Below are 57,671 nucleotides of genomic sequence, written 5' to 3' on the forward strand. Positions count from 1 at the left end.
CCGTTTTCTTTCCATAACCATTTCTTCGATTCGTAGAATCTTTTTCAGTCTTATCATTCGATTCATAGCCCAGGTGGTGATTCATTTCACCTTTTAACATCGCTTCAAACATTGGACCAAAAATGTCTTTTAGAGCACTTTGCATCTCTTCTACTGATGTGGGTTGGTACTCTTCAATAATTTTATTAGCTAGATTGACTGATTTCGGATCACGCTTAATTTTTGTCATTTTGAATTCCTCCCAATTCCATATATAATCAGTCTAGGTAAATAAAAAAATCTAAACCAGTAAATAGAAGCCGTACGCTCTTCTACTTACACAGTTTAGATTACACTCTCATCATTAAAGCTGTACTGCTTTTTATAAAACGTCTTATTTGTTCATTCTTCTTATTATCTGATAAATATTGTGAAGAGCTAAGTATTTCAGAGCTAATTCGCTATTATAAAACTTTAAGGGAAAATATATCATGATCATAACTGTTCAAATTATATTAATAATATTCGTGCTGCTATTCGGGATGGGTGTTATTGGAGCTAAAGAGAAGGAAATGCAGAGGAATTGTACATATATAGCGTTAACGTCAATTGGTGCGTTGGTTTTATTATTGGTGTTATAAATACGTTGGGAGATATTAATATATAATTGAGTAGTCATTCTATCATACTTTCTCTAATAGGATTTATTAGGAGGTTGATGGAATGTTTCTATATAAAATTACTCAAGAAGAGGATTTAGGAAAATACGGAATTGAAAAAGAAAGTGTTATGCTATGCCATGATGAGAAGTATGATCAATATGAGTTTGAAGAGTTACTAAGAGGGATACGAGGTTATTTGAGAAAGCATGAACGTTATGTTGAAATTGAATACATTGTTAGGGAGTTAATACCTTATGGCTTTAAGAAAATTGGATTTACTGCTGAAGATGAGTTTGTATTAGAGAATTATTGGGTTTAAATGATAAAGCATTAATAAAAAATTTAAATCTCCCATTCACCGATGGCATTATAAATATTTTTAAACAATTGCTGTAAATCACCTAGAAATTCTTGATTAAATTCTTTTTTTAAACCAGACACATGAATCTCTTCTTGATCAGGAAAAAATTTCTTAAATTCATAGTACTCTAGCTGACTAATTCTTTGTGGGTTAATTTTGCTACCTTCATTATGAGCAAAGTAATTCCTTAAAGTATTATATTGAATGAAGTTTTCACGTTGCTTTGAGGATAGATTTAATTGTATTTGTTGCACATTTTCAATATAAAAAATATACAACCTTATCCCTTTGTGTTTTAAATCATTTATCTTAATTTCTTTTGGGTGCTTTTTTTCTAGTCTATATGCTATTGAACTTAATTCTGTTTCAACAAAAGAATACAAAGAAAGATATAGTGATTTTCTTAGTATGAAGGGAAATGTTTCAGTATAACTAATAATAGGATCAAGAAATACATGTTGTAATAATTCGTCTGCATTTTCATCTGTAAGATTTTTTGATTGTTCTTCGAATTCGTTTTTTATCTTTTTTTCATTGACTTTAATTGATGATTCCATAATATCTATATACTCATAAAATTCTCTTATTTTCTCTTCAAGAAGAGCGTGGAAAATGTTCATCTTAATCATATTTTTACCATCCTCTTTGACTAATTATAACCTACTAGATTAGTATAACATTTAATTACTTATGTTAGAATATTGGTAGATTATTCTAACTGAGGTGGTAATTGTGGATAAAAAATTGCAAGTTTTTGTATCATCAACTTTTGAAGATTTACAAGATGAGAGACAAGCAGCAGTTTCTTCAATATTAAATTCAGGTCATATACCAGCAGGTATGGAACTATTTAAGGCAGGGGATGAGTCACAGAAAGAAACTATTAAAAAATGGATTTCTGAGTCAGATGTATTCCTGCTCATTTTAGGTGGTCGTTATGGTTCAATAGATGAAGAAAGTGGTAAGAGCTATACACATTGGGAATACGACCATGCAGGTGAACTTGAAATACCTAGATTTGCGATTGTAATTGATGACGATGCCTTAGAAGAAAAGGTGAAAGTAAATGGTTCGGAAGTAAAAGAATTCAAAAATCATCAACTATATGAGGACTTTAAAGCTGATGTGTTAAGCAAAATGTCAAAATTTTATTCTGATATTAAAGATATTAAACTGGCTATTTTAGAGTCATTAAAAGAATTTGAAAGAAACCCTGATTTAAAAGGGTGGGTATCAGGTAAAGAAATACAAGATAATGAGCAAACATTAACTGATAATAATGAATTACTTAAAGAAAATAATAAACTAAAGGAACAGATTTATAAGTTGGAAAATCAACTTGAAAAAGAAAATGAAATAAACGGTTATTCTTTTGAAGAAATTTATAATCATTTAAATGAGATTAGGACAGAATTGCCTGAACAGATATTAGAGGAATTAGATATAGAAGAAGATAAACATATATCTTTAACAGTCTTGGATTCATTTGTCGCTTATAAAGATAAGTTTACTGTCGGTATTCATAATCCTGTCGGAATGAGTGAGGAAAACAGATTTTTATTTTATAAAGTTGCTCCAGAATTAATAACGTTTGGTTTGGTTGATAAAACAAAAGTAACAGGGGTGCAATGGCAAAGATTACAAACAACTGAAGCTGGTAATAAGTTTCTTGCATTATATGCATTAAAACAAAAATCATAAAGTTAATCGACACTACTTTTCGGTAGTGTTTTTTTGTTAATAACACGTTCATATGTTAGGGGGGGAAATGACCAAATGGAATTGAAAAAACTACCTCATGATAAAGAAGCTGCGGCTCAACTTTTAGCCACTGGAGGCCTATGGGTCGGTGGATGAATTTACTCATTTAGCTAACCTTTTGTATGTGTATAAAAAGTTAACAGGTGAAAACTTTGAGGAGGAGAAACAAGATGAAGACTCAAGCGTATGATTTTAAAGCGTTCATTAGTAATGAGCTTTTGGATGATATTAAACCACCTACAGCATCAATATTACCTTTAGCAGCAGCACCTTTGTGGACTTCAATGGCAGTTAGTGCTGAAACAACTATTCAAACAAAAATGATTACAGCCTTCACTCCACTTATTGATCTCATTCAAGGTATGGCTTACCCTGTTGCGATGGTTGTCGTATTAGGCGGTGCATTATTTGTGATGATCGGTAATAGTGAGAAGGGTTTTAGTATGATGCAAAAAGCTGGATTGGGATACGTGATTGTAATGTTAGCTCCAATGATTTTGAATGTACTTGTTGATGCTATGGAAGGAGTGGCATAAAGTTGGAAATTAAAAATCCTATTGAAATAGGTATTGATTGGACTGCTGAGAGTATTAAAGAATTATTAGCAAATTTATTAACCGATTTTATATTAGTCTTTCCAGTATTAGCAGGGGTGTCAATAGGAGTATATGCTTTACTTAGTATGATTAGCGAAGGATTAGCAAAGTTGGGAGTTATCGGTGTTTTTGTTTATGGTGGATTGCTTGTGGTTGTCCTGTAATATTTGTACAATAATGGTAATAATTAAATTAGGGGGAATATTATGAAAAAAGTTTTGATGTTCTTTATGTTAATGACAGTATTATTACTAGGTGCTTGTGGTGGTGATTTTGCTACCCATACTGTAGATGATGCAGTTCAAGCATTTAAAGAAGCTGGATTAGAAGTAGAAGGTGTCAGAGAAATGACAAAAGATGATTATGGTATTGTACCTATGAAAGATAAAGAAGGTGTAAGATTCTTGATCCCATCATTAGGAGAAAATAACGGTGGAAGGATTATGAGTTTTGATAATGAAGATGATTTAGATGAAGTGAAGAAGGTATATGATGATGTAGGTAAAGAAAGTGCTATGCTATTCACATGGACAATAAAACATAAGAATATACTAGTTCAGATAAATGGTGACTTAGAAGAGAGTAAGTATAACGAATATGTGAAAGCACTTGAGACATTAGAATAATTAAAGAATTCTAAACCGTGATAATGTGTCACGGTTTTATTTTTTGTTAGAGTTTCTACCTATTATATTGTAATATTATAAATAATGGTCATATCCTGAATGTGTAAAGCATAAGATGTAGTTTGACCACAAAATTGACCACACTCTGACCACAAAATAATTATTCATCATAATTTATTATGACTTATCATTTATTATCACAGGATAAAAACCCTTATAAAGCAAGGCATTTGACGTATCTTTACATCAGAATATATGTTCAGAACCCAAGTACACCCTTGGGAGCGTGAGCAGTATTTAAGTTCATATTAATTATAATAAAAGCGCCGAGTATTCGGCGCTTTTACTAATGAATTTCCCGATAAAGTCCAATGACTTTTCCAAGTACGGTTACTTGATCTAAAATAATCGGCTCCATTGTTGGATTTTCAGGTTCTAATCGATATTTGTCTTTGTCCTTGAAGAAGCGTTTGACGGTTGCTTCATCTTCTTCGGTCATCGCCACGACAATGTCTCCATTATTGGCTGTAGATTGTTTTCTTACCATGACTAAATCTTTATCTAAAATACCTGCTTCAATCATACTTTCACCTTGGATCGATAGAACAAAGATTTCGTCTTCAGTAGCGGAAATCGTCGCTGGTACAGGAATATATTCCTCGATGTTTTCAATTGCTGTAATTGGGTGCCCAGCGGTAACTTTACCGATGAGTGGTGCGTACATTGCTTCATGTTCTTGGGTCGCATTACCATCGTCGTAAATAATCTCGATCGCTCTTGGTTTAGTCGGATCTCGTCTAATAAACCCTTTTTCTTCTAATCGAGCTAGATGGCCATGAACCGTGGAGCTTGAAGCTAGTCCAACAGCTTCTGCTATTTCACGAACAGAAGGTGGATAGCCTTTTAGGTTTACATTTTCAACTATAAATTCGAAAATCTCTTTTTGCCTTTTGGATAGATTTTTCATATTTTCACCCCAACGTAATTTAACTATCATTATTATAGCAATATTAACCAGAAAAAGCAAACACTCGTTCGTAATTTTCTAAATGCTTGTTTTTAAGCATTGCACAAGTTACAATGACCTAATGAAAATGATTAAAGGGGTTTTGATATGATTTCTGAAGATCGTTTAAAACGTATAAATGAATTAGCCAAAAAATCTAAGAATGAAGGTTTAACAGATAAAGAGAAAAAGGAACAGAAGAAGTTAAGGGAAGAATATTTAAAAGCGTTTAGGCAATCGTTTAAAAATCAATTGCATTCTCTTAAAGTTGTTGATCCTGAAGGTACAGATGTTACACCTGATACACTTAAAAAAGAGCAGAAGAATCAATCAAAACATTAAACATGCAGAATCCTGCATGTTTTTTATATACACGCTAATTATAATGTCATACTTGATGTGTATACTATGTATAGCTTTATTATTTTGGTAAATTTATGTTGAAATGTCTTGTCAGATGATGCGTTACCGTTTAGGATTAATGATGGTAGATGATTGAACGGAATAAGGAAGGAGATCTATATGAGTCATAATGTTGAGCAATTATCCATTAATACGATACGTACATTAACGATTGATGCTGTAGAAAATGCAAGCTCTGGTCATCCAGGTATGCCGATGGGCGCTGCGCCTATGGCTTATACGCTTTGGACGAAAGTGATGAACCATAACCCAAACCATTCATCTTGGTTTAATCGTGACCGTTTTGTATTATCAGCAGGTCACGGGTCTATGCTATTATACGCATTATTACATCTATCAGGCTATGATGTATCAATCAATGATATTAAGAATTTTCGCCAATGGGGATCGAATACACCAGGTCATCCTGAATTTGGTCACACAGATGGGGTAGAAGCTACGACAGGACCTCTTGGACAAGGGATTGCGATGTCAGTTGGTATGGCCATGGCAGAACGCTTTTTAGCATCAACATACAACAAGCCTGACCATGAAATGGTTGATCATTATACTTATGCGATTTGCGGTGATGGTGATTTAATGGAAGGCGTTTCTCAAGAAGCTGCATCCTTAGCCGGCCACTTAAAATTAGGCAAATTAGTTGTCATGTATGATTCAAATGATATTTCTCTTGATGGTGACTTAAACCGTGCATTTTCGGAAAGTGTTGAAGATCGTTTTAAGGCTTATGGGTGGCAAGTTATTCGTGTAGAAGACGGTAATGACACGGAAGCAATTGAAAAAGCATTATTAGATGCGAAAGCTAATGAAGACCAACCAACATTGATTGAAGTTAAAACAGTTATTGGCTATGGTTCTCCTAATAAAGGTGGTAAATCAGATGCTCACGGTGCACCACTTGGTGAAGATGAACGTCAACTAGCCAAAGAACATTATGAGTGGGCACATGATGAGTTTCATGTTCCAGATGAAGTAAAAGCAGATTTTAAAGATAAGGTTCAATCGCGTGGTGAGATAACTGATAATGAATGGAATCAGTTATTAGAGAGCTACAAAAATACTTATCCTGATTTGGCTCAGGAATTCGAGCAAGCGATGAATGGAGAGCTACCAGCGAAATGGAATGCTGATTTACCAACATATGATGAAGATTCAAAAGCACTAGCTACACGCGCAGCTTCGGGTGAAGTACTAAACGCTATTGCGAAGAATATTCCATATTTCTTTGGTGGTAGTGCCGATTTAGCTGGTTCAAATAAAACGACTTTAAAAGGTGAAGACGACTTTAAACATCCTGAGTATTCAGGTCGTAATATTTGGTTCGGTGTTCGTGAATTTGCTATGGCTTGTGCGCTTAATGGTATGGCTTTACATGGTGGCGTTAAAGTATTTGGCGGTACATTCTTTGTCTTTAGTGATTATTTACGTCCAGCTTTACGCTTATCAGCATTAATGGGAACACCTGTCACTTACGTCTTTACACATGATTCGATTGCCGTAGGTGAGGATGGACCAACACATGAACCAATCGAACAGCTTCCGTCATTACGAGCAATGCCAAACTTGAATCTTATTCGCCCGGCTGATGCTAATGAAACGAAAGCAGCTTGGGAAATGGCTATGCAAGCCGACGATCAACCAACAGCTTTAGTATTAACGCGACAAGGATTACCTGTTTTACCACAAACGAATGAAAAAGCAAGTGAGGGTGTCGCAAAAGGTGCTTACGTATTAAAAGAGGCTGATAAAGATCAAGCCGATTTATTATTATTAGCTTCAGGTTCTGAAGTACAGTTAGTCATGAAAGCTAGTGAACAACTAAAAGAGGAAGGGATCGATGCAACTGTCGTTAGTATGCCTTCTTGGAGCCTTTTTGATCAACAAGACGACGCTTACAAAGAGTCGGTTATACCGTCTAATATTAAAAATCGTTTAGCTGTTGAAATGGCGTCACCATTTGGCTGGGAACGTTATACGGGAATCGAAGGTGATGTATTAGGTATTGACACGTTTGGTGCATCAGCTCCAGGACAAAAGGTCATCGACGAGTATGGATTTACGGTCGAAAATGTCGTTAAGCGAGCTAAAACCTTGCTTTCTAAATAATTAGCGCTCGATTGACAAAATTATTAGATAACAGCTACTAAACTTTGACAAATTTCGCCGATTTTAATTGATACGATATGTCCTAAAAGGGGGACATATCATGTATCAATATTCCGTATACCTTTTTAAGTCGGATTATGCTCTGCATTTTTACTATAAAATTGATATTGTTTATCGCTTCTTGTATAAACAAAAACTAGCGGGTGAAGGCAGTGATCATAAACAATATCAATCCGTGTTGGACAAGGTTAATCGAGACGATTTGTTATCACATCTTAATCTTTGGGTAGATGACGGCGTTTCGATAGAAGCAAAAAAAAATCAACTCATGATAGAACGTTCAAGTCAAAAAATATATGTCCATATCGCGGATTATGCGATTACAATTTTAGCTGATTCGATTGTCGATTTGGACGGTTTATTATTTCAATATATTAAAACATTCCATCCACATATCTTTGCAGTAAACTATGAAACAAAAGAGTGCGGGTGGATTACGCCCTTTGCTGGTAAACAAATATATTTAATGTAAAATCTTTGTTGTCATAGAACCGTTGTTTTACTATACTTAGTGAGAGACAACTAGAAGGAGGAAAATTAAATAATGGGCACGATATGGGTAGTATTAATCGCTCTAGGTGCATTAATTATTGGAGTTGTTGGGGGATTCTTTATTGCTCGTAAGACAATGATGAATTATCTGAAAAAGAACCCACCCATTAATGAACAAATGTTACGCACAATGATGATGCAGATGGGGCAAAAGCCATCACAGAAGAAAATTAACCAAATGATGCGTTCGATGAATCAACAAATGGATCAAAACAAAAAATAGTACAACTAAAAACTTTTGACGAAGTCAGAGGCTTAGTTGCATTTTTCAGGGATAATTCTTACCTGTTGGGAAGGGGATAGGCTATTAAGAGGTCTATCCTTTTTTAATTGTTCACGATAATTTCACTAAACCGTCAAGCATCTGTTATTAAAATTACGTGTATGTTTGATACGATATGTTTAACGGCTGAAAAAGAAGGAGAGGTTAGTCATGGAGGTTAATATATTCCTGGCATTTGGAGCTGGATTCTTGTCATTCATTTCTCCATGTGTTCTGCCATTATACCCCGTCTTTTTATCATATATAACGGGGATGAGTGTTGAAGAGTTAAAAAATGAAAAAGCGATGTTACGAAAAAGAAGTATGCTACATACGTTATTTTTCTTAATCGGATTTTCTTCTATTTTTATCATGATTGGCTTTTCAAGTTATTTTATTGGGGAATTTTTTATACGTTATCAGGATTTAATTCGTCAGCTAGGCGCTATTTTAATCATCTTTTTCGGCTTTGTGATGATTGGCGTATTCAACTTTGAGTTTTTAATGAAAGAACGCAAAGTAACCTTTAAGAATCGTCCTTCTGGTTATTTGGGTACACTACTAATAGGAATGGCCTTTTCAATGAGTTGGACTCCTTGTACAGGGCCGATATTGGGGGCTGTCATTACCCTATCTTTAGATGATCCTCAATCCGCAGTTTTCTTAATGTTTGCTTATTCATTAGGTTTCTCAATTCCATTCTTTGTCTTGTCATTCTTTATTGGCAAAATGGGTTGGTTAAAACGCAACTCACAAAAGATTGCTAAAATTGGTGGATACGTTTTAATTGCATTAGGTATTGCTTTGTTCTTTGACTGGATGAGAATTTTCACGGCTTATTTAGCTAACTTCTTTGGATTTACAGGGTTTTGATATAATTTGTCATGGTCCTGTTGATTGTATTAAAATAGAGATAGCATCAATACGGTGAAGGAGTTACAGTATGAAACAACCAAACGATTTAATATTACGAACCACAACACATTTAATTGCCTTTATATTACTTGGTTTCTCCATTTATTTATTCTTTGCTGGACATAATGCTCCAGGCGGTGGATTTATCGGTGGGTTAATGACTTCTGCTGCCTTTATTCTCATGTACATGACTTACGGTTACGATAAGATCAAAAAGATTTTACCGATTAATTTTCGTATGGTAGCCGTAACAGGGCTGTTAGTAGCTGTATTATCAGGCCTCGGTTCGTTTGTGTTTCAGGAACCGTTTTTATCACATACTTCAGGTTACTTTGAAATACCTTTATTAGGTGAAAAACACTTAGCAACCGCAATGTTGTTTGATTTAGGCGTATACTTAGTGGTTGTCGGAGTTACATTAACGATTATTTTATCCATTACGACGGATTCTGGTGATGAATTTAACAAAGATACGGGTGTGTCATAGTGTTTATAGAAAGTTCATTATTTGCTGTTTTAACCATGCTGATGTTCATCTTTATGGCATCAGTTATGATCGTGATTCGTTCTCGGGCATCAAAAAAACCAGCAAGCACTAAAAAAATTATTTTACCTCCTTTATTTATGAGTACGGGGGCTCTCATGTTTTTGTTTCCCTATTTCCAAGTCTCATGGTGGCAAGTACTAGAAGCGATTTCAGTAGGGGTAGTTTTTTCAGTTCTCTTAATTATCACATCCAATTTTGAAATTAAAGGAAGAGAAATTTATTTAAAACCGTCGAAAGCTTTTATTTTTGTGTTACTTTTCTTGCTCGTTTTAAGGATCTGCTTAAAAATATATTTAGGACAAGACATATCAGTAGGCGAGACGAGTGGGATGTTTTATTTATTAGCTTTTGGCATGCTATTTACATGGCGAATTGCGATGTTAATTAAATTCTTAAAACTTAAACAAACGATTGCATAAGTTCACGATTTTCTAGTCGTGAACTTTTTTTATCAAATATAAAAACAATGAAAACTTATAACTTAAGTTCTCATTGTTTTTCTAATAAATGTTCATAAGGTGAAAAATCGATATTTTTCTCATTCAAACGTTTGATTAAAAATTTATGATCTCGTTTTGGTGTGGCTAATATATAGCCTTCAATAATGACATCTAATGAAATCTTTTGCTTATTTCGTTGTAAAGCCACTTCTCCGATTTTCGCGGCAATTTTTTGCTTCGCTACATCTCGGAAAAGCTGGGGAACCGGCTCAACCAATTCATTAAGAAGCTTTTTTTCATCTTGTCCCCACAAATGAACAGTTTGTTCGACATAATATTCTTCCCAGTCTATAATAGACTTTCCATCTTCTTTAGGAAGTTTTTTCAGGAACTTTCGGAACATAAAGAATCCACCGATGCCAAGCAGACTAATCATGACTAGTCCCCATAAAATCATTAAATATCCGACGGTTTCAGACATGGATTTCACTCTCTTTAGTTGAGTATTGGCGGGACTGTGTGGGAATCGAACCCACCGGAGACGGCACGCGCCTCCCAGGCGGTTTTGAAGACCGTGACAAGCACCAGCATTGTAACCAGCCCCGTTTCTCTAATCATTATAGAATGATGTTTAATAGAATACAAGCAAAGCATTTAGTACAAAATCTAGTAATATATTTAGAACAATTCAAAAAATTTGGATAATTCTTAAATCATTTTTTGCCTTTACGCCATATTTTGGTTAAAATAGAAGTTGTGATATTTGGTCGTATTATATCATAGTATTATTATATCTTCGGTCGTTTTTTGGGGGGATTAATCGAATGAAAAAACATTCGCTAGTTGTCAATGGAGAGGATCAACTAGATCTCGATCATGATTTACTAAGTTCGACTTTTCATTGGTTTGATATTAACTCAACGAATATTAAGGTCATTTTTGATGAGAACTATAAAATTGTTTATGTATCATATTCAGCAGAAACCATACTAGGCTATAAGAAAGAATGTATGTTAGGTCAGTCATTACTACAATTTGTTATCGAACAAGACTATAGTCAAACGAAAAAATACATTGATTCATTAGATTTTAATAGGGTCAAAATAGAGATTGGATTTCAACATTCCGATGGTCATATAGTAGACACATTGACACATTTAGGGAAAATTAATGACGATCACAAAGGTAAAACATATTATATTGGGGTTATTAATGACATTTCAGAATTAAAAACAACCCGAAAAATGCTGATGAACTCTGAGAAGCTATCATCCGTTGGGCAACTGGCAGCAAGTGTTGTTCATGAAATTCGTAATCCATTAACTTCAGTTAAAGGTTTTTTACAATTGCTTGAGAATGAAATTCAAGAAAAGAAGGAATATTTTCATATAATGACTGAAGAAGTTGAAAAAATTGAATCGATCACGTCTGAACTTTTATATATTGCGAAGCCATCTCCTAACCAATTTAAAAATGAAAATCTTGTTACGATTTTAAAAGAAGTCTGTCTTCTAATGAGATCACAGGCACGTTTGTATAATATCAGTATCGATTTTATGAATGAAAAGAATCGAGTTCATATTGAATGTGATCGATCACAAATCAAACAGGTGTTTATTAATTTGATTAAAAATGCTATTGAGGCGATGGATGATGAAGGAACGATACAAGTTAACATTTATCATGACGAATCATTAGTTGTTGATGTCATTGATGAAGGTGAAGGGGTTCCAGATGAATTAAAACAGCGACTCGGTGAACCGTTCCTTTCGACAAAGGAAAAAGGCACGGGGTTAGGACTAATGGTTACGAGACAAATTTTAGATAATCATCATGCATCATTAACAATTTTAGATAATGAAGACCGAGGAAGTATTTTTAGAATCCGATTTTACTAATAGATGGTTGGTGTTAAGGCATGAATCAACAAAATTATACAATCGGTATGGCAGGTCACATTGATCATGGAAAAACTGAACTCGTTAAGGCTTTAACAGGGGTAGAGACTGATCGACTCAAAGAAGAAAAAGATCGACGAATTTCAATTGAATTAGGATATGCACCACTCTATAAGGATGATGATATATCCATCTCTATAATCGATGTACCTGGTCATGAAAAATTTATTCGTCAAATGATTGCGGGAGTCTCATCAATCGATTTGACGATTTTAGTCATTGCAGCCGATGAAGGCGTTATGCCACAAACAAGAGAGCACCTAGAAATTTTATCATTCCTAAATATTAGTCGTGGCATCATTGTTATAACCAAGATTGATCAAGTTGATTCCGATTTACTTGCGATCGTTCAAGAAGATATTAAGGAAATGGTAAAAGGTACTGTATTTGAAGGACAATCCCTTTACGAAGTCGATTCCATCTCTAGAAAGGGTATCGAAACACTTAGAATAGCCATACTTAAACAGCTTGAAAATACTGATCCTAAAAGTAAGGTAGGGCAGCTATATTTACCTGTTGACCAAAGCTTCCATATTCATGGCATCGGAACAGTTGTTAGGGGTACTGTGGTACAGGGACAGGTATCAGGAGAAGATAAAGTCGTGGTAATGCCTAATGGAAATAGGGTTAAGATTAAAAGTATTCATCGTTTTAACCAACCTGTTTCATCATCGTCCGCTGGTCAACGCACGGCTTTAGCATTAAAAGGTGTTTCAGTTAATGAGGTTAAAAGAGGTTCGGTCCTAACAACTGACGAGCTAGCTCAAGCAACCAACCGCATTGATATAGAATTACAGGTTAGTTCTAATCTTCATTCGGAAATTAAACAACGTTCACCAATTAAATTACATATTGGGACAACTGAAACCTATGGAAGAATTATTTTTTATGATCGAAATAAATTAGACAGCCAAGATACGATTTATGCTCAAGTTGAACTAGAAGAGTCAATATATATACTAAAGGACCAACGCTACGTTTTAAGGCGTGCTACACCGGTTGAAACGATTGGCGGTGGTAAGGTTATTGAACCATTTGCCCAAAAACACCGTCATGGTGAGGAGACGGTTCAACAATTAAAAAAGAAAGCGACTATTGATCAAAACGATTATATATTAGAAATCATTCATCGTAATCCAGGCTTAGATAAATACGTGGTATTAAAACAAGGACAATTGAATGATGATCTTCAAGCTTTAGAGGAAAAGGGTAGAATCGTTAATATTGAAAATCATCTTTTTGTTGATTCTTATGTTAATCAGTTAGTGACATATGTTGAGGAGCGTTTAAATAAGTTTCATAAACAGCATCCATTACTACCTGGCATGAATAAATCGGAGCTCATTCAACAATTACCGCTTCATAAACCATTAAATAAAACGATTGTGGACTATCTGGTTGAAAGAGAATTATTAAAACAAAAAGAGCATTACGTATCATTACCTACTTTTTATGTACAGTTAAATGAAGAGCTAAAGCCATCTGTTCAACAATTTTTAAGTCGTTTAAATCAAGACCAATTAGAGGTTAGACCGATTAATGAATACATAAAAGAATTTATAACAGACAAAGACGTATATGTTGAGGATCTAAAGACTTATCTCATTCACCAACAAGATGTTGTAGATTTAACTGATGAATTGTATATCGAATGGTTGGCCTTTAAAAGCTCCATCAATTGTTTAAAAGAACAGACAGGTGAATATTTCAATTTAAAAGAGGCAAAAGATTATCTAGGGGTATCGCGAAAATATTTAATTCCTTTTCTTGAAAAATTAGATAAGCTGAAAATGACAATTAGAGTAGAGGGAAAGCGAAGATGGATCAAATAAAACGGTTTGCATATTTAAATATGCAAACCGTTTATTATCATCATTTAACGATGATATTGCGATCAGTCTGTGGGATAACTTTACCAATAATGGTTGCTTGGTAGTCTGGTAATTGGTTTAATTCATCAATATATTGGTTCGCATCATGTTCAGGCATTGAGATTAACAAACCGCCAGAGGTAATCGCATCTGCTAAAATGAGTTGATGTAATTCATTGATGTGAGATTCAAACGAAACAGCATCTTCTAACCAGTTCAAATTAGATTTTGTGCCACCAGGTACAGCACCTTTAGCTGCTAATTCAACTGTACCATCAATAATCGGAACGGATTGATAATCAATTTCTAATGATAATTGACTTCCTTTAGCCATTTCGTAAGCGTGTCCGAGTAATCCGAAGCCAGTCACATCTGTAACGGCATGAACTTCATATTGTTTAAATAACTCGGATGCTTCCTTATTAAGCTTCATCATCCAGTTAATCGCTTCGTCTGCGTCATTTTGTGATGCTAAACCTTTTTTAATAGCTGTTGTAATGATTCCGATACCAATAGGTTTTGTTAATACTAAGACATTACCATCTTGAGCGTTGTGATTTGTTAATATTTGATCTGGGTGAGCAATACCGGTCACAGATAATCCGAATTTCGGTTCTTCATCATCAATTGAATGGCCACCAATAATGGCACCACCCGCTTCGTGAACTTTATCTTCAGCACCTTGTAATATTTGGGCTAGGTGATCAGCACCATATTTTTTAACAGAAAAACCAACGATATTTAAGGCCGTTTTTACTTCAGCCCCCATGGCATAAACATCGCTCAAGGCATTTGCTGCAGCAATTTGACCAAATGTATACGGATCATCCACAATAGGTGTAAAATAATCAACCGTTTGGACAAGGGCTACATCATCTGTTAATTGATAAACCCCGGCATCATCTGAATTATTTTGACTGAATAATATGTTTTGATCTTGTTTATGTGTATTCACTTGACTCAATACTTGAGCCAATTCGCTTGGCGCGAGTTTGCATCCTCATCCAGCTTTAGAAGATAGAGAGGTTAACCGTAAGATTTCATCTCGATTTCTATCCATGATCTTCACCTCCACACTACTTAACCTATTATACAAGAACGGACTTAAAAGATAAAAATCTTGAAATTAATTGTCATATTTTATACGCTATTGATATAAACGACTAGGAGGTTGTACATATGAGCTATAAAGTTTTAATTGAATTTTGCATGATGTGAAACTATGCACCAAAAGCTGCGAGTCTCGCAGAAGAGTTATTTACTGAATTCAGACATGATATTACAGACATGACGTTAACACCATCAGGCGGTGGTGCTTTTGAAGTCACTGTTAATGGCGAAAAGGTTTATTCGAAATTAGATACAGGTGTTTTTCCTGATAGTGATGACATTATTCAAAAATTAAAGGTTTAAATTAGCTGGGATAAATGTTTTTATCAATCAAAAATTCGAACAACTAGACTAAATGGAAAGTGTAAATACTCGCTCCGGAAATATACTTCGCTTTTACCCTAAAGGGCACAAGCGCGACATCTGCTCAAGCTTACTTTCGTTCGCTTTCACAGTGTCTTCTATGCAGTGGCAACGCTTCATCCTCCGACGCACAGGACGTACTAGTGCCGGTGGTGCCACAGGACGTGGCGTATACCACCGGCCGACTCACAGGATGTGCTAGTGTCGATGACGTCACAAATGCTACTTGCGTTACATCCTTGCGTAAGTTTGCGCCGAGTAACCGCAGGCGCAGGACGTGGCCGTTTTTAGACGACCAGGAGTCTACGTATATTTCCTCCGCTATTTTTTAGTATTGTTCGTATTTAGAATTGATAATTTTATTTAAGTCTCAGCCCCTTTTTTCTATACAATATAATAAAAAGGTTTGTGACAAATGGAAAATTTGATGCGATTAATTCCACCTATCCATGAATTAATGGAAGACCCTACTGTTTTAGACCTTCAAAAACAATTAAACATGTCTAATTCGATGATTAAATCATCGTTACAGGAAGCAACGACATACATTAGAAATCAAATCCGTGACCAGCAGGCAACATTTGAAGATAGTGGAGACATAAAACAAGTCATTATGAGTCGTGCTGAACATACTTTGTTAGATTATCTTAAACCAAATTTAATGCCTGTGATCAACGGTACAGGTACTGTTTTACATACAAATTTAGGAAGAGCCCGATTAGCTGAGTCTGCCATTGAACAAATGGTCAAGGTAGCCAAACAATATTCAACATTAGAATACGATGTTGAATCTGGAAAAAGAGGATCCCGAAACAAAATCGTAGAGCAATATATAAAAGATGTGACAGGGGCTGAGGCTGCGATTGTCGTTAATAATAATGCCGCGAGTGTTTATATGGTATTATCAGCCTTTTCAAAAGGACATGAGGCCATTGTTTCAAGGGGTGAATTAGTTGAGATAGGCGGAAGCTTTCGCATATCATCGATTATGGAAGAGAGCGGGACACGCCTTAGGGAGATTGGAACGACTAACAAAACCCATTTATACGATTTTCAACAAGCCATTAACGAAGAAACTAATATGATTATGAAAGTACATACGAGTAACTTTCATATGATTGGATTTACCCAATCCGTACCGAGGCATGATTTAGTTTCATTAGCACATGATCATCACCTCATATATTACGAAGATCTAGGAAGCGGCATGATATATGACTTATCGCAGCATGGAATTGGTCACGAACCTTTAGTGAAAGATGTCATCGAGTCTGGTGCTGACCTTGTGTCATTTAGTGGTGATAAGCTATTAGGAGGTCCGCAGGTTGGAATTATTGCAGGCAAGAAAAAATGGATTGATCAATTAAAAAAGCATCAACTAGCTCGAGTGTTACGAGTTGATAAAATGACTTACGCTGCTTTAGAAGAAACGTTAAAGCTACTCATCCAAGAAAAGCATCAGTCTATTCCAACAATTAGGGATATTCTAGTTAGTCAAGATGAGCTTAAATCACGTGTCCAAGCATTTATGCAACGAGTACCGCATTATATTAAATCATCATTAGTTACTGATGAAACTAAATTAATCTCCAAAGTAGGGGGAGGAACTTTACCAGAGATTGAATTGCCTTCATATGGTATTCGAATGTCAAGTCAAGCTATTTCAGCTGAAAAGATTAGTGAACAATTAAGAAGAATGGATCCAGTTATAATTGTACGGGTTGAACAAAATGATGTCATAATGGATTTTCGTACCATTAGCCAAGAGGAGGAGGACCTAGTTTTAAATCATTTGATTGAACTATCCAATTCCTTTTAAAGTGTATTTTATTTGTATAATTTCTTAAACAAGGATACGCTTTAATTGAATGAAACATTTATACTAGTAAAATTTTTTCCCAAACATTTTACTTATGCTAGGTTTTCAGATAAAATGTAATAGTGCATAAATGGTGTGCTTTCAAACATGATGGAATCATCTATTAAACTACGTAACTACATTAAGGGGGTAAAAGCATGACAAGTAATAGTGCCTTTAATGCGAAGAAACAATTTGAATTGAATGGCAAAACGTATAATTACTATCATTTAAAAGCATTGGAAGAGCAAGGCTTAGGAAATATTTCACGCCTGCCTTTTACAATTCGCGTGCTTTTAGAATCTGTATTACGTCAACATGACGGTCATGTTATTAAAGATGAACACATTGAAAAACTAGCAAAATGGGGAAAAGGGGATTCAGTAGATGTTCCTTTCAAACCATCTCGCGTTATCTTGCAAGACTTTACTGGGGTTCCAGCTGTAGTAGACTTAGCTTCCTTACGTAAAGCAATGGTAGATATGGGTGGTAGCCCAGACCAGATCAATCCGGAAGTACCAGTTGATTTAGTTATTGACCACTCTGTTCAAGTTGATCAATATGGTACCCCTAATGCTTTAAAAGCAAACATGGAAATTGAATTCGATCGAAACAAAGAGCGTTATGAATTTTTACATTGGGCTCAAAAAGCCTTTGATAATTATCGTGCTGTTCCACCAGCAACAGGTATTGTGCACCAAGTTAACTTAGAGTACATCGCAAGCGTCGTACATGAGATAGAAAAAGGCGACGGCACATATGATGCCTTCCCTGATACATTAGTCGGTACTGACTCACATACAACCATGATTAACGGTCTTGGTGTATTAGGTTGGGGTGTCGGTGGTATTGAGGCAGAAGCAGGTATGCTTGGTCAACCATCATACTTCCCTACACCAGAAGTTGTCGGTGTTAAACTAACAGGTAATTTCCCAGAAGGTACAACAGCAACCGACCTTGCACTAAAAGTTACACAAGTTTTACGTGAGAAAAAAGTTGTCGGTAAATTTGTTGAATTCTTTGGTCCAGGTCTATCAGAGATGCCACTTGCTGACCGTGCAACTATTTCTAACATGGCACCTGAATACGGGGCAACTTGTGGTTTCTTCCCAGTTGACGAAGAATCATTGAACTATATGCGTTTAACAGGACGTTCAGATGAGCATATTCAACTTGTTAAAGAATATCTACAGAAGAACGATCTATTCTATACACCAGATCAAGAGGATCCAGAATTCACTGAACTTGTTGAGATTAACTTATCTGAACTAGAACCAAACCTATCAGGACCTAAACGTCCACAAGACTTAATTCCTTTATCTGAAATGAAAAATTCATTCAATAAAGCACTAACAGCTCCAGCAGGAAACCAAGGCTTTGGATTAACTGATAAGGAAAAAGACAAAGAAGCTGTTGTGAAGTTTAAAGACGGTTCTGAAGCTACGATGAAAACTGGTGCAGTGGCCATTGCGGCAATCACATCTTGTACCAACACTTCTAACCCACACGTTATGTTAGGTGCAGGACTACTGGCTAAAAATGCAGTTGAAAAAGGTCTAAATGTTCCTGAATATGTTAAAACATCACTAGCTCCTGGTTCTAAGGTTGTAACAAACTACTTAGAAAACTCAGGATTAATGGAATACTTGAATCAATTAGGCTTTAACTTAGTCGGGTACGGTTGTACGACATGTATCGGTAACTCTGGTCCTTTACTACCAGAAATTGAAGAAGCTATTGCTGAATCTGACTTAACAGCTGCATCTGTTCTTTCTGGTAACCGTAACTTTGAAGGTCGTATTCACCCACTCGTACGTGCAAACTATCTTGCTTCACCACCATTAGTTGTGGCATATGCGCTTGCAGGTACTGTAGACATTGACATCTTAAATGAACCACTTGGTCAAGATAAAGATGGAAATGATGTGTACTTTAAAGATATCTGGCCTTCATCTGACGAAATTAAGGCAGAAATCTCAAAAGTTGTAACACCTGAAATTTTCCGTAAAGAATATGAAGAAGTCTTTAATTCAAATGAAAAATGGAATGAAATCCAAACAACAGATGAACCATTATACGAGTGGGATGATGACTCAACTTATATTCAAAACCCACCATTCTTTGAGGAGATGTCTAAAGATCCAAGAGAAGTCAAACCATTAAATGGATTACGTGTAGTTGGTAAATTTGGAGATTCTGTAACAACAGACCACATTTCACCAGCCGGCGCTATTCCTAAAGATATGCCAGCAGGTCGATATTTAATGGAAAAAGATGTATCACCTCGTAACTTTAACTCTTATGGTTCTCGTCGTGGTAACCATGAAGTCATGATGCGTGGTACGTTCGGTAATATCCGTATCCGTAATGAAATTGCAGGTGATAAAGAAGGTGGTTTCACAACTTACTGGCCAACAGGTGACATCATGCCGATTTACGATGCAGCGATGAAATATAAAGAAGATGGCACTGGATTATGTGTTATCGCTGGTAAAGACTATGGTATGGGAAGCTCACGTGACTGGGCAGCCAAAGGTACGGATCTTTTAGGTATTGAGACAGTTATTGCTGAAAGCTTCGAACGTATTCACCGTTCTAACCTAGTTATGATGGGCGTATTACCACTTCAATTCCAAGAAGGTGACAGCATTGAATCACTCGGTTTAACAGGTAAAGAAACATTCGATGTTCAAGTAACTGAAGGTGTTAAACCACATGACTTAGTTAAAGTAACAGCAACAGACGAAGATGGAAACCAAAAAGAATTTGAAGTAATTGCACGTTTCGATAGTGATGTAGAAGTTGATTACTACCGTCACGGCGGTATTCTTCAAATGGTTCTTCGTAATAAGTTACAGACACAAAATGCGTAACATTAAACGTTAATAAAAAGCACATCGCCGAATGGCGATGTGCTTTTTTAGGCTTGTTTTCGATCATGATTTTCTCTAGCCCAATGGCGATGCTGGGCAATGGCTTCAATAAATGCTTCATTAAAATCAGTCAGGTCATTCGTTTCATTTACCGTTACAACGCCTAGGTTGCTATAAACCTGACCATTATGATCATTGGTATAAGCTATATTATTAACGAGCGTCTTAGAAAGTAATTGTAAAGCATTATTTGTAGCTCCAATAGGTTTAGCATGTGCATAAGCATCATTGACAAAATCCAATGCCTCTTTATGAGATGTTATCATTTCAATATGTTGTCCACTAGGAATATATAAGGCATCATATAGAACCGAGTGGGTATTGGCATAATATTTATCAGGTTCAATCTGATCGCCTTCCATACTCGTTACGGTACTTAATGTTTTACTAACAATCTCAGTGTGGATACCTTGCTTTTGGAAAGCTACTTTAACTTGTTTTAATTCATTATAACTAAATCCTTCATCGATTAATATCATAACTTTACGTGTTTGCGGTGTTTTAACTGTATTTTCTTGACTTAAGGCAGGAGAAGTAGTTGTGATTTTAGGTGTTTCTTTTTTAGCAGGTGGCTCAACACCGATTCCTTTAGCAATTTCTCGTGCTAATGTTCCATCAACATGATTAAACATATTAACCACGCGTTGTCTGATTTTCTTATCCTTTACATTTCCAACCTCAAAATGGAAGGCTTTAATAATATGGCTTTTTTCAGATGTCGACATACTATTCCAAAATAACGTAGCTTGGCTAAAGTGGTCATTAAAGCTTTCACTGCGGTTACGAATTTTTCTACCATCAACTTTTTCTTGATAATGTTCAAAACCGCCCTCATCCCAGGAGGTAGGCATTGGAAAATTATTTCGCATGGAGTTAGCGAAATAGGACACTTTACCTTTATCAATCTGCATTCTGTGATAACCTTCGCGCTGATTATTATGAATGGGTACGATTGGTCTATTAATCGGTAATTCATGAAAATTAGGTCCGCCTAAACGTATGAGTTGTGTGTCGATATAGGAAAATAGCCTACCTTGAAGTAATGGGTCATTCGTAAAATCGATACCGGGTACGATATTTCCCATATGAAAAGCAGCCTGTTCTGTTTCAGTAAAGAAGTTATCTTGGTTTTTGTTTAATGTCATTTTACCGACAATTCTTACGGGTACTTGCTCTTCAGGCCAAATTTTAGTGGAGTCTAAAATATCAAAATCAAAATCGAATTCTTGTTCTTCCTCAATAATTTGAAGCCCGAGCTCGAATTCAGGGTAATCTCCATTGTTTATCGCGTCCCACAAATCTTGACGGTTAAAATCCGGATTCTTACCAGCTATTTTTTGAACTTCATCCCAAACTAATGAATGAACACCTAGTTTCGGCTTCCAATGGAATTTAACAAATCGAGCCTTTCCTTGATCATTAACTAGGCGGAAGGTATGTACACCAAAACCTTCCATCATTCTAAAGCTTCTAGGTAAAGCACGATCTGAAAGTAACCACATGATCATGTGCGCAGTTTCTTGATTGTTGGTAGTCCAATCCCAAAACGTATCATGGGCAGCCGTAGCCTGTGGAATATCATTATCTGGTTCAGGCTTAATGGCATGCACAACATCTGGGAACTTAATCGCATCTTGAATAAAAAATACTGGCATATTATTAGCCACCAAATCAAAATTTCCAGCATCTGTATAAAACTTTGTTGCAAAACCACGTACATCACGTACCGTATCAGCAGAGCCTCGTGACCCAACAACCGTCGAAAACCTAACAAAAACCGGTGTTTTGACAGAAGGATCTTGTAGGAAGCTTGCCTTAGTTAAATCAGTTAACGGCTCATAAACTTGAAAGTAACCATGAGCACCAAACCCCCTTGCATGAACGACACGTTCCGGAATACGTTCATTATCAAAATGCGTCATCTTTTCCCGGAAGTGGAAGTCTTCCATAATGGTTGGGCCTCGTTCACCAGCTTTTAGCGATTCTGAAGTATTCGATACTTTCATTCCTTGATTAGTGGTCAATTTTTTTCCTTCGTGGTCAACACGTGCATCTTCTAATTGCCTATCTTTTTCCGTTTGTTCATTTTCTCTGTTATCCATTCTTATATCCTCCTCGTTTAACATAATCCTAATAAAATCTACACACTAGTTTGTCTAAACAATAACCAATTATTCCACATTTTAACTGTTAACAAAGAATTCATTAATTTTTAAACAAATAAATATAAGAAAGGTTAATTATTTGATAAGATAAAGGCGTGAAGATAGGTGAGGGAATTGACAGATGTAATTGCTCTGGGTCCATTTAGTATATATGTGCCGCATTTACTATCAATTATGGCGATGTTGCTTACAGCATTATTCGGTATGACCATTGTAAAAAAACATCGCTTACTGGATTACAAAAAAGCATTTAATCTGATTGTTGATTATTGGATTATTTTATTAGTTACTTGGAAGGTTAGTTACTTTTTATATTACCCTGAAGCCCTGTTACAAAACCCTTTATCTGTTATTTATTTTAACGGTGGGGAATTAGGCATAGCACTTGGGGTCTTAAGTGTAGTCGTGTATATATATTATCAACATCAAAAACATCAGATTAAATGGTTTAATCAGAGCTTATTAGCTCTGTCGGCTGTAATCTTGTTTTGCGGGATAAGCAAGCTGATCGATTTTATTTACATCCCAACTTTATTAAATCTATTGGAAGGCTTATCTTATCTAGGTTTAATATACTTTTTATTGATTACAAAAAGTTTTCAAACATTTTATACACAAATGAGCTTATTACGGTGGTTATTAATCGTATGGGTTATTTTTAGAGTTTTTAATGACGCCATTCAGCTCTATTTTAGCTGGTTATTACTAGCTCTAATAGTAGCGTCTGTGACCATTGTATTAGAATCGATTTTTTCTCGAAAGGAGTAAATATGATGCTGTGGAAAAGACTCATAGCGCTTGGAATTATTCTGTCTCTAATCAGTATTATTGTTTTTAATACAATGACTGCAGAGGAGGATCAGGCTGAGAGAGATGGTGCAGTATTTGTGACACCAGAAGGTTCAGATGTCGATACGAGTGGCATTAAAGTTGGAGAAGTTGCGCCAAATTTCAAACTCACCACATTAGATGGTGAAACGGTTCAATTAAGTGATTTTAGAGGTAAAAAAGTGTTTATCAACTTCTGGGCAACCTGGTGTGCGCCTTGTAAAGCTGAAATGCCACATATGCAAGATTTTTACGAACAGTACAGTGACGAGGTAGAGGTAATAGCTGTTAACGCGACCGGACAGGAACGAAATAAAAATGATGTTGAAACGTTTGTAAAAGATTACGGTTTAACTTTTCCGATCCCATTAGATGAAACGACTGAAGTGACCGCAATGTATCAAGCCGTAAGCTTTCCGACTACTTTCTTTATTAATACAGAAGGTGATGTCCAGCTTCAACGTAAAGTTGGTCCGATGACCTTTGAAGAAATGGAGAAGAAGATGAATCAGCTTGATTAATATGTATATTTTACCAGCTTAATGGTCATCCTTATAGTAAAAAGGAGACGATTAGGTTGCGTAAAAAAGACTATTTAACATTTCAAGCTTTAATAGAAAACGAAAAGGAAAAAATTATGAAGAATCCAGATGAGATGGAGAAGATTTATGACAGGTTAGACGAACGACTAAGTGTCATAAAAAATACTGAAAAACATGCATAGGTCACAAAATCCTTCACAAAATAAAATCAAAATGTGAAGGAGTGAAGTAAGTTGACTAAGCATAATCAACCCAAACCAGACGATCGCTCGGATAATGTAGAAAAGTTACAAGATAACATCCAAAATACCATTGAAAATATGGAGGAAGCTGAGGCGTCAATGGAAACCGCTTCAGAAGAACAGAAGCAGGCTATTCAACAGAAAAATGAGAGAAGACGAGAATCAATTAAAGGTATGCGTGAAGAAGCAAGTGACGAAGCGCATGATCATTAAGAAAAGTTGGCGGTAAGCCAACTTTTTCTTCGTTAAAGACTTACTATGTTAAAATAATAATGTATTTTGTATCATTTTGAATAAGGGAGAGTTACATCGTGACGATCAATGAGACAGAAGTTAAAGTAAGATATCAAGAAACAGACCAAATGGGTGTAGTCTATCATGCGAATTATATCGTATGGTTTGAAATAGGACGAACCCACCTTATCGAACAGTTAGGTTTCAACTATGCAGATATGGAAGCTGAAGGCATTGTTTCACCCGTCATTGATATTAATGCCAAGTATAAAAAGCCACTTCGATACGGTCAGACTGCTACTGTTAGGACATGGATTGATCATTATGACGGTTTCCGAGTGGTTTATGGCTATGAAGTATATACTGAGGATGAACAATTAGCTGTAACAGGAAGCTCATCACATGTTTGTGTCAAAAAATCGAATTTCAGACCAATATCGATTAAAAAACATTTTCCAAACTGGGATGAAGCTTATATTAAGGCTATGGAGGATTAATACATATGGCTTTTGGTTTAAAGCGTGAAGAGCTGAGGGCATGGAAGGAGAAAGTGGAACGTGGAGAAATAGCCTTTATCACTCATTACTGGTTAGATGATCGGTTTCCAAATATGAAGACCGTCACAAAAGTTGGCTGTCAGGACCTTGATAAATTAATTCAATGGGGTAAAAAATACGGTTTAAAACCGAAGTGGGTTCACCATGATAAAAAATATCCACACTATGATTTAATCGGCTCATTCCAGGTAGATATTTTAAAGGCAGAAGGAAAATTAAATCAGTTAGAGCGATTCAAAAAATGAGGCAGCCCGAATTATTGGGCTGCCTCATTTTTTGATTTCTTTTTTTCTGGAACTGGATCAAAACCACCAGGATGGAATGGGTGGCATTTTAGCACTCGTTTGACGGTTAAATATAACCCTTTAAACAGACCAAAACGTTGCAAAGCTTCTAGTCCATAAGCTGAACACGTCGGCTGAAACCGGCAAGTTGGCCCTGTTAATGGCGAAATAAACTTTTGATAAAATTTAATTAAATAAATAAAAATATATTTCATGGTACATCACACTATTCTTCACGTTTATCAAACGTAATGGAAGCAATAGCATCATGTAAATGGATTGATTCCTCATTGATACATTTAACATGAAATTGCTTAACCATATCTAGTTCATATAAATCACTTGCAATTAACCGAACCATATCCTCGACAAATCGTGGGTTTTCATAGGCTTGTTCGGTTACCATTTTTTCATCAGGTCTTTTTAACACAGGATGAATTCGTGCACTAGCATTAGATTCCGCTGCTTCTAACAATAATTCTTTCCAATCCTGCTTGTCTTCATCAAATTCTGGATCTAAAGTGATTTCAATCACTACATTGCCACGTTGGTTATGAGCACTATATTCGCTAATCTCCTTAGAGCAAGGACATAAGGTTGTAATTTTAGCTTTTAAACCGACCTTGATATCATAACCATTTTCATGATGATATTTAACCTTTAACCAAGCATCGGCATGGTTCATTCCAATATTTCCTGTATAAGGTGCTTTTCTCTGATAGAACCATGGGAATTCAACTGTGAGTTCCGCATCTTTTTGTTTTAAGCGTTCTTGTAAATCTTTGGTGAATTTTTTCATAGTTTCTATATCAACGCGAAAGCCTTTATTATAATAGGCCTGCAGTTGTTCTGTAAAACGGCTCATATTCGTACCTTTTGAACCTTGTGAAATCGTAGATGCAAAGTAGAAGGTACCAATGGTTGTTTGTTCCTTTGGTTCGACATGGCTTGGAACAACGATTGGGTGTTTCACATTTGAAACCCCAACAGCATCTAATTCAAATAAAAAGTCTTTTTTTGTATTTTGTAAATCAGCCATTTTATCTTTATCTTGTGGTTTTGTACGAGGGCCAGGCTCGACAGAACCAAACAATTTATGTCGTTCCTCTTTTGGCGGTAATTGTTTCTTCGAATTAGTCTCGTTCATATCTATGACTCCTTTCAACTAGAGCAAGTATCTATCACGATACACAGATTAAGTATACATGAATAAAAAGAAGTATTTCAATTTATTGAACTTATTCTAAATAAGGGACAACTTCAACAGAATCCGTAAAAGTTTTAATTAATTCTTCTGTTTGTTCAAACCATTTTTTCGAATTCGCTAATTGATATTCGTTAACTTCTACTAATGGCATAATGCTATAATCACTAAAATTTTGATATTGGTTATAGGTTGGCATCATTTTGGCATTTGATACCTTATGGGTAATCTTATTATTTTCGTGTATCGTTTTCGTTAATTCTATTTGCATAATAGAACCGATCAGTCGCTCCGTTCCAATTTGACCTGAAAGAAAGTTTCCTAATGAATAGGCGACAAAACTCTCCTGTCCGTCATCAGAAGCAATCCAGTCCACAGGCTGCAGGACATGAGGATGATGGCCAATGATGACATCTGCACCATGACTCGATAATAATTCTGCTAAATACACTTGTTCATCGTTCGGGAGTGGTTGGTATTCATTGCCGAAATGCATACTAACAACGATAAAATCAGTTTTGGGATTTATGACTTCGATATCTTGTAAAATTTGCTCCTCATCGATTAAATTGACTAAATACTCCTTACCGGTCGGGACAGGAAGACCATTTGTGCCATACGTATAAGATAGGAATCCGACAGCAATTCCCTTTTTCTCGATAACACGCGGTTTATTTTGGTCGTCTGGGCTTTGATAGGCCCCAACATATTGAATACCAATTTCATTTAGATAATTTGTAGCATTTAATATGGCTTGTTCGCCACGATCAAGTGTATGATTATTAGCCATGCTGACAATATCAACCCCTACATTCTTCAACGTATCAGCTAATTGTTGAGGTGAATTAAATCGCGGGTAAGAGGATAGGCCGATTTCAGTTCCACCTAGTATTGTTTCTTGATTGGCAATTGTGATGTCAGCGTTATTTAAATAGTACTTAATATTTTCAAAGATCGGATTAAAATCAAAGCCAGACTGAGTCCTTGCATCATTATAGATCGAGTTATGAATTAACAAATCCCCAATAGCGTTTAAGGTGATGGTCGATTCAAAGTATTTAGGCTCCGATAAATGATCTACCTCAATCCGGGGACTATTTTTCATGTTATTCGCAGCACTTTCATCATCATTGAACATGATAAAAGTAAAAATTAATACAAATGTAAATGAAAATACAATAAATGCAACAACGGACGACTTTTTCATATGAGACACCTTTCTTACATAAGAGATTACTTATTATGTATTTTTGTATACACTATATCAAAAAAGAGAGTCCTAACTTAACGGGGACTCTCATCTACAACCAATTTATTTTAGGTTCTGATTTATTCTTGATACGACGTATATTTGTACGATGTCGATAAATCACAAAGCTTGCTAATAATACTGTAACAATAATCAGGCCTAAATCTTGCATGATGACAGATACAATGACAGCGATAATCCCTGTTAACATCGAAGCTAACGATACATATTTAGAGAGTTTTAAGAAACCAAAAAACGATAATATAAGTATAGCAAATAATAATGGACTAACACCTAATAAAACCCCACCAGATGTAGCAACTGCTTTACCACCACGGAATTTTGCAAATAAAGGGTAGGTATGTCCTAAAACGGCAAAAGCCCCAACAATAAGTGGTTCAAGAGATGGTGCCAAAAGACGTACGATTACAATGGCAGCTGTTCCTTTCAAGATATCCATTATCGTAACCATTAAGCCGGCTTTTACTCCAAGCACTCGGAAAGTATTTGTACCTCCTAAATTACCACTCCCATGTTCTCGTATATCGATTCGATAAAAAAGTTTACCAATGATTAACGCAGATGGAATAGAACCTAATAAATAAGCGATGATAGCAAAAATGATATATTCCATATTGTTTGATCCTCCACAAGGTTTATTAGCTTATTATATTCTAACAAATGATTAGTCAATAAAGAAGAAGAATTTTAAGTTTTAGCAGCGCGCGAAAAGTCATCAATTGAGAATTTATTCAAAAAAAGCTATGCTATTGACAAGAGCACTCTTAAAGGAGGACGGTTTTGATGCAAAATCCAAATAATGAAGAATTAAAAGATTTATTGGAAAATACTAAAACGATTGCTGTCGTTGGGTTGTCTGATAATCCAAGTCGAACAAGCTATCAAATCTCAAAAATCATGCAAGATCAAGGTTATAAAATTATACCGGTAAATCCTAATGTCAATGAAGTTTTAGGAGAAAAAGCTTATGATTCACTAAAGAATGTTGAGGAATCAATCGATATAGTTAATGTGTTTAGAAGATCAGAGTTTTTAATGGATGTCGCACAGGATGCTATTGAAACAGATTGCAAAGTATTCTGGGCTCAACTAGGTGTTTCTGATGAAAAAGCCTATGAACTCTTGAAAGAACACGATTTTACCGTCATAATGGATTTATGTATTAAGGTCGTGCATTCGGTGACAATAGGGAATCGAAACGGTTAGTTTGAGGAAATCTCTGTTTTTGAACAGGGATTTTCTTCACTTATAACGAATGATTTAAAAAGAAATAATCCTATGAGAAAGGGGTCGTACGATTGGCTCAAATCAATCAAGCTTATAATGATGATTCAATTCAAGTATTAGAAGGATTAGATGCAGTTAGGAAGCGGCCTGGTATGTATATCGGGAGTACTGACCATCGCGGCTTGCATCATTTAGTCTATGAAATAGTGGATAATGCGGTCGATGAGGCTTTAGCCGGTCACGGTGATAAAATTCATGTCACCATACATAAAGACGAGTCAATCACCGTAAAAGATGAAGGAAGAGGAATGCCTACTGGATTACATAAAACAGGAAAGCCAACTCCTGAAGTCATTTTTACGGTCTTACACGCAGGTGGTAAATTTGGTCAAGGTGGTTACAAAACAAGTGGTGGTCTCCACGGTGTAGGGGCATCAGTTGTTAACGCATTGTCTGAATGGTTAGAAGTTATCATCTGCCGTGATGGCACCAAACATTATCAACGATTTGAAAATGGTGGTAACCCGGTAACTGGTCTTGAAAACAAGGGCAACACAAATAAATCAGGAACCAACATACGATTTAAACCAGATCCATCGATTTTCTCAAATATAAATTATCAATTTGAGATTTTATCAGAACGATTACGGGAAGCCGCATTCTTATTAAAAGGTATCGAGATTATTTTAAAAGATGAAAGGCATGGCCATGAAGAATCCTATCAATATCCGGATGGGCTTGAATCGTTTGTCGCTTATTTAAACGAAGAGAAGGATGGCCTTCACCACGTTATTTCCTTTGAAGGGGAACAAAAAGGAATCGAATTAGACTTCGCATTCCAATACAATGATGGCTATTCGGAAAGTATTCTATCGTTTGTTAATAATGTGCGTACAAAAGATGGTGGGACTCATGAATCAGGGGCTAAAACAGCTATCACCCGAGCCTTCAATGATTATGCTAGAAAGATGCAATTGTTGAAGGAAAAGGATAAAAATCTAGACGGTAATGACATTCGTGAAGGTTTTACAGCGGTTATTTCTACACGTATTCCAGAACAATTGCTGCAATTTGAAGGACAAACGAAGAGTAAGCTAGGTTCTCCTGAAGCTAGAAGTGTGGTTGAAAGCATAGTTTCCGAGCAACTAGCATACTTTCTTGAAGAAAATCCAGATGTCTCGAAAATGCTGATTAAAAAAGCAGTTAGTGCCAGAGACGCAAGAGAGGCGGCTCGAAAAGCTAGGGAAGATGCTCGAAATGGCAAGAAACGAAAAAAGAAAGATTCCATTCTAAGCGGAAAGTTAACACCAGCTCAATCTAAAAATCCTCAAAAAAATGAATTATTTTTAGTCGAGGGGGATTCAGCTGGAGGTTCAGCGAAACAAGGGCGAGACCGTCGTTTTCAAGCTATTCTTCCTTTACGTGGTAAAGTTATTAATACCGAAAAAGCTAAAATAGATGATATTTTCAAAAACGAAGAGATTGCGACGATTGTGCATACCATCAATGCTGGGATTGGCGCGGACTTTAATCTAGAAGATGCTCAATATGATAAAGTCATTATTATGACAGATGCTGATACTGATGGTGCACATATTCAAGTTCTATTATTAACTTTCTTTTACCGTTACATGAGACAATTAATCGAACAAGGCCGAGTATATATTGCCCTACCACCTTTATTTAAAGTGTCAAAAGGAAAAGGCAAAAAGCTTAAAGAGGATTATGCTTGGGACGAAGGTGAAATGCAAAAACTCCTAAAAGAATATAAAAGTGGTTATACCATTCAACGCTATAAAGGTCTTGGTGAAATGAATGCTGATCAGTTATGGGAGACGACCATGGACCCTGAAACGAGAACATTAATCCGTGTCACCATTGAAGATGTTGCTCGTGCAGAGCGTCGAGTAACCACTCTCATGGGGGATAAAGTTGAACCAAGGCGTAAATGGATTGAAACGAATGTTGCCTTTGGTATGGAGGAAGACGATACCATTTTAGACAATGAAAGATTGCATAGCTAGGAGGAAGGTACGTTGGCAGAACAAGCGAAATATTTAGATTTACCATTAGAAGAAGTCATTGGTGACCGATTTGGTCGTTATAGTAAATACATCATTCAAGATCGTGCCCTACCAGATGCACGTGATGGGCTTAAACCAGTACAGCGACGTATTTTATATGCAATGCATCAAGAACGTAATACTCATGACAAACCGTTTCGTAAATCGGCAAAAACGGTTGGGACGGTTATAGGGAATTACCATCCGCATGGGGATTCGTCTGTTTATGAAGCCTTAGTGCGTATGAGTCAAACTTGGAAAGTACGACAAGAATTAGTCGAAATGCATGGTAATAACGGTAGTATCGATGGAGATCCCCCTGCTGCTATGCGTTATACGGAAGCGCGTCTTTCAGGTATTGCATCTGAACTATTAAGAGATATTGAAAAGGATACTCTTGAATTTATTCCTAACTTTGATGATACGGATTTTGAAGCCGTCGTTTTACCTGCCAAATTCCCAAACCTTTTAGTGAATGGTTCGACAGGTATATCTTCAGGTTATGCAACAGATATTCCACCCCATAATCTATCAGAAGTGATCGATACGATAATTAAAAGAATTGAAAAACCTACTTCGGATATCGATGAATTAATGAAGACGTTGCCTGGCCCTGATTTTCCTACTGGTGGTATCATCCAAGGTGCTGATGGTATTAAAAAAGCCTATGAATCAGGTAGAGGGAAAATCGTTATTCGTGGTTTAGCAGAGATTGAACCCATTCGTGGTGGCAAAGAACAAATCGTCATTACGGAGCTACCTTTTGAGGTAAATAAAGCTAATTTAGTTAAGAAGATGGATGAGCTTCGCATTGAGAGGAAAGTTGAAGGTATTTCAGAAGTACGAGATGAAACAGATCGTACCGGTTTAAGAATTGTTATAGAATTAAAGAAAGATGCTGATAGTACAGGTGTTTTAAACTACTTATATAAAAATACAGATTTACAAATCTCCTATAATTTCAATATGGTTGCAATCGCGAATAAAACACCCCAGCTGATGAACTTAACTCAAATGCTGGATGCTTACATTGAACATCAGCGAGATGTTGTCGAACGACAAACGAAATTTGATCTTAAAAAAGCTAAAGATCGAGCACATATAGTTAAGGGACTAATCTATGCGATTTCAATTTTAGATGACCTCATTGCGACGATTCGATCTTCTAATGATAAAAAACATGCTAAAGAACAGCTTATGGAAAAATATGATTTTAGCGAGAAACAAGCGGAGGCAATTGTAACTTTACAGCTTTATCGCTTAACGAATACCGACATAACGGAATTAGAAAAAGAAGCTGAAGAATTAAAGAAAAGTATAGACGAATTATCTGCCATTCTAGATGATGAAAAAAAGCTTCTACAAGTTATTAAGAAAGATTTAAAAAAAGTTAAGAAAACTTATCAAACAGAACGAAGAACTCAAATTCAATCGGAAATTGAGGACATTAAAATTAATCTTGAAGTGATGGTTCCATCTGAAGATGTCGTGGTTTCAGTCACCAAAGAAGGCTATGTTAAACGAACGAGTATCCGTTCTTACAGCGCTTCTAATATAGACGATTTGCAAAAGAAAGATGACGACCGGCTACTTCATTTAATGGAGATCAACACGACAGATACCTTATTGTTGTTTACCAATAAAGGCCAATATTTATTTTTACCAGTGCACGAACTACCAGATATCAAGTGGAAAGACATGGGGCAGCACATCGCTAATATCATACCAGTCGACCGTGATGAAAAGATTATCAAAGCAATGCCAGTCCGTGATTTCAATGAAGAAAACTATGTCTTATCGATTACGAAAAACGGAATGATTAAAAAATCCGAGTTAAAATCATATCAGGTACAGCGATACTCAAAACCAATGACGGCCATAAAACTTAAAAATGATGATGAAGTTGTCAATGTTCATTTAACCAATGGACATCAAGATATTTTCTTAGCTTCCGATACGGGATACGGGTTATGGTTCCATGAAGATGAGTTAAAATCAGTTGGGATTAAAACAGCTGGCGTAATATCAATGAAGTTAAAAGATGGCGAACACGTTGTGAACGGTGAGGTCTTTGATGACATGCAGTCACCTTCACTGTTTGTTGTGACACAACGCGGTGCGTGTAAGCGAATGAGTATTTCCGAATTTGAACAAAACTCACGAGCTAAACGAGGTTTAATTATGCTTCGTGAATTAAAACGAAGTCCTCACCGGATAGTTGGGTTTCATCTCGTCAATGATGATGCTTCCATTTTACTTGAGACGGAACAAGGTACGATCAAACAAGTTTTACCGCTTGAATTTAGGGAAAGTGACCGTTACAGTAATGGATCCTTTGTGATTGATACGGATGAAAAAGGAGAAGTCATACAAACTCAGGTTGAACCTATTTATCAAAAACATTTTGAGGAAATTGATTCTTAACTTATTCGATAGCGAGGCGTACCCTCGCTATTTTTTTACACAAAAGTTATTTGATATTTAAAAAAATTGTGATAAGATATTATCAAAAGATAGGAGGGAGCTATGTCGGAATTACGCGAAAAAATTATTGAAACTTCTTTACAATTATTCTCTGAAAGAGGTTTTCACGGTGTAACGGTTAACGACATCGTTGAACATTGCAAGACATCTAAAGGTGGCTTTTACCATCACTTCAAATCAAAAGATGAATTACTATATGTCATTCATGATACATTTATATCATACGTATTAAATGAAGCAAATAGAGCAAAAAAGCGTTATGACAGACCGATTTTCCAGCTCCACGAAATGTTGAAATCGCTCGTACGTGTTTATGATTTATACAATGAACATATTGTCGTGTTTAATCAAGAGAACAAATATTTAAAACAAGAATATGAAGTACTCATTAAACGTAAACGTGATGACTATAAAGAAATTTTAAAAGAAGTGATCCAAGAAGGCCAAGAATTGAATGACATAAGAAAGGAATTACCAACGACGATTACCAGTATGTCAGTATTAGGGATGGTTAACTGGACGTATCAATGGTATAAAAAAGATGGACCCAAAACAATTGACCAAATCGCATCTACTTACATAGACATCATTTTTAAAGGGTTATTAACAGAAGAGGCACTAGAAGAATATGAAAGGTCTAAATTATCAAAAGAATTGGTTTTTTAGATTTTTATTTAATCGCTTGTCGAAAGCGTTTTCATTTCGTCCAAAACAGACCAACTAGTCGGTCTATAATATAAGGGGGATGACAAAGATGAATTTTGAACTAACAAAAGAACAGGAAATGATTAAAAAAATGGTTCGGGATTTTGCAGATGAAAAAATCGCACCACGTGCCATTGATATTGATGTGAATGCTGATTTTCCTGAAGATATTTTTAAGGAAATGGGTGAGCTTGGGTTATTAGGCATTCCTTTCCCTGAAGAAGATGGTGGTTCCGGTGGTGATACAGTTTCATATGCTTTAGCTGCTGAAGAAATTGCCCGCGTTTGTGGAAGTACAGGGTTAAGCTATGCTGCAGCCATATCATTAGGTGCGAGCCCAGTCTATTATTTCGGTACAGTAGAACAAAAAGATAAATTTTTGAAACCGCTTGCAGAAGGTAAAGCGTTAGGTTCCTTTGGTTTAACTGAACCAAATGCCGGATCTGATGCAGGAGGAACTAAAACAACAGCGAAATTAGAAGGTAATGACTATGTGATTAATGGTGAAAAATGTTTTATTACCAATGCATCCTACGCACAGCAAATTATTGTTACAGCTGTAACAGGTAAAGATGACCGTGGTAAAAATATCATTTCGGCGATCATCGTGCCAACTGATGCAGATGGTCTAACCATCACCGATAACTACGACAAAATGGGTGTACGCGGGTCGAACACTGCCGAAATTGTATTAGAGGATGTTCGCGTACCGAAGGAGAATTTATTAGGTGACCCAGATCAAGGTTTTAAACAATTTCTACACACATTAGATGGTGGAAGAATTTCTATTGCCGCACTAGGTGTAGGGATTGCTCAAGCTTCCCTTGATAAGGCATTAGCTTATGCTAAAGAACGTAAGCAATTTGGTCAGTCTATATCTAAATTTCAAGCCATACAATTTAAATTAGCGGATATGGCAATGGAAGTTGAATTAGCTCGTAATATGGTATTAAAAGCAGCCTGGTTAAAAGACCAAGGTAAAAATTTCACTAAAGAAGCAGCGTACGCTAAACTATTCGCTTCTGAAACAGCATCACGTTCCGCGAATCAAGCCATTCAAATTCACGGTGGCTATGGTTATATGCGCGAGTATGAGGTGGAACGTTATTTAAGAGATGCTAAATTACTAGAAATCGGTGAAGGGACTTCTGAGGTTCAGCGCTTGGTTATTGCTAGACAATTGGGTTGCTAATCATAAATAGGGAGGTATTCATGTATGGCATTACTAGATTTGACGATTGGAGAATTATTGGAAAGGAAGGTGAAAGAGCACCCAGACCATGAAGCTGTTGTATACCCCGAAAGAGGCATACGCTGGTCTTATCGAGAGTTCGATCAGCAGGTTAACCAGGCGGCAAAAGGCTTTATGGCTTTAGGAATTGAAAAAGGTGATCACGTTGCCATTTGGTCGGATAACAAACCCGAATGGGTAACATCACAATTCGCATCGGGAAAAATGGGTGCTGTTCTAGTAACGGTAAACACTAGCTATCAAGTGCAGGAGCTTGAGTATTTGTTACAGCAATCAGATGCCACAACCCTAATTCTTGCCGAAACATTTAAAGGCACTTCCTATCTAGATATTTTATATGAAGTCATTCCAGAATTAGAAACGAGTAAAAAAGGTGAATTACAATCTAGTAAACTTCCTAAATTAAAAAATATCGTCGTCTTAAGTGAAAAGCAATACCCGGGCTGTTATAACTGGAATGATCTAATTCAGCTAGGTGAACGTGTGACAGATCAAGAATTAGACGAACGACATAAGACATTAAACTATAGAGATGTCATTAACATGCAGTACACATCAGGTACAACTGGTTTTCCAAAAGGCGTTATGCTCTCCCACTATAATATTGTCAACAATGGAAATCTGGTGGCGGATTGTATAGAATTGACAAAATCAGATCGCTTATGTATTCCAGTTCCATTTTTCCATTGTTTCGGCTGTGTTATGGGTACTTTAGCTACAGTGGCTAAAGGGGCAACGATGGTGATCATTGAACAATTTGATCCAGAAAAAGTATTAGAAGCTGTTGACCGTGAAAAATGCACAGCATTACATGGTGTACCAACGATGTTTATTGCTGAACTTAATCACCCTAATTTTGACCAATATGATTTATCACATTTACGTACAGGGATTATGGCCGGCTCCAATTGCCCAATGGAAGTTATGAAATCTGTGATGGATAAAATGGGTATTTCAGAAATTACGATTGCATATGGCCAAACCGAATCTTCACCCGTTATTACCCAAACCCGTACGGATGATCCAATTGAATTACGCGTTAAAAGCGTAGGAAAAGCGCATCCAAACGTAGAAGTTAAAATCATTCATCCTGGTACCGACGATGAAGTACCTCCTAACACACCAGGCGAATTATGCACGCGTGGTTACCTCGTCATGGAAGGCTATTATAATAATGAGGAAGCAACCCAGGCAGCTATTGACAACGAAGGCTGGTTGCACACAGGGGATATTGCAGTTATGGACGAAAATGGCTACGTTGAAGTAACGGGACGCATGAAAGACATGGTGATACGTGGCGGTGAAAATATTTATCCACGTGAAATAGAAGAGTTCTTATATACACACCCAGATATTTTAGATGTTCAAGTCATCGGCATACCTGATCCAAAATATGGCGAGGAATTAATGGCTTGGATCATCACTAAAAAACAATCAAAACTAACAGCTGATGAAGTTCGTGAATTTTGTAAAGGAAAAATCGCCTATTATAAAATTCCGAAGTACGTTGAATTTACGGATGAATACCCAATGACAGCTAGCGGTAAAATACAAAAATTCAAATTAAGAGAAAAAGCAAAAGAACTCATCGTGCAAAACAAATAATAGGGGAGATTCCATGTTTAAATCAGTATTAATTGCTAACCGTGGCGAAATTGCTAGACGCGTTATTAAAACATGTAAACGGTTAAACATTAGAACCATTGCTGTTTATTCTGAAGCAGATGAACCTTCACTACATGTGAAAGAGGCTGATGAAAGTTATTTAATCGGCCCGGCTCGTGTTAACGAAAGCTATTTAAATATCGATAAAATTATTGAAGTCGCTAAAGAGAGTCAAGCTGAAGCAATTCATCCAGGCTATGGCCTATTAAGTGAAAACATAGATTTTGCTAAACGTTGTCAGGAAGAAGGGATCACCTTTATTGGGCCTGATTCAGATGCGATAGACCAAATGGGTAGTAAATTAATGGCTAGAAAAACGATGGAAAATGCGGGTGTACCAATTATTCCAGGAACTAATGATCCCATTCCGACAGCGGAAGAAGCAAAGGTATTTGCCAATCAAATTGGTTATCCGATCATGCTTAAAGCGTCTCATGGTGGTGGCGGTATTGGCATGCAAATTGTAAACAATGATGAAGAGGTAGTCAAAGCATTCGAAAGTAATGCCCATCGTGCTAAACAATTTTTCGGTGATGGCACCATGTTTATTGAAAAGGTGATCGAGAATGCCCACCATGTTGAAATCCAATTATTAGCAGACCAACATGGAAACGTACTGCATTTATTCGATCGCGAGTGTTCCATTCAACGTCGTCACCAAAAAGTGATAGAAGAAGCGCCATCGCCATTATTAACAGAAGAAACTAGACAGCAGATGGCAGATGCAGCGGTAAAAGCCGCGAAAGCAATCCATTATAAAAATGCCGGAACCATTGAATTTTTAGTCGATGAAAATCAAAACTTTTATTTCTTAGAAATGAATACTCGATTACAGGTTGAACATCCAGTAACAGAAGAGATTACCGGAATTGACCTCGTTGAACAGCAATTAAAGGTAGCTTATGGTGAAGAATTAAGCCTTAAGCAAAATGATTTATCGATTCAAGGGCACGCAATCGAAGCCCGAATTTATGCGGAAGATCCTAAAACATTTTTCCCTTCACCGGGGACGATTACAGAATTACAGCTTCCAGAAGATGTTTTTATTCGACATGACATCGCGATTGAATCCAATTATCAGATTACACCTTATTACGACCCAATGATTGCCAAATTGATCGTAAAAGGTGATACTAGAGAGGAAGCAGTTGTTAATCTTAAGAACGCATTAAATGATTATAAAGTTGAAGGCATTAAGACAAACCTTCCATTATTAAGAGATATTGTCGACATTCAAGCCTTTAAAGATGGACATACGCGTACATCATTTATAAATGAATTCATTTTAATTAACCAATAGGAGGAATCAATCATGAAAGAAGTAGTTGCAAACATGGCAGGAAACGTATGGAAAGTCGTTGTAAATGAAGGAGATCAAGTGGACAGTGGGCAAGATGTTGTTATTTTAGAATCCATGAAAATGGAAATCCCAATTGCGGCTGAAGCAGCTGGAAGCGTTAAAGAGTTAAAAGTTAATGAGGGCGACTTTGTTAATGAGGGAGACGTTATCGCGATTATCGAATAAATAATCTATCTGTTTAAAAAAGGAGAATCATAATATGAGTCTTCCAAAACAAGTAATAATTAAAGAAGTAGGTCCACGAGACGGTCTACAAAATGAAAAAGAGGAGATTAAAACAGAGGATAAAATTGAATGGATAAACCAGTTATCGGAAACTGGTTTATCCTATATTGAATTGACTTCATTCGTACATCCAAAATGGATTCCGCAACTGAAGGATGCCGTTGAAGTCGCTCGCTCCGTAGAACGTAAAGACGGGATTACCTATGCCGCATTAGTCCCGAACATGAAAGGACTTGAGCGTGCATTAGAGGCTGATGTCGATGAAGTATCTATTTTTATGTCGGCTAGTGAGTCACACAACAAGAAAAATATTAATAAATCTATCAACGAAACGTATCCTATTTTAAAAAAAGTGGTAGAGGAAGCCAAAGAAGCAGGTAAATCTGTAAGAGGTTATGTATCAACTGTTTTTGGCTGTCCTTATGACGGGAGAGTTGATGAACAGCAGGTGATTGATGTTTGTCAAAACCTATTTGATATGGGAATTGATGAATTATCTCTAGGCGATACGATCGGAGTGGCTAATCCTATTCAGGTTGGCCAATTCTTAGATTTAATCGAAGATAAGTTTTCAAAAGATCAAATTGCGTTACATTTCCATGACACGCGTGGTATGGCATTAGCCAATACACTTGTGTCTTTGGAAAAAGGCTACTATATCTTTGACGGATCAGTTGGTGGATTAGGCGGTTGCCCTTATGCTAAGGGAGCTTCCGGAAATGTGTCGACTGATGATCTTGTTCATATGCTTCATGAGATGGGAGTCCAAACAGGTATAGATTTAAACCAAATACTTAAAGCCGGTTCCTTTATTCAAGATAAAATTGATAAACCTTTACCGAGTAAACAAATGAACATTTACCGTAAATCTTCATAAGAGAGGAGTGACCATTTGAGTACTGTTACATTTGATATTGTAGATAACTACATGGGGATTATCAAATTAAATCGACCTGAAGCAGCAAATGCCTTTTCTAGACAACTATTAAGAGACTTTCATCATGCTATTGATGAGGCCGAAAGGCATCAACAATTAAGAGCCATGATCATTATGGCAGAAGGTGAAAAAGCATTTTGTGCCGGAGCTGACTTAAAAGAACGTTCCACGATGACACAGGATGAAGTCGTTGAAACAGTTGCTGAAATCGGAAAAATCGTTTCGCGCGTTGAATCTATCGAAATTCCGACTATAGCTGCTATAAATGGAGCAGCATTTGGTGGAGGGTTAGAACTAACACTTGGTTGTGATATTCGTATCGCAAGTGATAACGCTAAAATGGGGCTAACTGAAACATCTTTAGCTATCATTCCTGGTGCAGGGGGTACTCAGCGACTAGCGCGATTAATTGGTTTAAGTAAAGCTAAATATTATATTTTAACCGCTAAACGATTTGATAGTTTCGAAGGTAAAGAGATTGGTTTAATAGAAGAAGTGGTACCATTAAATGAGCTCCAGTCTAAAGCATTTGAAATCGCTCAACAAATCGCTTCTAATGGCCCGGTCGGTGTAAAAATGGCTAAACAAGCGATTGACCAGGGCTTTGATCAAGATATTAAAGCAGGCTTAGCTATTGAAAGAAAAAGTTATATGAAGACAATTCCAACAACAGATCGGCTAGAAGCACTCCAAGCATTTAAAGAAAAAAGAAAACCAAACTTCAAAGGTGAATAACTGAAAGGGTGAGAATAAATGGCAAAAAATCAAATGCATGAAGAATTACGAGAACGCATTGAACAAGGCGGGGCCGAAAAGTACCATCAGAAAAACGCTGATAAAGGCAAAATGTTCGTTCGTGAACGTTTAAGAATGCTTTTTGATGAAGATTTAGATATTGAAGATGCCTTTTTTGCTAATTGTATGGATGGTTCACTACCAGCAGATGGTGTTGTCACAGGAATTGGTATAGTAAACGGGCAAACGGTTTGTGTCATGGCGAACGACTCAACGGTTAAAGCAGGATCATGGGGTAAACGTACTGTTGAAAAAATAATTCGCATACAAGAAACAGCTATGAAATTAGAAGTTCCAATGCTATATTTAGTAGATTCGGCAGGTGCACGTATAACAGACCAAATTGAAATGTTCCCTAATCGACGTGGAGCAGGACGTATTTTCTATAACCAAGTTAAAATGTCTGGTCGCGTGCCACAAATTTGTTTGTTATTTGGTCCATCAGCTGCAGGTGGTGCATACATACCAGCCTTCTGTGATATCGTCGTTATGGTAGACGGAAACGCATCCATGTATCTTGGGTCACCACGTATGGCCGAAAAAGTTATTGGTGAAAAAGTAACGCTTGAAGAAATGGGCGGAGCGCGTATGCACTGTTCCGTATCAGGTGTTGGTGACGTATTAGTTTCCAGTGAACAAGAAGCGATTGAATATGCGCAAAAATATTTAACCTATTTTCCTGAAAACTTCCGAAGTAAACCACCTGTTCTAGATGCTATTCAGCCAGAAGCATTTGAAAAATCCATCAGCGATTTAATTCCAGAAAACCAAAATGCCCCATTTGATATGCTTGAATTAATCAAACGTTTGATTGATAAAGACAGTTTTTGTGAAATCAAGCGAGAGTTTGCAAAAGAAATCATTACAGGTCTTGCGCGAATTAACGGACAGGCTGTCGGAATTATTGCTAACCAACCGAGAATGAAGGGTGGCGTATTATTCCATGACTCGGCTGATAAAGCAGCTAAGTTTATTCAATTATGTGATGCCTTCAACATTCCACTTGTGTTCTTAGCTGATATACCAGGGTTCATGATTGGAACTAAAGTTGAACGTGCAGGAATTATCCGCCATGGAGCTAAAATGATCTCAGCCATGAGTGAAGCTTCAGTACCTAAAATTTCTGTCGTCGTACGTAAAGCATATGGTGCTGGATTATATGCAATGGCAGGTCCAGCTTTTGAGCCAGATGTTACCATTGCGTTTCCGACAGCACAAATCGCCGTAATGGGACCAGAGGCTGCTGTCAATGCTGTTTATGCTAACAAGATTGCTGAGCTTCCTGAAGAAGAACGGCCAGCATTTATAAAAGAGAAACATGAGGAATATAAAGAGAATATCGATATTTACCGATTAGCTTCTGAAATGGTGATCGATGACATCGTTCAACCGGATGATTTAAGAGATCACTTAAATAAACGTTTAGAAGCTTATCAATCTAAAAATCTAACATTTACTGAACGTAAACATGGTGTTTATCCGGTTTAAACTAAAGACATTTAGACCTCGCTGAATAATAGGCGAGGTCCTTTTATTAGGGGGTATGGCTAATGACGTACGATGTTATTGTAGTTGGTGCTGGTTTAGCAGGACTCGTCGCAACAGCAGAGATGGCCGATAAAGGTAAAAAGGTTCTGCTATTAGACCAAGAACCAAAAAACTCATTAGGCGGACAAGCCTGGTGGTCCTTTGGCGGTCTATTTTTAGTTGATTCACCAGAACAAAGGAGAATGGGCATAAAAGATTCTCAGGAATTAGCATGGCAGGACTGGATGGGATCGGCCGGATTTGACCGACTAGATGATGAAGACCAATGGGCAAGGAAGTGGGCAGAAGCTTATGTTGATTTTGCTGCCAATGAAAAGCGGGAATGGCTACAAAGCATGGGGATTAAATTTTTCCCCGTCATAGGATGGGCAGAACGAGGTGGATACCTTGCAGAAGGACATGGAAATTCTGTTCCCCGTTTTCATATTGTTTGGGGAACTGGACCAGCCATTGTTGAAGCCTTTGAAAAACGCGTTCGAAAGCATATGGAGAATCAATTAGTTACATATTTTCCACGCCACCGTGTTGATGAATTATTGAGTTATGAAAGTACGGTGATTGGTGTAAAAGGTTCCATTTTAGAGTCTAGCACAGCTAAAAGGGGTGAAAAAAGCTCTCGAACTGTTATCGATGTATTTGAATACCATGCCGATTCCATTGTCGTATCAAGTGGTGGAGTCGGGGCTAACCTTGATTTAATACGACGGAATTGGCCAGAACAATTAGGACAACCACCAGAAAATATGATTTTAGGTGTACCTGACCATGTTGATGGGCGTATGCTAGATATCAGCGAGAGAGTAGGAGGACGCATAGTCAATCGAGATCGCATGTGGCACTACACAGAAGGTATCAAGAACTGGGATCCTGTTTGGACAAATCATGGAATTCGAATATTACCTGGACCTTCATCCATGTGGTTAGATGCTGAGGGGAATCGTTTCCCAGCGCCTAATTTTCCAGGATTTGATACACTTGGTACCCTTGAGACCATCATGAAAACAGGGTACGATTATTCATGGTTTATCTTAACTGAAAGAATTATTGAAAAAGAGTTTGCGTTATCAGGGTCTGAGCAAAATCCAGATTTAACTGGTAAAAGCTTTAGAAAGCTACTGGAAAGGCTGAAAAAGGGAGCACCAGGACCGGTTAAACATTTTATGGACAAAGGTGAAGATTTTGCTGTGGCGGATAATCTATCTGATTTAGTAAAACAAATGAACCAACTCGTTGATGACGATTTGATAGATGAAGATCACATTCGTCAACAAATAGAAGCAAGAGATCGCGAAATTGAGAATAAATTTACAAAAGACCTGCAAATTACGGCTATAAGAGGATCTCGTTTTCACCTTGGTGATCGGTTAATCCGAACAGCCAAACCACATAAAATTCTTGATCCAAAAAATGGACCATTAATCGCTGTTCGATTAAACATCATTAGTAGGAAAACATTAGGCGGATTACAAACTGATTTATCCGGAAGAGTTTTAAATTCGGAAGGACAACCCATCAAAGGATTATACGCAGCCGGTGAAGCTGCTGGCTTTGGTGGTGGAGGTGTTCATGGTTATCGGGCGTTAGAAGGCACATTTTTGGGTGGGTGTTTATTTACTGGAAAAGTAGTAGGCGAAACTTTAGGTAATTATAGTTAATCATAATTTTATTATGTTAACACAAATGTATAACTAATATCTATGATTGCTTGAATCAAAATAAGGATATAATAAATAGGAACAGGGCTGCAAACCATTCCCTTTTTATGTTTTAAACCGCAACATCGGTTTCAGTATTTGATGGAAAAAATATTTGTCATGAGGTAAAATTAATTAAGAGAAATTTATAGAGGGGGTAATATCGTAATTATCCTCCTAATAGATTCAAAAAACGATTTATTATAAAACACCTATATATAGGTAAATCAAAAAGGGGGAGCTAACATGACAAAGAGCATTAAAAAGGATTTGTCAGAAGACCAACGCGAAGAATTACTCAGTACATTGAAGGCTCGTTTTGAAAAGAACATGAACCGCCATGAAGGTCTTGAATGGGCTGATGTTCAAGCAAAACTGGAAGCTAATACTGAAAAACTGTGGTCGCTCAATGAAATGGAAAAAACTGAAGGTGAACCGGATGTTGTTGGTCATGAGAATGACGAATACATTTTTTATGACTGTTCAGCGGAAAGTCCAAAAGGTCGCAGAAGTGTTTGTTATGACCGTAAAGGGCTGGAGTTAAGAACAAAACATAAACCGGAAAATAACGCTATTGATATGGCAACTGACATGGGCATTGAACTTTTAACGGAAGAAGAATACCGAGCGTTGCAGGAACTTGGTACTTTCGATAAGAAAACCTCGAGCTGGGTGCAAACACCCTCTAATATTAGAGAGCTAGGCGGTGCTCTTTTTTGCGATTATCGATATGGACACGTCTTCGTGTATCACAACGGTGCGTCCTCTTACTATGGTGCCAGAGGTTTTCGTGGCTCTCTAAGGGTCTAAATTTTGCACGAAGTAGAGGCATTATATATCTCCTGTTACTTCGCCAAACCCCCATAGTAATAGAAAGAAGTTGGATACTATAAAGACGAATTCACTTAAGAATTCGCCTTTAAAAAAATTAATTAGTTTCTACCCCTTTGCCAAGTTCTCGAATTTGTTCGACCACTTGAGGGTTTTCTAAAGCAGAAAGATCTCCGGCATCTTTATCTAAATAAGACGCTTTAATTGCACGCCTCATGACCTTGGCATTACGTGTTTTCGGTAAATCTTCAACAATATGCACTATTCTTGGAGCAATCGCCTTTCCTAAACGTTGAATCGCATGGTCGACCAAGACCTCTTTAAGATCTTGTTCACTTAATGGTTGCTCTTTAATAACGACAAACGCAATTGGTTTTTCACCTTTGACCTCATCTGGAACACCAATAACACCGGCTTCAACAACATCAGAGTGTTCAACGAAAACAGATTCTAATTCAGCTGGTCCTAAACGCTTACCAGCAACATTTAACGTATCGTCTGATCGACCTGTAATGGTGTAGAATCCTTCATCATCATTAATCACCCAATCTCCATGTACCCATGTGTCTTTATAGCGGCTCCAGTAGGTATCTTCATAACGTTCGTTTTCTTTATAAAAACCATTGGTCATCCCAACCCAAGGCTGTTTAAGGACTAATTCACCAACTTCATTGCGAACTGATTGGCCGTCATCATCGTAAACATCTACATCCATACCAGGTAAAGCCGCATTAAAAGAAACAGGTGCAATGGGTTTAACTAATACATTACCGAAGATACCACCTGAAATTTCAGTACCTCCTGAGTAATTAAAAATCGGGATTTCACGTTTACAAACCTTCTCAAAAAGCCACATCCAAGGCTCTTCATTCCATGGTTCACCAGTTGATCCAATCATTTTAAGTGATGATAAATCGTGCTTTGTGACATAGCTTTCATCTAAATTCATAATGGATCGGATTAATGTAGGTGATATACCTAAATGAGTGACTTGATGTCTTTCAACAATCTCCCAAATTCGACTAGGTGTAGGGTAATCAGGTGTACCTTCAAACATCATAATGGTAGCACCATTTAATAATCCACCATAAACTAAAAATGGACCCATCATCCAACCCATGTCCGTATACCAAAATAATGTATCTTTTTTGCAAACATCCATACACAATCCAGCATCAAACGCTGATTTTAAAGGAAACCCATTATGAGTGTGTAAAGCACCTTTTGGTTTACCTGTTGTACCTGATGTGTAAATAATCATGTATGGATCGTTTCCATTCGTTTGTTTCGTTTCGAATTGTTTGTTATCTGATTTTAATTCATTCCATGATACATCTATGTCGTTCCAGGAAGTAGTTGAATTTGTTCGATTAACTACAATCACATGTTCGATAGAAGGAGAGGAGGCTGCAGCTTGATCTGCCTCATGTTTTAAATTCACAACCTTACCGCGTCTAAAAAATCCATCGGTTGTTAACAAGTATCTGGCATGAGCTGCGTTAATCCGTTTAGCAACAGCTTCTGATTTATAACCGGAGAAAGCAGGAGAGAAGATAGCTCCAACTTTTGAAATAGCAAGCATTCCAATGACTGTTTCTGGAATCATTGGCATGTAAATTGTGATAACATCTTTTTCGCGAACACCTAATTCAACTAAACCATTAGCTAGGCGATTAACTTCATCATAAAGCTCAGAAAACGTATATTTCACAATGTCACCATCATCGGACTCCCAAATTAAAGCGTTTTCATTTTTCATCGAATTATCAAGAGCCCATTTATCCAAGGCATTGTGAGCCACATTCATTTGGCCATTCACAAACCATTCAGGATACATAATCCCTTTATCAAAATTTACAACTTCATCATAACCTTGATACCAGTCAATTTCTAAGGCTTTTATAGCTTGATCCCAAAAAGAACTTATATCATGTATAGAGTGATTAAAGAAATCATTGTACTGATCAAAACCAGCTTGCTGCATAAACTTATATAAGCGTGTCTGTTTTTTATAGTCTTCAGTTGGAAACCATACTGCTTTTGACAAAGTAAAACCCCCTAGATAGAATATTCTTAATTTTATCTTACTATAGATGGTATAATGAATAAATAGAAAATAGAGGATTTGAGGGAATTATTATGTTTTTAATGGTATTGATTATGGGAATCATTTTTGTGATCGCAGTTATTTATAAATTTTTTAGGGAACCTATTTATAATTCGAAAACAAAATCGTATCTATTATTAGTTATTACGATATTTACGATGATGATAGGATTGACTCTGATATCATTTGTATTTTTAATTATTTTTATTTTAACATTAGAATTAAACGAAAAAGACTAAAATTAGCAAACACTAATTAAAAGATTCATTTTTGATTACTTCTGATAATATATGTTATGTAAACCTAAATAAAAATAAAAAATCTAATACCGAATGCGCCATGCCGGTGTTAGAATTAGGCTAAAGATTAACATTATTAGCATTAGTGTAAATATTTTCTTAATCGTAAACATATATTACCCCTTATTATTAGTGTTAGCCTAATATTATCATCATAGGTTATCATAGCAATTAGATAACCATAAATGTTGAAAAACTTTCAATATATTAAATACCATCAAAAGATTAAATTGCAACGTCAACTTACAATTATGAAAAAATTTTAATCCCTAGTCCTTAGATGGACAAATTGTTCATATATTTAAAGTGAGAATTCAGACTAGGGGGAAAATAAATGTTTGTAATACTAGAAAAAGCAGTTTTAGGTATGGCTCTTCTTCGGTTACTATCAGGATGTATCGAAATGTTTGCAGCTTTTGTTATGCTTAAGTTTAATGATGTTGAAAAAGCGTTAATTGTCAATAGTTCTCTGGCATTAATCGGTCCGGCAGTTTTGCTTATCACAACAGCTATTGGACTGATTGGTTTTGCCGATCAATTATCATTAAAAAAATTAGTATGGGTTGTAGTAGGTGTGGGTTTTATACTATACGGTGTCAAGAGCTAATGAATATATATGTATTAAAACTTTATGGTCATTAGTATTTTGCAAGTTTTATTCTAAATATATTGAATATCTTTCAATTAACCGTCGTACAATATTGATTTAGAAAGCCTTTTTTATCGGTTATCAAGGTATGCTTCTTCATGTTATGACGTATAATTTGTTATAATATAATGTAACTTCTACACGCATCTTAAGGAGTGTTCATAACAGCAAATGAACCCATTAACAAACGTCAATCGGGTACAGATTTTAGATGAAATCGATCGACTCGAGCAGAAAAGTAAAAACTTCCCGCAGTTAAATCATAAATACAATAAAGAAATCCGGCGTTTAGGTAAACAACTGCTATTACCGAAACGTATGGCCAAAGAGCAGGCTATTGTTCGAAAAGGACAGGATATGACTTATTCAGAGGTTATGTGGCTCCATAATCAACAAGGCTACACTTACAAGGATATAGCACGTGTGTTAGGTATGAGTATAGTGAAATTTAATCACTATCTTAAGCTTCATCAAGGTAAGATTAAAATTCATGTCAATGATGAATTGGAAAATATGAAGCATATATTGCGAGAATCAGATTCGACTATTGAGAAAAATTCAATTTAATTTGATCCCTTCAAACGGTTTGCCACTTTGCTAGTCACAATAGAAAAACAACTATTGATCTAACCATTCAGAATAAACCACGAGAAGTAATTTGGTTTTTAAAACAGTAACGTTTACTAAGATAAATCCCCATTAATGGGTTCTACTTTAATCTCCCCTCCTCTCCTCTCCTATCTTAAGTATAAATTGTTACTCCTTTTACGTCATTTCAAAATATATAAACCACAAAACATAAATTTATCGGTTTAGTTAAAACTAAACACGTACCACATCAGCCAAACACATTAATGACACATTCATAAGAGGTGAAATCATGAATAGTCTCGGTGGACAACATGAAGAAGAACCATTACATTCGGGAGAAGTTTTTCATCTTTGGACGTATTTATTTGATACAAAAGCTTGCCTCGTAACCATGCAAGTATTAATTAATCACTGTGGTGATCGTGATTTAAAAACATATTTAGAGGAACTTTTGGAAAATGGCTACACACAAGAGGCTGAGCAAACTGAGGCGTTGTTAAAGGAAACTGGGATAAGACTTCCACCTGCCCCTCCAGATCGTCCAAATGTAGAGGTTCAAGACATACCTGCAGGAGGCCGATTTAACGATCCTGAAATAGCCACCTTAGTTAATAAGGAATTAATGAGCGGTAGAATGATGTGTAGCTACATCATGGGGGTTTCGAATCGTGAGGATATTCGCACCATGTTTGAAGATTTCCACTCGCAAAAGGAAGAAAATGAGGTTAAACTCAAGCAAATTATGAAGGAAAAAGGTTGGATTGTTCACCCACCAATAAACATTAAATAATCATTCCACAACAAGCAAGGGGTTGAGGCATATTGAACTCCAAAAATAAAGGCAGAGTAATTTTTGCAATAGGCTCAATACCACTTATTATGACACTTGGAAATTCAATGTTGATTCCTATCTTTCCAAATATGAAATCAGCGTTAGATATTTCTCAGATGCAGGTCAGTTTAACGATCACCGTATTTTCAATAGCCGGAGCCATATTTATTCCTATTGTTGGTTATCTCTCAGATCGATTTTCTCGTAAAGTTGTCATAATACCTTCTTTATTTTTATTCGGCTTTGGTGGATTGTTAGCTGGACTAGCCGCTGCTTTCTTTTCGAATCCGTATATTTGGATATTAGTCGGAAGAGCCATTCAAGGTATTGGAGCAGCCGGTACTGCACCGGTTGCTATGGCCTTAACCGGAGATCTTTTTAAAGGTGGCGAACAAAGTCGAGTTCTTGGGATTTTTGAAGCATCTAACGGACTCGGTAAGGTATTGTCACCCATCATTGGTTCTATACTGGGATTAATGATTTGGCATTTAGTCTTTTTTGCTTTTCCAGCCATCAGTTTAGTTTCACTATTACTTGTTTTATTTTTCGTTAAAGAAAAGGCTAATCGCCTTTCCCCTCCTCCATTTAGAAAATATGCGAATGGTTTATTTAGTGTGTTTAAGCATGAGGGTAGATGGTTATTTACCGTCTATTTAGCTGGCGGCACCTGTTTGTTTACATTATTTGGCGTGTTGTTCTTTTTATCGGATGAATTAGAAAACCAGTACTCTATATATGGTGTTGTGAAAGGGTTAATATTAGCTATTCCACTTCTAGTAATGGTTACAACCTCATATATTACTGGAAGCAAAATTGGAAAGAATATGGAGAAAATGAAGAAGTTACAATTGATTGGATTTGCTCTTATGACCCTCTCTTATAGTTTATTGGCATTTTTTGATCAAATGATCTTATTTTTATCTATCCTTGCGATAAGTAGTGTTGGATCAGGATTAATCTTACCATGTGTGAACAGCTTAATTACAGGTTCGGTTGGTAAAAAACGTAGAGGATTCGTTACTTCTTTATATGGTTCTGTGCGATTTTTAGGGGTTGCGCTAGGTCCCCCCATTTTCTCTCGTTTAATGGATTGGTCAAGACTGGGTATGTTTATCTCAGTCGCAGCATTTACACTCATTGTAGGATTACTCGTCCTCCTCCTCCTTCATGTAAAAGGAAAAGATGGCAAAAAGAAGAGTAACACTAAATTCCGTTATAAGTATGTGTAAGAAAAAGGAGATATTATCATGAAAGAAATAACCATGCTAATTAAAGAGGCAAACTCAGAAATGGACATTCAGGAAATTGAATACGTTTTAAATGATTTAGGTGGTGTGGAAAGGGTGTTAATTGATCCGGATGATGGCGAATTAAAAATCGAATATAATGATCAACAAATTTCAAAGGAACGAATTGCGATCACGCTTCAGCAGCACGACTTTCACATCATGTAAAAAATCCTAAAAAGAGTCACTTTATAAACATGGCTCTTTTTAGGTTGTTTACGACTTCCTTATCCAGTCTAAACGATAGGTTTTTGTAAAGTCTAATCGACAGACGATATCAATAACTGTTGTAGAAATCCATTGACTCATTAGAGCCAAGAAGAAGATTTCCCAGCTAATGATGGCTGCCGTAATTATAAATATCATCGCATTTATGAAAAACAATGGTCTTCCTGGTAAAATATCTCTATAATGAGAAATGATGATCGCGATTACGCCTATTCCCCCATTGGAGACATTACTTCGCATGAGGAGACCAACACCGATTCCAAGAAAAATAGAACCAATCATTAGATCATAAACAATCAATCGATCCGGAATCATAAAATAAGTTTCAAAGAAGTCGACCGAACTAGAGGTTATCGTAATGCCAAATACCGTCCATAGGAAGAAACGTTTACCAAGGAATTTGATTCCCACGAGCATTAAAGAAAAATTAACGATCCAAAGGGCTAGTCCCATATTAAGGTTAAAAAAATAATTTAACAAGATGGCAATCCCGGCTCCCCCACCGGATGGAATAGCGTTGGGAAATAAAAAAAGTCCCATACCAAATCCTTGACAGATACCACCAATCATAACTTGTCCTTGTTTTTTAAAGAACAACTTCATAAACATACTCCCATCGAATACGACTAATAGGACAACCTTTCTATTAACCCTATTCTATCGGAGCGTAAAAAAGAACTTATTGATACGGAATCAGCCTGATAATCGCCAATCATCAGCGATTATCAGGACTATTTTAATAAGCCATACTTGGATCATGATAATACTTGAATTCAAGCAGATTGTTAGAAGGATCGATTAAAAAGAAGGTCATATGTTCTTCTTGTTTTCCTTTGAACCTTACCATGGGTTCAGTAAAAAACGGAAGCTTTTCATCAATGGCTTTTTTCAAGGATTCATTATAGTTATCCTTTTCCAGAAATGTGATGCCATAATGTCGTGGATACATGGTTGGTTTTTCATCAATATGGTCTGGACTTAGATGGCATACGACTTGATCACCAAAAAAGTCAAATGTCACCCGGTCATCGTACCTTCTCGCTAGATTACACCCTAATTTTTCGTAAAACTCAACGGTCTCGTCTAATTCCTTACATGGAATCGCTAAATGGAAAATTTTATTGGTTTTTCTCATATAAATACCTCCAGTTCATTCATTAAATTCATAAATTAAAGGTATCAGAACGCAACCCAAGTCTAAGGGTTTCGAGAGATATAACGTCTGATAACGCAACATTTGCAAGGTTAACGTTTGGACCTACATGTTCAATGAAAAATATTTGCATATCCTTATTAGGGGCTTCAAAGATTAATTTTTCAAATGGAATCCCTGAATTACTTATTAAATCAAAAATATCCATGCGAATTTCGCCATTTTCCCCACATAATCCACTGGATCCACTTTCTCTTGCTTCCGTAATTACCTTTGCTGAACCAGCTTCAAGATCTTCTTGGATCTGCTCAAGCCATTCAGTTGATTCAACTTGATTGGCCATTTTACTATTCTTATTCCCCACCTCACTAAAAACTGTAAATTCCTTGGCGAATTCTTTTATATAAAGCGATTTTTCTTTATTCGATATGTCTAATGTACCGTTTGAGATTTCGACATAGTTGCAGCCAAAATTATGACAAAGATCATAATATTGATCGACTTTGTTTTGACTAAGAAATTTTTCAAACAGTGTTCCGCCGAAAAAGAACTCAATTTCCTGTTCTCTTAACCATTCAATCTTTTGCTGTAAATATTGTGTAACAAGCGATGTACCCCAACCAAATTTGACGAAATCAATATACTCATTGGAGCTTTGAATGGTATCTTTAAATAAATTTAAAGGAGCTCCATTATCAATTAGAATTGTTAACCCATTTTGCCTGGGCTTATTCTCTCTTTGCGGTAGTATTAAATCGGTTTTTAACATGTGTCAACCCTCTCAATCATTGGGATCACGTCGGTTTGATTTACTCTCATAACAAACCCTCGATCCAATTCCTTTAGAATATAGATAACATCTTCACTTTTAAATTCAGGTTTATCTGAATCAAAAAATTTTTGAGCGACATGAGAACTTTTAATTCTATTCATCACTTCTTGAACTGAAATGCTTTCAGTTTCCCCTTTTAAAATTTGCTTCATATACTCTGCACAAGCAAAGTCATCGTCCCCACTAGGGTGAGAAGCAATAATATGGATGGTAGCATGCTTCCCACTTAATAATTTATCTTTAATGTATTCTGCTGTCGTTCGTGCATTTGTAAATCCTGTTACAAATAAATGGTCACATTCTAGACTATTTAAGGTAGCACGCACACCATTAGTCGTCTTTTGGACCAATGTATTCCCCCGTAAATCCTTTTGTATTATGTTGTAGGGTGAATTATCTAAATCAAATCCTTCTATGGCGAATCCATTTACTTCACCAGCTAGTAAATACTTTGGATAATCGTGTTTAATCTGAAAAGCCTGATCAACCGTTTTGGCAAGGAAAATCCGCTCAGCCCCTCGTAAAAATGCATAATGAGCGACAGTGAATGCTCGAATCACATCAATCACAATTGTTATATCAGCTAGTTGTTTTATAGGACGATGACTACGAAATATTTGAACTTTCATTTAGATTCACCCCATATGTTTAATGTTATATCTTAATAACGGGTCCCGCCTACAACAAATATATTCGCCTAATCATATTTCGTTACAATTCCCCCTTCTTTAAAATGGGCTTGCCAACTATAACAAAAACCCACTCACTTGAATACATTGATTTATGACAAAAACCTAAGAGTAAAATTTAAGGATTTAACAAAGTGAGGAGAAAAAATGATTGAAAAACTGACGTACGCTAACTGGGATTATGATGTTCAAAAGCGATTGAACAACGAATTTCAAGACTTTATGGAAGTGATTAGATGGTCATTTAAGACCTATAAAGATAAAATCGTTTATTCTTGTAGCTTTGGAGCAGAAGGCATTGTGTTAATAGATCTAATATCCAAGATCAATCCATACGCCAACATTATTTTTTTGGATACAGATTTACACTTTAAAGAAACCTATTCGCTTATTGAAAAAGTCAAACATAAATACCCAAATTTAAAAATTAAAATGGTTAAGCCATCACTAAACCTTGGAGAGCAGCGCGATCATTATGGGGATAAATTATGGGAACGTAATCCAAATCAATGCTGTCAAATTCGAAAGGTGAATCCACTAAAAGATGAATTATCCAATGTAGATGCTTGGTTTTCGGGTTTAAGAAAAGAGCAATCGGTCACGAGAAGTCAAACTCAATTTATCAATAAAGACAATAAGTTTAAAAAAGTAAAAATATGCCCATTAATCCATTGGACCTGGGATGAGGTGTGGGATTATATCACATTAAATAATCTACCCTATAACGAATTACACGATCACCATTATCCAAGCATTGGTTGTGAAATGTGCACACTTCCCGTAACAGATTCTAACGACACTCGATCTGGAAGATGGGCTAATTTTGATAAAAAAGAGTGTGGACTGCATCAAGCTTAAGTAGGGACTGTTTAAATTGGTTACAATCTTGTTATTTATCGTTGCATTCTTTTTCACAATGAATATTGGAGCTAGCGGCGCAGCGGCAACGATGGGTATTGCATATGGTTCAAACGCTGTTAAAAATAGAAGGATAGCCTTGATGTTATGTGGGATTGGTGTATTTTTGGGTGCTATATTAGGGGGAGGCGAAGTCGTTAAAACATTAGGTTCTAAAATTGTTCCGGAAAATATGATCTCTATTAACATTGCTCTTATCATACTCAGCTCCGCCTCCATCTCATTATTTATCGCGAATGTAAGCGGAATTCCTCTATCAACAAGTGAAGTCACGGTAGGCGCTGTTATAGGGGTCGGTATAGCTTTTGATGCGCTTTTCGTGGATACATTGATGACCATTTTATTGTACTGGATTCTAGTTCCTATCATTGCATTTTTCCTAGCTTACTTCACAAATCAAGGTATCAAATTACTTAAGCGAACTTCCTCTTTTCCACTTAATCGTAAATGGTCAAGATTTTTGGCTATTGCGGTGGTTCTAACTGGATTTTTAGAAGCATTTGCTGCTGGGATGAACAATGTTGCCAATTCCGTTGGTCCTCTAGTAGCAAGTGGACTTATTAACTTAAGTCAGGCAACCATCTATGGTGGGTTATTTGTTGCGCTAGGAGCGATATTTCTTGGTGGCAAAGTCATCGAAACAAATGGAAAAAAGATTACAAATCTAAGTTTGTTACAGGGTGGTACGGTTTCAGGTATTGGAGCCATATTAGTTATGATAGCTTCCTTATTCGGTATTCCTGTACCGCAAACACAAATAACGACTTGCAGTATATTAGGTGTCGGTGTATCTGATCATGGTAAAGCATTATGGAAAAACACGACAATCATTAAGCTGGTTAAAACTTGGCTTATATCACCTATTATCTCACTTGTTTTATCATACAACCTCGTTAAGGTATTCATCGAATCCGATTATTCGGGATTGTTAATGATGTCAATATTTATCGTCGTTGTTTATGCGGTTGGCGTTTGGAAACCTAATAAGATCAATCGACCATTTTATAAAGAAAAAGCAGTAGCGAAAAAATTAGGAGGTAGTTAATATGATAAAACCACATGGTGGGCTACTTATTAATCGAATGAATGAAGATCACAAAATTGATGAGAAACATAAACAAGTACAATTGGATGCCCTTGCTTTAAGTGATCTAGAATTATTGGCTAATGGAGCTTTTAGTCCTTTAACCGGATTTATGAATGAAAATGACTACGAATCAGTTATTCATAATATGCGCCTAAAAAACGGTCTTCCATGGAGTATTCCGATCACCTTGCCTGTTACTGAAGACAAAGGTAGTCAGATTGAGGTCGGTGAAACCATTAATCTAGTATATAAAAATAACATCTATGGTGTCATGACGGTCAAAGATATTTTTACCCCTAATAAAACAATAGAGGCGCAAAAAGTCTATCAAACCACTGACATAAATCACCCTGGTGTTAAAAAGCTAATGGAACGACCAACCACATACCTTGGTGGTCCAATAACCATGGTTCAATCACCGAAAAGAAATAAGTTCAAAGAATATTATATAACACCATCCGAAACGAGAGAACAATTCAACCAAAAAGGCTGGGAAACAATCGTTGGCTTTCAAACACGTAACCCCATTCATCGAGCGCATGAATATATTCAGAAATCCGCTTTAGAAACCGTCGATGGTTTATTTATTCATCCTCTAGTTGGGGAAACAAAACCTGGAGATGTACCAAGTGAATTAAGAATGGCTTGTTATCAGATTTTATTGGACCATTATTATCCAAATGATAGAGTGTTTCTTTCTGTTTTTCCTGCAGCCATGAGGTACGCCGGTCCGAGAGAGGCTGTTTTTCATGCGTTAGTTCGTAAAAATTACGGATGCTCTCATTTTATCGTTGGTCGTGACCATGCTGGAGTCGGTGACTATTATGGGACTTATGATGCTCAAAAAATTTTCCAGAACTTTGATGATGAAGAAATCGGAATCCAAATCCTATGCTTCGAAAATAGTTTTTACTGTAAAAAATGTGAAAGTATGAGTACAGCTAAAACGTGCCCGCATTCCAAAAAGGATCATATATCCTTATCAGGAACAAAAGTCAGAAGTATGCTTAGAGAAGGTATTATGCCACCAAAAGAATTCAGTCGACCTGAAGTGGCAGCCGAACTAATAGAAGGAATGAATAAAAATGTCACGGAGGCGAATCAATAATGGTTAATCAAAACATTGTCATGCATCCCACTTCAATCACTAAAAAAAAACGTCAAGAAATCAATCGCCATAAGAGTTGTGTCCTATGGTTTACAGGTTATTCTGGTTCAGGCAAATCAACATTAGCCAATGAGCTAGATCGACAATTATATGATTTGAAAATTAGTAGCTATGTTCTAGATGGGGATAATATACGGCACGGATTAAATCATGATTTAGGGTTTAGTGCAAACGATCGAATCGAGAATATAAGGCGAGTTGGAGAAGTGGCAAAGCTGTTCGTTGATAGCGGAACAATTGTCATGACCGCTTTCATCTCCCCTTTCCAAAAAGATCGTGACCAAGTTAGACAATTATTTGAAGACCATGAATTTATCGAAGTATTTGTAGATTGTCCTTTTGAAATCTGTGAACAACGGGACCCAAAAGGATTATATCGAAAAGCGAGAAAGGGTGAAATCAAGGATTTTACTGGGATTGATTCACCATACGAACCACCACTTAATCCAGAGTTAACGGTAGAAACTGAAAAGCACTCGATTAAGGAAGCGGCGAATCAAATTATTCAATATCTCGGCCAAATAGGAATGATCTAAATCTAAGCCTGTTATATGACATAAACACATGTAACAGGCTTATTATTCTTTAGGTAATATTTCATTTACAAATACATGTAGTTGTTCTTCATTTAGTTCACCCATGTATCGATTAACTATCTCTCCATCCTTGTTAATAAAATACGTTGTGGGAAGATTGGCTATCATATATTTTTCGCTTACCTGATCATCTTCTAACAAAATTGTGAAATTTAAGGTAGGATGATCCTCTAAGAAATTTTGAATGGTTTCCTTTGATTCACCGTAATTGACAGCCAATACTTCTAAACCTTGACTTTTGTAAAAATCATAAACCTTTTGAATTTCTGGCATTTCATTTTTACATGGTCCACACCAGCTAGACCAAAAATTGACTAAGACACCTTTTCCTTGTAAATCTTTTAATTCAATTTCTTCTCCATTTAATGTCGTTAGATTAAAATTAGGAGCTTGATCGGAATCCAAAATAGTATCATCTTCAGCACTATCACCCTCAGTTTGATTCTTAACATTTTGAATAAAAACGAAGATCAAACAAAAGAATAATACAATCAATGATAAATTCACTACTCGTTTAGTGGTTTTAATTCTAATCCTAATCCCTCCATTTTAACCATACAATTCCAATTAAGTTTATAATAATTATATTATGTCAACTGACCATCTCCTACTGAACTTTCTTCAAACGATAACTCATATTCTTTTCATTGATTAAATTAAAATCTTCGTGATTAATATAGTGAAATAATTCATATTTCCTTTTGACGTATAAATTTTTATGCTTGTACATCCAAT

General features: G+C 36.4%; 60 protein-coding genes, 1 tRNA gene and 2 pseudogenes (1 of these 63 running past the window's edge). 45 read left to right on the forward strand and 18 right to left on the reverse strand.

What is annotated here, in order from left to right:
• A partial coding sequence (locus tag BLP77_RS09755) for a transposase (protein ID WP_176753034.1) occupies positions 1–229 on the reverse strand: 229 nt, incomplete at its 3' end.
• Positions 230–702: 473 nt separating this feature from the next.
• On the opposite strand from BLP77_RS09755, the gene BLP77_RS09760 reads away from it, so the two are divergent.
• Positions 703–960: a hypothetical protein gene (locus BLP77_RS09760; RefSeq protein WP_093856945.1), complete on the forward strand. Its 258-nt coding sequence runs from the start codon at positions 703–705 to the stop codon at positions 958–960.
• Positions 961–983: 23 nt separating this feature from the next.
• On the opposite strand, the gene BLP77_RS09765 is transcribed toward BLP77_RS09760, so the two are convergent.
• Positions 984–1,631, reverse strand: a complete 648-nt coding sequence (locus tag BLP77_RS09765) for a hypothetical protein (protein WP_093856946.1) — start codon at positions 1,629–1,631, stop codon at positions 984–986.
• A gap of 103 nt (positions 1,632–1,734) precedes the next feature.
• Here BLP77_RS09765 and BLP77_RS09770 point away from each other — a divergent pair, with 103 nt between their 5' ends.
• The 4 genes from BLP77_RS09770 to BLP77_RS09785 all read left to right on the forward strand — a co-directional run bounded on the left by BLP77_RS09770 (position 1,735) and on the right by BLP77_RS09785 (position 3,985).
• Positions 1,735–2,703, forward strand: coding sequence for a DUF4062 domain-containing protein (locus BLP77_RS09770; RefSeq protein ID WP_093856947.1), 969 nt, complete (start codon positions 1,735–1,737; stop codon positions 2,701–2,703).
• Between the two features lie 230 nt (positions 2,704–2,933).
• A complete protein-coding gene (locus BLP77_RS09775; protein ID WP_093856948.1) occupies positions 2,934–3,299 on the forward strand; it encodes a hypothetical protein in 366 nt (121 codons plus the stop codon).
• Between the two features lie 2 nt (positions 3,300–3,301).
• Positions 3,302–3,523 carry a hypothetical protein gene (locus tag BLP77_RS09780; protein WP_093856949.1) on the forward strand — a complete coding sequence of 74 codons (222 nt, stop codon included), beginning with the start codon at positions 3,302–3,304 and terminating at the stop codon, positions 3,521–3,523.
• A gap of 42 nt (positions 3,524–3,565) precedes the next feature.
• Complete coding sequence (locus BLP77_RS09785) at positions 3,566–3,985, forward strand: hypothetical protein (protein ID WP_093856950.1); 420 nt, start codon at positions 3,566–3,568, stop codon at positions 3,983–3,985.
• A gap of 346 nt (positions 3,986–4,331) precedes the next feature.
• Here the strand turns inward: BLP77_RS09785 and lexA are convergent, their stop codons facing one another.
• Positions 4,332–4,952, reverse strand: coding sequence for a transcriptional repressor LexA (gene lexA, locus BLP77_RS09790; RefSeq protein ID WP_093856951.1), 621 nt, complete (start codon positions 4,950–4,952; stop codon positions 4,332–4,334).
• Positions 4,953–5,099: 147 nt separating this feature from the next.
• On the opposite strand from lexA, the gene BLP77_RS09795 reads away from it, so the two are divergent.
• The 7 genes from BLP77_RS09795 (at position 5,100) to BLP77_RS09825 (ending at position 10,275) form a co-directional block, all read left to right on the forward strand.
• Positions 5,100–5,333 (forward strand): DUF896 domain-containing protein, encoded by a 234-nt coding sequence (locus BLP77_RS09795; RefSeq protein ID WP_093856952.1) that lies wholly within the window; start codon positions 5,100–5,102, stop codon positions 5,331–5,333.
• Positions 5,334–5,513: 180 nt separating this feature from the next.
• Complete coding sequence (tkt, locus tag BLP77_RS09800; RefSeq protein ID WP_093856953.1) at positions 5,514–7,520, forward strand: transketolase; 2,007 nt, start codon at positions 5,514–5,516, stop codon at positions 7,518–7,520.
• 100 nt (positions 7,521–7,620) lie between these two features.
• Positions 7,621–8,052, forward strand: a complete 432-nt coding sequence (sirA, locus tag BLP77_RS09805; protein ID WP_093856954.1) for a sporulation inhibitor of replication protein SirA — start codon at positions 7,621–7,623, stop codon at positions 8,050–8,052.
• Positions 8,053–8,124: 72 nt separating this feature from the next.
• Entirely contained in the window at positions 8,125–8,355 is a 231-nt protein-coding gene (locus tag BLP77_RS09810; protein WP_093856955.1) for a YneF family protein, read from the forward strand.
• A 210-nt stretch (positions 8,356–8,565) separates the two neighbouring features.
• Positions 8,566–9,267, forward strand: coding sequence for a cytochrome c biogenesis CcdA family protein (locus BLP77_RS09815; RefSeq protein ID WP_093856956.1), 702 nt, complete (start codon positions 8,566–8,568; stop codon positions 9,265–9,267).
• A 70-nt stretch (positions 9,268–9,337) separates the two neighbouring features.
• A complete protein-coding gene (locus BLP77_RS09820; protein ID WP_093856957.1) occupies positions 9,338–9,796 on the forward strand; it encodes a Na(+)/H(+) antiporter subunit B in 459 nt (152 codons plus the stop codon).
• A 35-nt stretch (positions 9,797–9,831) separates the two neighbouring features.
• Positions 9,832–10,275: a CcdC family protein gene (locus BLP77_RS09825; protein WP_093857168.1), complete on the forward strand. Its 444-nt coding sequence runs from the start codon at positions 9,832–9,834 to the stop codon at positions 10,273–10,275.
• A gap of 70 nt (positions 10,276–10,345) precedes the next feature.
• Here the strand turns inward: BLP77_RS09825 and BLP77_RS09830 are convergent, their stop codons facing one another.
• Together BLP77_RS09830 and BLP77_RS15850 are read right to left on the reverse strand one after the other, a co-directional pair.
• Positions 10,346–10,777: a DUF2621 family protein gene (locus tag BLP77_RS09830; RefSeq protein ID WP_093856958.1), complete on the reverse strand. Its 432-nt coding sequence runs from the start codon at positions 10,775–10,777 to the stop codon at positions 10,346–10,348.
• A gap of 26 nt (positions 10,778–10,803) precedes the next feature.
• A tRNA-Sec gene (locus BLP77_RS15850) sits at positions 10,804–10,900 on the reverse strand.
• Between the two features lie 220 nt (positions 10,901–11,120).
• On the opposite strand from BLP77_RS15850, the gene BLP77_RS09835 reads away from it, so the two are divergent.
• Positions 11,121–12,194 carry an ATP-binding protein gene (locus tag BLP77_RS09835; protein ID WP_093856959.1) on the forward strand — a complete coding sequence of 358 codons (1,074 nt, stop codon included), beginning with the start codon at positions 11,121–11,123 and terminating at the stop codon, positions 12,192–12,194.
• Positions 12,195–12,214: 20 nt separating this feature from the next.
• Positions 12,215–14,086: a selenocysteine-specific translation elongation factor gene (selB, locus tag BLP77_RS09840; RefSeq protein WP_093856960.1), complete on the forward strand. Its 1,872-nt coding sequence runs from the start codon at positions 12,215–12,217 to the stop codon at positions 14,084–14,086.
• 40 nt (positions 14,087–14,126) lie between these two features.
• Here selB and selD read toward each other — a convergent pair.
• Positions 14,127–15,119: pseudogene (selD, locus tag BLP77_RS09845) on the reverse strand (selenide, water dikinase SelD); the annotation flags it as partial.
• 236 nt (positions 15,120–15,355) lie between these two features.
• On the opposite strand from selD, the pseudogene BLP77_RS09850 reads away from it, so the two are divergent.
• From BLP77_RS09850 to acnA, 3 genes and pseudogenes are all read left to right on the forward strand, one after another.
• Positions 15,356–15,538 (forward strand): annotated as a pseudogene (locus tag BLP77_RS09850) (Rdx family protein); the annotation flags it as partial.
• Positions 15,539–16,013: 475 nt separating this feature from the next.
• Positions 16,014–17,417, forward strand: coding sequence for an L-seryl-tRNA(Sec) selenium transferase (gene selA, locus BLP77_RS09855; RefSeq protein ID WP_093856963.1), 1,404 nt, complete (start codon positions 16,014–16,016; stop codon positions 17,415–17,417).
• 197 nt (positions 17,418–17,614) lie between these two features.
• The gene (gene acnA, locus BLP77_RS09860) at positions 17,615–20,329 is read left to right on the forward strand and encodes an aconitate hydratase AcnA (RefSeq protein WP_093856964.1); all 2,715 of its coding nucleotides are present in this window, start codon (positions 17,615–17,617) and stop codon (positions 20,327–20,329) included.
• Positions 20,330–20,376: 47 nt separating this feature from the next.
• Here the strand turns inward: acnA and BLP77_RS09865 are convergent, their stop codons facing one another.
• Positions 20,377–22,491, reverse strand: a complete 2,115-nt coding sequence (locus BLP77_RS09865; RefSeq protein ID WP_093856965.1) for a catalase — start codon at positions 22,489–22,491, stop codon at positions 20,377–20,379.
• Positions 22,492–22,668: 177 nt separating this feature from the next.
• Between BLP77_RS09865 and BLP77_RS09870 the strand changes: the two genes are divergently transcribed.
• The 6 genes from BLP77_RS09870 to BLP77_RS09890 all read left to right on the forward strand — a co-directional run bounded on the left by BLP77_RS09870 (position 22,669) and on the right by BLP77_RS09890 (position 25,202).
• Positions 22,669–23,322, forward strand: a complete 654-nt coding sequence (locus tag BLP77_RS09870; RefSeq protein ID WP_093856966.1) for a hypothetical protein — start codon at positions 22,669–22,671, stop codon at positions 23,320–23,322.
• Positions 23,323–23,327: 5 nt separating this feature from the next.
• Positions 23,328–23,903 (forward strand): redoxin domain-containing protein, encoded by a 576-nt coding sequence (locus BLP77_RS09875; protein ID WP_245686853.1) that lies wholly within the window; start codon positions 23,328–23,330, stop codon positions 23,901–23,903.
• A 56-nt stretch (positions 23,904–23,959) separates the two neighbouring features.
• Entirely contained in the window at positions 23,960–24,106 is a 147-nt protein-coding gene (locus BLP77_RS15650) for an FbpB family small basic protein (protein ID WP_143001425.1), read from the forward strand.
• Positions 24,107–24,157: 51 nt separating this feature from the next.
• The gene (gene tlp, locus BLP77_RS09880) at positions 24,158–24,379 is read left to right on the forward strand and encodes a small acid-soluble spore protein Tlp (protein WP_093856968.1); all 222 of its coding nucleotides are present in this window, start codon (positions 24,158–24,160) and stop codon (positions 24,377–24,379) included.
• Positions 24,380–24,477: 98 nt separating this feature from the next.
• Positions 24,478–24,897 (forward strand): acyl-CoA thioesterase, encoded by a 420-nt coding sequence (locus tag BLP77_RS09885; RefSeq protein ID WP_093856969.1) that lies wholly within the window; start codon positions 24,478–24,480, stop codon positions 24,895–24,897.
• Between the two features lie 5 nt (positions 24,898–24,902).
• Positions 24,903–25,202 (forward strand): hypothetical protein, encoded by a 300-nt coding sequence (locus BLP77_RS09890; protein ID WP_093856970.1) that lies wholly within the window; start codon positions 24,903–24,905, stop codon positions 25,200–25,202.
• A gap of 11 nt (positions 25,203–25,213) precedes the next feature.
• Here BLP77_RS09890 and yidD read toward each other — a convergent pair whose 3' ends face one another.
• From yidD to plsY, 4 genes are all read right to left on the reverse strand, one after another.
• Positions 25,214–25,456, reverse strand: coding sequence for a membrane protein insertion efficiency factor YidD (gene yidD, locus BLP77_RS09895; RefSeq protein ID WP_093856971.1), 243 nt, complete (start codon positions 25,454–25,456; stop codon positions 25,214–25,216).
• Positions 25,457–25,467: 11 nt separating this feature from the next.
• On the reverse strand, positions 25,468–26,388 hold the full coding sequence (gene folE2 / locus BLP77_RS09900; protein WP_093856972.1) for a GTP cyclohydrolase FolE2: 921 nt from the start codon (positions 26,386–26,388) through the stop codon (positions 25,468–25,470).
• 91 nt (positions 26,389–26,479) lie between these two features.
• Positions 26,480–27,652: a CapA family protein gene (locus BLP77_RS09905; RefSeq protein WP_093856973.1), complete on the reverse strand. Its 1,173-nt coding sequence runs from the start codon at positions 27,650–27,652 to the stop codon at positions 26,480–26,482.
• 94 nt (positions 27,653–27,746) lie between these two features.
• The gene (gene plsY, locus BLP77_RS09910) at positions 27,747–28,328 is read right to left on the reverse strand and encodes a glycerol-3-phosphate 1-O-acyltransferase PlsY (protein WP_093856974.1); all 582 of its coding nucleotides are present in this window, start codon (positions 28,326–28,328) and stop codon (positions 27,747–27,749) included.
• Between the two features lie 170 nt (positions 28,329–28,498).
• On the opposite strand from plsY, the gene BLP77_RS09915 reads away from it, so the two are divergent.
• The 13 genes from BLP77_RS09915 (at position 28,499) to BLP77_RS09975 (ending at position 44,480) form a co-directional block, all read left to right on the forward strand.
• A complete protein-coding gene (locus BLP77_RS09915; RefSeq protein WP_093856975.1) occupies positions 28,499–28,921 on the forward strand; it encodes a CoA-binding protein in 423 nt (140 codons plus the stop codon).
• A gap of 101 nt (positions 28,922–29,022) precedes the next feature.
• Positions 29,023–30,966, forward strand: coding sequence for a DNA topoisomerase IV subunit B (gene parE / locus BLP77_RS09920; RefSeq protein WP_371859590.1), 1,944 nt, complete (start codon positions 29,023–29,025; stop codon positions 30,964–30,966).
• A 12-nt stretch (positions 30,967–30,978) separates the two neighbouring features.
• Positions 30,979–33,429, forward strand: a complete 2,451-nt coding sequence (gene parC, locus BLP77_RS09925) for a DNA topoisomerase IV subunit A (RefSeq protein WP_093856977.1) — start codon at positions 30,979–30,981, stop codon at positions 33,427–33,429.
• Positions 33,430–33,531: 102 nt separating this feature from the next.
• A complete protein-coding gene (locus BLP77_RS09930; RefSeq protein ID WP_093856978.1) occupies positions 33,532–34,155 on the forward strand; it encodes a TetR/AcrR family transcriptional regulator in 624 nt (207 codons plus the stop codon).
• 88 nt (positions 34,156–34,243) lie between these two features.
• Positions 34,244–35,386 carry an acyl-CoA dehydrogenase family protein gene (locus tag BLP77_RS09935; protein WP_093856979.1) on the forward strand — a complete coding sequence of 381 codons (1,143 nt, stop codon included), beginning with the start codon at positions 34,244–34,246 and terminating at the stop codon, positions 35,384–35,386.
• Between the two features lie 24 nt (positions 35,387–35,410).
• Positions 35,411–37,051, forward strand: a complete 1,641-nt coding sequence (locus BLP77_RS09940; protein WP_093856980.1) for an AMP-binding protein — start codon at positions 35,411–35,413, stop codon at positions 37,049–37,051.
• 13 nt (positions 37,052–37,064) lie between these two features.
• Positions 37,065–38,411, forward strand: coding sequence for an acetyl-CoA carboxylase biotin carboxylase subunit (locus BLP77_RS09945; protein ID WP_093856981.1), 1,347 nt, complete (start codon positions 37,065–37,067; stop codon positions 38,409–38,411).
• A 12-nt stretch (positions 38,412–38,423) separates the two neighbouring features.
• Positions 38,424–38,636 (forward strand): acetyl-CoA carboxylase biotin carboxyl carrier protein subunit, encoded by a 213-nt coding sequence (locus BLP77_RS09950; protein WP_093856982.1) that lies wholly within the window; start codon positions 38,424–38,426, stop codon positions 38,634–38,636.
• Positions 38,637–38,670: 34 nt separating this feature from the next.
• Positions 38,671–39,573, forward strand: coding sequence for a hydroxymethylglutaryl-CoA lyase (locus tag BLP77_RS09955; protein ID WP_093856983.1), 903 nt, complete (start codon positions 38,671–38,673; stop codon positions 39,571–39,573).
• Between the two features lie 51 nt (positions 39,574–39,624).
• On the forward strand, positions 39,625–40,368 hold the full coding sequence (locus tag BLP77_RS09960) for an enoyl-CoA hydratase-related protein (protein WP_176753049.1): 744 nt from the start codon (positions 39,625–39,627) through the stop codon (positions 40,366–40,368).
• An 18-nt stretch (positions 40,369–40,386) separates the two neighbouring features.
• Positions 40,387–41,916 carry an acyl-CoA carboxylase subunit beta gene (locus BLP77_RS09965; protein ID WP_093856985.1) on the forward strand — a complete coding sequence of 510 codons (1,530 nt, stop codon included), beginning with the start codon at positions 40,387–40,389 and terminating at the stop codon, positions 41,914–41,916.
• Positions 41,917–41,978: 62 nt separating this feature from the next.
• Positions 41,979–43,631, forward strand: coding sequence for an FAD-binding dehydrogenase (locus BLP77_RS09970; RefSeq protein ID WP_093856986.1), 1,653 nt, complete (start codon positions 41,979–41,981; stop codon positions 43,629–43,631).
• A 285-nt stretch (positions 43,632–43,916) separates the two neighbouring features.
• The gene (locus tag BLP77_RS09975) at positions 43,917–44,480 is read left to right on the forward strand and encodes a DUF4256 domain-containing protein (protein WP_093856987.1); all 564 of its coding nucleotides are present in this window, start codon (positions 43,917–43,919) and stop codon (positions 44,478–44,480) included.
• 118 nt (positions 44,481–44,598) lie between these two features.
• On the opposite strand, the gene BLP77_RS09980 is transcribed toward BLP77_RS09975, so the two are convergent.
• The gene (locus BLP77_RS09980) at positions 44,599–46,548 is read right to left on the reverse strand and encodes an AMP-binding protein (protein ID WP_245686854.1); all 1,950 of its coding nucleotides are present in this window, start codon (positions 46,546–46,548) and stop codon (positions 44,599–44,601) included.
• A 693-nt stretch (positions 46,549–47,241) separates the two neighbouring features.
• Here BLP77_RS09980 and BLP77_RS09990 point away from each other — a divergent pair.
• The 5 genes from BLP77_RS09990 (at position 47,242) to BLP77_RS10010 (ending at position 50,433) form a co-directional block, all read left to right on the forward strand.
• Positions 47,242–47,514, forward strand: coding sequence for a YqhV family protein (locus BLP77_RS09990; protein WP_093856989.1), 273 nt, complete (start codon positions 47,242–47,244; stop codon positions 47,512–47,514).
• A 213-nt stretch (positions 47,515–47,727) separates the two neighbouring features.
• Positions 47,728–48,123: a sigma factor-like helix-turn-helix DNA-binding protein gene (locus BLP77_RS09995; protein ID WP_093856990.1), complete on the forward strand. Its 396-nt coding sequence runs from the start codon at positions 47,728–47,730 to the stop codon at positions 48,121–48,123.
• Between the two features lie 313 nt (positions 48,124–48,436).
• On the forward strand, positions 48,437–48,937 hold the full coding sequence (locus BLP77_RS10000; RefSeq protein WP_093856991.1) for a DUF3231 family protein: 501 nt from the start codon (positions 48,437–48,439) through the stop codon (positions 48,935–48,937).
• A gap of 89 nt (positions 48,938–49,026) precedes the next feature.
• Positions 49,027–50,208, forward strand: coding sequence for an MFS transporter (locus tag BLP77_RS10005; protein ID WP_093857170.1), 1,182 nt, complete (start codon positions 49,027–49,029; stop codon positions 50,206–50,208).
• A gap of 18 nt (positions 50,209–50,226) precedes the next feature.
• Positions 50,227–50,433: a hypothetical protein gene (locus BLP77_RS10010; RefSeq protein ID WP_093856992.1), complete on the forward strand. Its 207-nt coding sequence runs from the start codon at positions 50,227–50,229 to the stop codon at positions 50,431–50,433.
• Positions 50,434–50,481: 48 nt separating this feature from the next.
• Here the strand turns inward: BLP77_RS10010 and BLP77_RS10015 are convergent, their stop codons facing one another.
• The 4 genes from BLP77_RS10015 to BLP77_RS10030 form a co-directional block, all read right to left on the reverse strand.
• Positions 50,482–51,096, reverse strand: a complete 615-nt coding sequence (locus tag BLP77_RS10015; RefSeq protein WP_093856993.1) for a YitT family protein — start codon at positions 51,094–51,096, stop codon at positions 50,482–50,484.
• Positions 51,097–51,229: 133 nt separating this feature from the next.
• Positions 51,230–51,628 carry a VOC family protein gene (locus BLP77_RS10020; protein WP_093856994.1) on the reverse strand — a complete coding sequence of 133 codons (399 nt, stop codon included), beginning with the start codon at positions 51,626–51,628 and terminating at the stop codon, positions 51,230–51,232.
• Positions 51,629–51,656: 28 nt separating this feature from the next.
• On the reverse strand, positions 51,657–52,415 hold the full coding sequence (locus BLP77_RS10025; RefSeq protein ID WP_093856995.1) for a phosphosulfolactate synthase: 759 nt from the start codon (positions 52,413–52,415) through the stop codon (positions 51,657–51,659).
• Positions 52,409–53,107, reverse strand: a complete 699-nt coding sequence (locus BLP77_RS10030; protein ID WP_093856996.1) for a 2-phosphosulfolactate phosphatase — start codon at positions 53,105–53,107, stop codon at positions 52,409–52,411. The genes BLP77_RS10025 and BLP77_RS10030 overlap by 7 nt, the downstream gene beginning before the upstream one ends.
• A 207-nt stretch (positions 53,108–53,314) precedes the next feature.
• On the opposite strand from BLP77_RS10030, the gene BLP77_RS10035 reads away from it, so the two are divergent.
• The 4 genes from BLP77_RS10035 to cysC are packed head-to-tail and all read left to right on the forward strand — an operon-like array spanning position 53,315 to position 56,876.
• On the forward strand, positions 53,315–54,025 hold the full coding sequence (locus tag BLP77_RS10035; protein ID WP_093856997.1) for a phosphoadenylyl-sulfate reductase: 711 nt from the start codon (positions 53,315–53,317) through the stop codon (positions 54,023–54,025).
• 16 nt (positions 54,026–54,041) lie between these two features.
• Positions 54,042–55,130 (forward strand): sulfate permease, encoded by a 1,089-nt coding sequence (locus BLP77_RS10040; protein WP_093856998.1) that lies wholly within the window; start codon positions 54,042–54,044, stop codon positions 55,128–55,130.
• A 1-nt stretch (position 55,131) separates the two neighbouring features.
• Entirely contained in the window at positions 55,132–56,280 is a 1,149-nt protein-coding gene (gene sat / locus BLP77_RS10045; RefSeq protein WP_093856999.1) for a sulfate adenylyltransferase, read from the forward strand.
• A complete protein-coding gene (gene cysC / locus BLP77_RS10050) occupies positions 56,277–56,876 on the forward strand; it encodes an adenylyl-sulfate kinase (protein ID WP_245686864.1) in 600 nt (199 codons plus the stop codon). The genes sat and cysC overlap by 4 nt, the downstream gene beginning before the upstream one ends.
• Positions 56,877–56,918: 42 nt before the next feature.
• Here cysC and BLP77_RS10055 read toward each other — a convergent pair whose 3' ends face one another.
• Both BLP77_RS10055 and BLP77_RS10060 read right to left on the reverse strand, forming a co-directional pair.
• A complete protein-coding gene (locus tag BLP77_RS10055; protein WP_176753035.1) occupies positions 56,919–57,431 on the reverse strand; it encodes a redoxin domain-containing protein in 513 nt (170 codons plus the stop codon).
• A 112-nt stretch (positions 57,432–57,543) separates the two neighbouring features.
• Positions 57,544–57,671, reverse strand: partial view of an LAGLIDADG family homing endonuclease gene (locus BLP77_RS10060; RefSeq protein ID WP_176753036.1) — the final stretch only. 472 nt of this gene lie beyond the right edge of the window; 128 of the gene's 600 nt are visible here — the last part of the coding sequence; the start codon falls outside the window, past its right edge — the gene reads right to left on this strand; it ends in the stop codon at positions 57,544–57,546.

It is taken from the genome of Tenuibacillus multivorans, from assembly GCF_900103915.1.
Lineage (GTDB): Bacteria > Bacillota > Bacilli > Bacillales > Alkalibacillaceae > Tenuibacillus > Tenuibacillus multivorans.

Excerpts from the sequence above, each read along its gene's own strand:
- BLP77_RS10035 (WP_093856997.1), top strand. The coding sequence starts at position 53,315 with ATGATTGAAAAACTGACGTACGCTAACTGGGATTATGATGTTCAAAAG.
- BLP77_RS09785 (WP_093856950.1), top strand. The coding sequence starts at position 3,566 with ATGAAAAAAGTTTTGATGTTCTTTATGTTAATGACAGTATTATTACTA.
- BLP77_RS09835 (WP_093856959.1), top strand. The coding sequence starts at position 11,121 with ATGAAAAAACATTCGCTAGTTGTCAATGGAGAGGATCAACTAGATCTC.
- BLP77_RS09830 (WP_093856958.1), bottom strand. The coding sequence starts at position 10,777 with ATGTCTGAAACCGTCGGATATTTAATGATTTTATGGGGACTAGTCATG.
- BLP77_RS09940 (WP_093856980.1), top strand. The coding sequence starts at position 35,411 with ATGGCATTACTAGATTTGACGATTGGAGAATTATTGGAAAGGAAGGTG.
- BLP77_RS10010 (WP_093856992.1), top strand. The coding sequence starts at position 50,227 with ATGAAAGAAATAACCATGCTAATTAAAGAGGCAAACTCAGAAATGGAC.
- BLP77_RS09995 (WP_093856990.1), top strand. The coding sequence starts at position 47,728 with ATGAACCCATTAACAAACGTCAATCGGGTACAGATTTTAGATGAAATC.
- BLP77_RS09965 (WP_093856985.1), top strand. The coding sequence starts at position 40,387 with ATGGCAAAAAATCAAATGCATGAAGAATTACGAGAACGCATTGAACAA.
- selB (WP_093856960.1), top strand. The coding sequence starts at position 12,215 with ATGAATCAACAAAATTATACAATCGGTATGGCAGGTCACATTGATCAT.
- BLP77_RS09875 (WP_245686853.1), top strand. The coding sequence starts at position 23,328 with ATGCTGTGGAAAAGACTCATAGCGCTTGGAATTATTCTGTCTCTAATC.
- sirA (WP_093856954.1), top strand. The coding sequence starts at position 7,621 with ATGTATCAATATTCCGTATACCTTTTTAAGTCGGATTATGCTCTGCAT.
- BLP77_RS09930 (WP_093856978.1), top strand. The coding sequence starts at position 33,532 with ATGTCGGAATTACGCGAAAAAATTATTGAAACTTCTTTACAATTATTC.
- lexA (WP_093856951.1), bottom strand. The coding sequence starts at position 4,952 with ATGAAAAATCTATCCAAAAGGCAAAAAGAGATTTTCGAATTTATAGTT.
- BLP77_RS09990 (WP_093856989.1), top strand. The coding sequence starts at position 47,242 with ATGTTTGTAATACTAGAAAAAGCAGTTTTAGGTATGGCTCTTCTTCGG.
- folE2 (WP_093856972.1), bottom strand. The coding sequence starts at position 26,388 with ATGAACGAGACTAATTCGAAGAAACAATTACCGCCAAAAGAGGAACGA.
- BLP77_RS09765 (WP_093856946.1), bottom strand. The coding sequence starts at position 1,631 with ATGATTAAGATGAACATTTTCCACGCTCTTCTTGAAGAGAAAATAAGA.
- BLP77_RS09950 (WP_093856982.1), top strand. The coding sequence starts at position 38,424 with ATGAAAGAAGTAGTTGCAAACATGGCAGGAAACGTATGGAAAGTCGTT.
- selA (WP_093856963.1), top strand. The coding sequence starts at position 16,014 with ATGGAAAATTTGATGCGATTAATTCCACCTATCCATGAATTAATGGAA.
- acnA (WP_093856964.1), top strand. The coding sequence starts at position 17,615 with ATGACAAGTAATAGTGCCTTTAATGCGAAGAAACAATTTGAATTGAAT.
- plsY (WP_093856974.1), bottom strand. The coding sequence starts at position 28,328 with ATGGAATATATCATTTTTGCTATCATCGCTTATTTATTAGGTTCTATT.
- BLP77_RS10005 (WP_093857170.1), top strand. The coding sequence starts at position 49,027 with ATGACACTTGGAAATTCAATGTTGATTCCTATCTTTCCAAATATGAAA.
- BLP77_RS09890 (WP_093856970.1), top strand. The coding sequence starts at position 24,903 with ATGGCTTTTGGTTTAAAGCGTGAAGAGCTGAGGGCATGGAAGGAGAAA.
- BLP77_RS10015 (WP_093856993.1), bottom strand. The coding sequence starts at position 51,096 with ATGAAGTTGTTCTTTAAAAAACAAGGACAAGTTATGATTGGTGGTATC.
- BLP77_RS09815 (WP_093856956.1), top strand. The coding sequence starts at position 8,566 with ATGGAGGTTAATATATTCCTGGCATTTGGAGCTGGATTCTTGTCATTC.
- BLP77_RS09905 (WP_093856973.1), bottom strand. The coding sequence starts at position 27,652 with ATGAAAAAGTCGTCCGTTGTTGCATTTATTGTATTTTCATTTACATTT.
- BLP77_RS10030 (WP_093856996.1), bottom strand. The coding sequence starts at position 53,107 with ATGAAAGTTCAAATATTTCGTAGTCATCGTCCTATAAAACAACTAGCT.
- BLP77_RS09975 (WP_093856987.1), top strand. The coding sequence starts at position 43,917 with ATGACAAAGAGCATTAAAAAGGATTTGTCAGAAGACCAACGCGAAGAA.
- sat (WP_093856999.1), top strand. The coding sequence starts at position 55,132 with ATGATAAAACCACATGGTGGGCTACTTATTAATCGAATGAATGAAGAT.
- BLP77_RS09955 (WP_093856983.1), top strand. The coding sequence starts at position 38,671 with ATGAGTCTTCCAAAACAAGTAATAATTAAAGAAGTAGGTCCACGAGAC.
- BLP77_RS09775 (WP_093856948.1), top strand. The coding sequence starts at position 2,934 with ATGAAGACTCAAGCGTATGATTTTAAAGCGTTCATTAGTAATGAGCTT.
- BLP77_RS09945 (WP_093856981.1), top strand. The coding sequence starts at position 37,065 with ATGTTTAAATCAGTATTAATTGCTAACCGTGGCGAAATTGCTAGACGC.
- yidD (WP_093856971.1), bottom strand. The coding sequence starts at position 25,456 with ATGAAATATATTTTTATTTATTTAATTAAATTTTATCAAAAGTTTATT.
- BLP77_RS09935 (WP_093856979.1), top strand. The coding sequence starts at position 34,244 with ATGAATTTTGAACTAACAAAAGAACAGGAAATGATTAAAAAAATGGTT.
- BLP77_RS09970 (WP_093856986.1), top strand. The coding sequence starts at position 41,979 with ATGACGTACGATGTTATTGTAGTTGGTGCTGGTTTAGCAGGACTCGTC.
- BLP77_RS10020 (WP_093856994.1), bottom strand. The coding sequence starts at position 51,628 with ATGAGAAAAACCAATAAAATTTTCCATTTAGCGATTCCATGTAAGGAA.
- BLP77_RS09795 (WP_093856952.1), top strand. The coding sequence starts at position 5,100 with ATGATTTCTGAAGATCGTTTAAAACGTATAAATGAATTAGCCAAAAAA.
- BLP77_RS09825 (WP_093857168.1), top strand. The coding sequence starts at position 9,832 with ATGCTGATGTTCATCTTTATGGCATCAGTTATGATCGTGATTCGTTCT.
- tkt (WP_093856953.1), top strand. The coding sequence starts at position 5,514 with ATGAGTCATAATGTTGAGCAATTATCCATTAATACGATACGTACATTA.
- BLP77_RS09915 (WP_093856975.1), top strand. The coding sequence starts at position 28,499 with ATGCAAAATCCAAATAATGAAGAATTAAAAGATTTATTGGAAAATACT.
- BLP77_RS09810 (WP_093856955.1), top strand. The coding sequence starts at position 8,125 with ATGGGCACGATATGGGTAGTATTAATCGCTCTAGGTGCATTAATTATT.
- BLP77_RS09865 (WP_093856965.1), bottom strand. The coding sequence starts at position 22,491 with ATGGATAACAGAGAAAATGAACAAACGGAAAAAGATAGGCAATTAGAA.
- BLP77_RS10000 (WP_093856991.1), top strand. The coding sequence starts at position 48,437 with ATGAATAGTCTCGGTGGACAACATGAAGAAGAACCATTACATTCGGGA.
- BLP77_RS10025 (WP_093856995.1), bottom strand. The coding sequence starts at position 52,415 with ATGTTAAAAACCGATTTAATACTACCGCAAAGAGAGAATAAGCCCAGG.
- BLP77_RS09820 (WP_093856957.1), top strand. The coding sequence starts at position 9,338 with ATGAAACAACCAAACGATTTAATATTACGAACCACAACACATTTAATT.
- BLP77_RS09960 (WP_176753049.1), top strand. The coding sequence starts at position 39,625 with ATGGGGATTATCAAATTAAATCGACCTGAAGCAGCAAATGCCTTTTCT.
- BLP77_RS09760 (WP_093856945.1), top strand. The coding sequence starts at position 703 with ATGTTTCTATATAAAATTACTCAAGAAGAGGATTTAGGAAAATACGGA.